Source organism: Candidatus Saccharibacteria bacterium oral taxon 488, assembly GCA_010202465.1.
In the GTDB taxonomy this organism is placed as follows: domain Bacteria; phylum Patescibacteriota; class Saccharimonadia; order Saccharimonadales; family Saccharimonadaceae; genus Nanosynbacter.
The window spans coordinates 115,343-173,013 of record CP047919.1 but is presented as its reverse complement, the minus strand read 5'-3'; the positions used below and the strand labels follow the sequence as shown (position 1 = coordinate 173,013).

The 57,671-nt window shown below is 49.6% G+C and carries 50 protein-coding genes, 6 tRNA genes, 3 rRNA genes, 2 other RNA genes and 1 pseudogene (2 of these 62 running past the window's edge); 15 read left to right on the top strand and 47 right to left on the bottom strand.

Annotated elements, in window-relative coordinates:
* The 10 genes from nrdR to GWK76_00850 form a co-directional block, all read right to left on the bottom strand.
* Positions 1 to 32: the start of a transcriptional repressor NrdR gene (nrdR, locus tag GWK76_00895; protein ID QHU91886.1), read on the bottom strand. Its footprint begins 421 nt before the window's first position; only the first 32 of its 453 coding nucleotides appear in the window; it begins with the start codon at positions 30 to 32; the stop codon falls past the left edge of the window.
* Positions 33 to 1,223 carry a cell division protein FtsZ gene (ftsZ, locus tag GWK76_00890; protein QHU91885.1) on the bottom strand — a complete coding sequence of 397 codons (1,191 nt, stop codon included), beginning with the start codon at positions 1,221 to 1,223 and terminating at the stop codon, positions 33 to 35. It abuts the gene before it with no gap.
* 53 nt (positions 1,224 to 1,276) lie between these two features.
* Positions 1,277 to 2,500 (bottom strand): cell division protein FtsA, encoded by a 1,224-nt coding sequence (ftsA, locus tag GWK76_00885; protein ID QHU91884.1) that lies wholly within the window; start codon positions 2,498 to 2,500, stop codon positions 1,277 to 1,279.
* A 21-nt stretch (positions 2,501 to 2,521) separates the two neighbouring features.
* Complete coding sequence (map, locus tag GWK76_00880) at positions 2,522 to 3,289, bottom strand: type I methionyl aminopeptidase (protein QHU91883.1); 768 nt, start codon at positions 3,287 to 3,289, stop codon at positions 2,522 to 2,524.
* Positions 3,277 to 3,828, bottom strand: a complete 552-nt coding sequence (locus GWK76_00875; protein QHU91882.1) for an AAA family ATPase — start codon at positions 3,826 to 3,828, stop codon at positions 3,277 to 3,279. Before GWK76_00875 ends, map begins: the two co-directional genes overlap by 13 nt.
* A gap of 23 nt (positions 3,829 to 3,851) precedes the next feature.
* On the bottom strand, positions 3,852 to 4,310 hold the full coding sequence (locus GWK76_00870; GenBank protein QHU91881.1) for a GatB/YqeY domain-containing protein: 459 nt from the start codon (positions 4,308 to 4,310) through the stop codon (positions 3,852 to 3,854).
* The gene (locus tag GWK76_00865; GenBank protein ID QHU91880.1) at positions 4,310 to 4,528 is read right to left on the bottom strand and encodes a 30S ribosomal protein S21; all 219 of its coding nucleotides are present in this window, start codon (positions 4,526 to 4,528) and stop codon (positions 4,310 to 4,312) included. The genes GWK76_00870 and GWK76_00865 overlap by 1 nt, the downstream gene beginning before the upstream one ends.
* A gap of 137 nt (positions 4,529 to 4,665) precedes the next feature.
* Positions 4,666 to 5,262: a hypothetical protein gene (locus GWK76_00860; GenBank protein ID QHU91879.1), complete on the bottom strand. Its 597-nt coding sequence runs from the start codon at positions 5,260 to 5,262 to the stop codon at positions 4,666 to 4,668.
* A 198-nt stretch (positions 5,263 to 5,460) separates the two neighbouring features.
* Complete coding sequence (gene recJ / locus GWK76_00855; protein ID QHU91878.1) at positions 5,461 to 7,098, bottom strand: single-stranded-DNA-specific exonuclease RecJ; 1,638 nt, start codon at positions 7,096 to 7,098, stop codon at positions 5,461 to 5,463.
* Complete coding sequence (locus tag GWK76_00850) at positions 7,098 to 7,400, bottom strand: ArsR family transcriptional regulator (GenBank protein ID QHU91877.1); 303 nt, start codon at positions 7,398 to 7,400, stop codon at positions 7,098 to 7,100. The genes recJ and GWK76_00850 overlap by 1 nt, the downstream gene beginning before the upstream one ends.
* 165 nt (positions 7,401 to 7,565) lie before the next feature.
* On the opposite strand from GWK76_00850, the gene priA reads away from it, so the two are divergent.
* From priA to fmt, 3 genes are read left to right on the top strand one after another with little or no spacing between them, the layout of a single operon-like run.
* Positions 7,566 to 9,509 (top strand): primosomal protein N', encoded by a 1,944-nt coding sequence (priA, locus tag GWK76_00845; protein ID QHU91876.1) that lies wholly within the window; start codon positions 7,566 to 7,568, stop codon positions 9,507 to 9,509.
* A gap of 23 nt (positions 9,510 to 9,532) precedes the next feature.
* Positions 9,533 to 10,108, top strand: coding sequence for a peptide deformylase (def, locus tag GWK76_00840; GenBank protein QHU91875.1), 576 nt, complete (start codon positions 9,533 to 9,535; stop codon positions 10,106 to 10,108).
* A gap of 1 nt (position 10,109) precedes the next feature.
* Positions 10,110 to 10,985, top strand: a complete 876-nt coding sequence (gene fmt, locus GWK76_00835; GenBank protein ID QHU91874.1) for a methionyl-tRNA formyltransferase — start codon at positions 10,110 to 10,112, stop codon at positions 10,983 to 10,985.
* A 32-nt stretch (positions 10,986 to 11,017) separates the two neighbouring features.
* Here fmt and GWK76_00830 read toward each other — a convergent pair whose 3' ends face one another.
* From GWK76_00830 to GWK76_00810, 5 genes are all read right to left on the bottom strand, one after another.
* Entirely contained in the window at positions 11,018 to 11,467 is a 450-nt protein-coding gene (locus GWK76_00830; protein ID QHU91873.1) for a hypothetical protein, read from the bottom strand.
* Between the two features lie 164 nt (positions 11,468 to 11,631).
* Positions 11,632 to 13,266, bottom strand: coding sequence for a hypothetical protein (locus tag GWK76_00825; protein ID QHU91872.1), 1,635 nt, complete (start codon positions 13,264 to 13,266; stop codon positions 11,632 to 11,634).
* Positions 13,267 to 13,511: 245 nt separating this feature from the next.
* Positions 13,512 to 15,278, bottom strand: a complete 1,767-nt coding sequence (locus tag GWK76_00820) for a translation initiation factor IF-2 (GenBank protein ID QHU91871.1) — start codon at positions 15,276 to 15,278, stop codon at positions 13,512 to 13,514.
* A gap of 69 nt (positions 15,279 to 15,347) precedes the next feature.
* On the bottom strand, positions 15,348 to 16,418 hold the full coding sequence (locus tag GWK76_00815) for a S1 RNA-binding domain-containing protein (GenBank protein ID QHU91870.1): 1,071 nt from the start codon (positions 16,416 to 16,418) through the stop codon (positions 15,348 to 15,350).
* Between the two features lie 122 nt (positions 16,419 to 16,540).
* Entirely contained in the window at positions 16,541 to 16,981 is a 441-nt protein-coding gene (locus GWK76_00810; protein QHU91869.1) for a hypothetical protein, read from the bottom strand.
* 76 nt (positions 16,982 to 17,057) lie between these two features.
* On the opposite strand from GWK76_00810, the gene GWK76_00805 reads away from it, so the two are divergent.
* Both GWK76_00805 and GWK76_00800 read left to right on the top strand, forming a co-directional pair.
* Entirely contained in the window at positions 17,058 to 17,861 is an 804-nt protein-coding gene (locus GWK76_00805; GenBank protein QHU91868.1) for an ROK family protein, read from the top strand.
* Positions 17,827 to 18,303 carry a hypothetical protein gene (locus GWK76_00800; protein ID QHU91867.1) on the top strand — a complete coding sequence of 159 codons (477 nt, stop codon included), beginning with the start codon at positions 17,827 to 17,829 and terminating at the stop codon, positions 18,301 to 18,303. The genes GWK76_00805 and GWK76_00800 overlap by 35 nt, the downstream gene beginning before the upstream one ends.
* A gap of 44 nt (positions 18,304 to 18,347) precedes the next feature.
* On the opposite strand, the gene GWK76_00795 is transcribed toward GWK76_00800, so the two are convergent.
* From GWK76_00795 to GWK76_00755, 9 genes are all read right to left on the bottom strand, one after another.
* A complete protein-coding gene (locus GWK76_00795) occupies positions 18,348 to 18,623 on the bottom strand; it encodes a hypothetical protein (GenBank protein QHU91866.1) in 276 nt (91 codons plus the stop codon).
* A gap of 458 nt (positions 18,624 to 19,081) precedes the next feature.
* A complete protein-coding gene (locus GWK76_00790; GenBank protein ID QHU91865.1) occupies positions 19,082 to 20,917 on the bottom strand; it encodes a hypothetical protein in 1,836 nt (611 codons plus the stop codon).
* A 144-nt stretch (positions 20,918 to 21,061) separates the two neighbouring features.
* Positions 21,062 to 21,170: ribosomal RNA gene (gene rrf, locus GWK76_00785) — 5S ribosomal RNA — on the bottom strand.
* 188 nt (positions 21,171 to 21,358) lie between these two features.
* Positions 21,359 to 24,473 (bottom strand): 23S ribosomal RNA (locus GWK76_00780).
* 270 nt (positions 24,474 to 24,743) lie between these two features.
* Positions 24,744 to 25,883 (bottom strand): dihydroorotate dehydrogenase (quinone), encoded by a 1,140-nt coding sequence (gene pyrD / locus GWK76_00775; protein QHU91864.1) that lies wholly within the window; start codon positions 25,881 to 25,883, stop codon positions 24,744 to 24,746.
* Positions 25,884 to 25,903: 20 nt separating this feature from the next.
* Positions 25,904 to 26,764 carry a hypothetical protein gene (locus GWK76_00770; protein ID QHU91863.1) on the bottom strand — a complete coding sequence of 287 codons (861 nt, stop codon included), beginning with the start codon at positions 26,762 to 26,764 and terminating at the stop codon, positions 25,904 to 25,906.
* A 255-nt stretch (positions 26,765 to 27,019) separates the two neighbouring features.
* Positions 27,020 to 27,096 (bottom strand) — tRNA-Val (locus tag GWK76_00765).
* A 78-nt stretch (positions 27,097 to 27,174) separates the two neighbouring features.
* Positions 27,175 to 27,251 (bottom strand) — tRNA-Ile (locus GWK76_00760).
* Between the two features lie 51 nt (positions 27,252 to 27,302).
* Positions 27,303 to 27,379, bottom strand: a tRNA-Ala gene (locus GWK76_00755).
* Between the two features lie 64 nt (positions 27,380 to 27,443).
* On the opposite strand from GWK76_00755, the gene GWK76_00750 reads away from it, so the two are divergent.
* Positions 27,444 to 27,680, top strand: coding sequence for a hypothetical protein (locus tag GWK76_00750; protein ID QHU91862.1), 237 nt, complete (start codon positions 27,444 to 27,446; stop codon positions 27,678 to 27,680).
* A 282-nt stretch (positions 27,681 to 27,962) separates the two neighbouring features.
* On the opposite strand, the gene GWK76_00745 is transcribed toward GWK76_00750, so the two are convergent.
* The 4 genes from GWK76_00745 to gyrB all read right to left on the bottom strand — a co-directional run bounded on the left by GWK76_00745 (position 27,963) and on the right by gyrB (position 34,691).
* Positions 27,963 to 29,540: ribosomal RNA gene (locus GWK76_00745) — 16S ribosomal RNA — on the bottom strand.
* Between the two features lie 210 nt (positions 29,541 to 29,750).
* Positions 29,751 to 30,182 carry a divergent PAP2 family protein gene (locus GWK76_00740; GenBank protein ID QHU91861.1) on the bottom strand — a complete coding sequence of 144 codons (432 nt, stop codon included), beginning with the start codon at positions 30,180 to 30,182 and terminating at the stop codon, positions 29,751 to 29,753.
* 10 nt (positions 30,183 to 30,192) lie between these two features.
* Positions 30,193 to 32,691 carry a DNA gyrase subunit A gene (gyrA, locus tag GWK76_00735; protein ID QHU92547.1) on the bottom strand — a complete coding sequence of 833 codons (2,499 nt, stop codon included), beginning with the start codon at positions 32,689 to 32,691 and terminating at the stop codon, positions 30,193 to 30,195.
* A gap of 23 nt (positions 32,692 to 32,714) precedes the next feature.
* Complete coding sequence (gene gyrB, locus GWK76_00730) at positions 32,715 to 34,691, bottom strand: DNA topoisomerase (ATP-hydrolyzing) subunit B (protein ID QHU91860.1); 1,977 nt, start codon at positions 34,689 to 34,691, stop codon at positions 32,715 to 32,717.
* A gap of 159 nt (positions 34,692 to 34,850) precedes the next feature.
* Here gyrB and GWK76_00725 point away from each other — a divergent pair, with 159 nt between their 5' ends.
* Positions 34,851 to 36,416 (top strand): hypothetical protein, encoded by a 1,566-nt coding sequence (locus GWK76_00725; GenBank protein ID QHU91859.1) that lies wholly within the window; start codon positions 34,851 to 34,853, stop codon positions 36,414 to 36,416.
* 18 nt (positions 36,417 to 36,434) lie between these two features.
* Complete coding sequence (locus GWK76_00720; GenBank protein ID QHU91858.1) at positions 36,435 to 36,998, top strand: hypothetical protein; 564 nt, start codon at positions 36,435 to 36,437, stop codon at positions 36,996 to 36,998.
* A gap of 498 nt (positions 36,999 to 37,496) precedes the next feature.
* Here the strand turns inward: GWK76_00720 and GWK76_00715 are convergent.
* From GWK76_00715 to ssrA, 4 genes and pseudogenes are all read right to left on the bottom strand, one after another.
* Positions 37,497 to 40,070 (bottom strand): annotated as a pseudogene (locus tag GWK76_00715) (DUF87 domain-containing protein).
* 4 nt (positions 40,071 to 40,074) lie between these two features.
* Positions 40,075 to 40,485 carry a hypothetical protein gene (locus tag GWK76_00710; protein ID QHU91857.1) on the bottom strand — a complete coding sequence of 137 codons (411 nt, stop codon included), beginning with the start codon at positions 40,483 to 40,485 and terminating at the stop codon, positions 40,075 to 40,077.
* 39 nt (positions 40,486 to 40,524) lie between these two features.
* Positions 40,525 to 40,905: a hypothetical protein gene (locus tag GWK76_00705; GenBank protein ID QHU91856.1), complete on the bottom strand. Its 381-nt coding sequence runs from the start codon at positions 40,903 to 40,905 to the stop codon at positions 40,525 to 40,527.
* A gap of 1,163 nt (positions 40,906 to 42,068) precedes the next feature.
* Positions 42,069 to 42,469: a transfer-messenger RNA gene (gene ssrA / locus GWK76_00700) on the bottom strand.
* A 67-nt stretch (positions 42,470 to 42,536) separates the two neighbouring features.
* Between ssrA and GWK76_00695 the strand changes: the two genes are divergently transcribed.
* The 4 genes from GWK76_00695 to rplT all read left to right on the top strand — a co-directional run bounded on the left by GWK76_00695 (position 42,537) and on the right by rplT (position 45,178).
* Positions 42,537 to 44,054, top strand: coding sequence for a YifB family Mg chelatase-like AAA ATPase (locus GWK76_00695; GenBank protein QHU91855.1), 1,518 nt, complete (start codon positions 42,537 to 42,539; stop codon positions 44,052 to 44,054).
* 90 nt (positions 44,055 to 44,144) lie between these two features.
* The gene (locus tag GWK76_00690; protein QHU92546.1) at positions 44,145 to 44,639 is read left to right on the top strand and encodes a translation initiation factor IF-3; all 495 of its coding nucleotides are present in this window, start codon (positions 44,145 to 44,147) and stop codon (positions 44,637 to 44,639) included.
* On the top strand, positions 44,639 to 44,833 hold the full coding sequence (gene rpmI / locus GWK76_00685) for a 50S ribosomal protein L35 (GenBank protein QHU91854.1): 195 nt from the start codon (positions 44,639 to 44,641) through the stop codon (positions 44,831 to 44,833). Before GWK76_00690 ends, rpmI begins: the two co-directional genes overlap by 1 nt.
* A gap of 3 nt (positions 44,834 to 44,836) precedes the next feature.
* Positions 44,837 to 45,178, top strand: a complete 342-nt coding sequence (rplT, locus tag GWK76_00680) for a 50S ribosomal protein L20 (protein QHU91853.1) — start codon at positions 44,837 to 44,839, stop codon at positions 45,176 to 45,178.
* Positions 45,179 to 45,227: 49 nt separating this feature from the next.
* On the opposite strand, the gene rnpB is transcribed toward rplT, so the two are convergent.
* Together rnpB and GWK76_00670 are read right to left on the bottom strand one after the other, a co-directional pair.
* An RNA gene (gene rnpB / locus GWK76_00675) (RNase P RNA component class A) lies at positions 45,228 to 45,571 on the bottom strand.
* 170 nt (positions 45,572 to 45,741) lie between these two features.
* A complete protein-coding gene (locus tag GWK76_00670) occupies positions 45,742 to 46,389 on the bottom strand; it encodes a site-2 protease family protein (protein ID QHU91852.1) in 648 nt (215 codons plus the stop codon).
* 85 nt (positions 46,390 to 46,474) lie between these two features.
* Between GWK76_00670 and rpmB the strand changes: the two genes are divergently transcribed.
* Positions 46,475 to 46,690, top strand: coding sequence for a 50S ribosomal protein L28 (gene rpmB, locus GWK76_00665; GenBank protein QHU91851.1), 216 nt, complete (start codon positions 46,475 to 46,477; stop codon positions 46,688 to 46,690).
* A gap of 53 nt (positions 46,691 to 46,743) precedes the next feature.
* Here rpmB and GWK76_00660 read toward each other — a convergent pair whose 3' ends face one another.
* The 6 genes from GWK76_00660 to GWK76_00635 form a co-directional block, all read right to left on the bottom strand.
* Positions 46,744 to 47,382 carry a Zn-dependent hydrolase gene (locus GWK76_00660; protein ID QHU91850.1) on the bottom strand — a complete coding sequence of 213 codons (639 nt, stop codon included), beginning with the start codon at positions 47,380 to 47,382 and terminating at the stop codon, positions 46,744 to 46,746.
* A gap of 10 nt (positions 47,383 to 47,392) precedes the next feature.
* Positions 47,393 to 47,983 carry a transcriptional regulator gene (locus GWK76_00655; protein QHU91849.1) on the bottom strand — a complete coding sequence of 197 codons (591 nt, stop codon included), beginning with the start codon at positions 47,981 to 47,983 and terminating at the stop codon, positions 47,393 to 47,395.
* A gap of 24 nt (positions 47,984 to 48,007) precedes the next feature.
* Complete coding sequence (locus tag GWK76_00650) at positions 48,008 to 48,892, bottom strand: tRNA (adenosine(37)-N6)-dimethylallyltransferase MiaA (protein QHU91848.1); 885 nt, start codon at positions 48,890 to 48,892, stop codon at positions 48,008 to 48,010.
* Positions 48,874 to 49,197: a cysteine methyltransferase gene (locus GWK76_00645; GenBank protein QHU91847.1), complete on the bottom strand. Its 324-nt coding sequence runs from the start codon at positions 49,195 to 49,197 to the stop codon at positions 48,874 to 48,876. The genes GWK76_00650 and GWK76_00645 overlap by 19 nt, the downstream gene beginning before the upstream one ends.
* Complete coding sequence (locus GWK76_00640) at positions 49,190 to 49,546, bottom strand: hypothetical protein (protein ID QHU91846.1); 357 nt, start codon at positions 49,544 to 49,546, stop codon at positions 49,190 to 49,192. The genes GWK76_00645 and GWK76_00640 overlap by 8 nt, the downstream gene beginning before the upstream one ends.
* Positions 49,547 to 49,792: 246 nt before the next feature.
* Entirely contained in the window at positions 49,793 to 51,604 is a 1,812-nt protein-coding gene (locus GWK76_00635; protein QHU91845.1) for a threonine--tRNA ligase, read from the bottom strand.
* A 337-nt stretch (positions 51,605 to 51,941) separates the two neighbouring features.
* On the opposite strand from GWK76_00635, the gene GWK76_00630 reads away from it, so the two are divergent.
* Positions 51,942 to 52,018 (top strand) — tRNA-Val (locus GWK76_00630).
* Positions 52,019 to 52,529: 511 nt separating this feature from the next.
* Here the strand turns inward: GWK76_00630 and GWK76_00625 are convergent.
* The 7 genes from GWK76_00625 to GWK76_00595 all read right to left on the bottom strand — a co-directional run bounded on the left by GWK76_00625 (position 52,530) and on the right by GWK76_00595 (position 56,929).
* Positions 52,530 to 54,215 (bottom strand): hypothetical protein, encoded by a 1,686-nt coding sequence (locus GWK76_00625; protein ID QHU91844.1) that lies wholly within the window; start codon positions 54,213 to 54,215, stop codon positions 52,530 to 52,532.
* Between the two features lie 4 nt (positions 54,216 to 54,219).
* Entirely contained in the window at positions 54,220 to 54,597 is a 378-nt protein-coding gene (locus tag GWK76_00620; protein ID QHU91843.1) for a hypothetical protein, read from the bottom strand.
* A gap of 7 nt (positions 54,598 to 54,604) precedes the next feature.
* Positions 54,605 to 54,680: transfer RNA gene (locus GWK76_00615), tRNA-Thr, on the bottom strand.
* 73 nt (positions 54,681 to 54,753) lie between these two features.
* A complete protein-coding gene (locus GWK76_00610; protein QHU91842.1) occupies positions 54,754 to 55,776 on the bottom strand; it encodes a hypothetical protein in 1,023 nt (340 codons plus the stop codon).
* Complete coding sequence (locus tag GWK76_00605; protein QHU91841.1) at positions 55,751 to 56,284, bottom strand: PH domain-containing protein; 534 nt, start codon at positions 56,282 to 56,284, stop codon at positions 55,751 to 55,753. The genes GWK76_00610 and GWK76_00605 overlap by 26 nt, the downstream gene beginning before the upstream one ends.
* Positions 56,285 to 56,291: 7 nt before the next feature.
* Positions 56,292 to 56,368, bottom strand: a tRNA-Arg gene (locus tag GWK76_00600).
* Positions 56,369 to 56,425: 57 nt separating this feature from the next.
* Entirely contained in the window at positions 56,426 to 56,929 is a 504-nt protein-coding gene (locus tag GWK76_00595; GenBank protein QHU92545.1) for a nucleoside-diphosphate kinase, read from the bottom strand.
* A gap of 107 nt (positions 56,930 to 57,036) precedes the next feature.
* On the opposite strand from GWK76_00595, the gene GWK76_00590 reads away from it, so the two are divergent.
* Positions 57,037 to 57,671 carry the 5' portion of a tyrosine-type recombinase/integrase gene (locus GWK76_00590; GenBank protein QHU91840.1) on the top strand. It continues 286 nt past the right edge of the window, so the window shows 635 of its 921 coding nt (coding positions 1-635); the start codon lies at positions 57,037 to 57,039; the stop codon falls past the right edge of the window.

The window sequence follows — 57,671 nt, the reverse complement described above, 5'->3', positions numbered from 1 at the left end:
ACGCGGCTATCACCAATGTTAAATCCGCTCATTTATTCCTCCTTGTTCTTTTTGCGGCGGCGAAGGAAGGCTGGCGTATCATCTTCGTCCGCCTCATCCTCAGCTGGCTGATCCCAGATGTTATTTTCCTGCTCAGACGTAAAGTCCGTCGCTCCGCTCTGCTCACTGAGCTCCAGATCAATCCCTTCAACCACCTCATCATCAACTTCAGTCTCTGATTCATGCGATGCTTCACTCGTCAAACTCACCTCGTGATCATGATAGGTTTCACTATCGAACCCGGTGGCGATAACCGTGATAATCACCTCGTCTTCAAGTTCTGGCTTGAGCGTCGCTCCAAAGATAATATTGGCATCAGGACTGACCGCGCTGGTAATTACCTCAGCCGCCTCCTGAATCTCTGCCATGCTCATGTCATAGCCACCGGTCACGTTAAACAACACGCCCTTTGCACCGTCAATCGACACCTCGATCAGTGGACTCTCGATCGCTTGCTGAGCGGCCTGCACCGCACGGTTCTCGCCATCGGCCCGACCGATCCCCATCAGCGCCGAACCAGCCCGACTCATCACCGCCTTGACATCAGCAAAGTCGAGATTAATCAAACCATGCTCGGTAATCAGCTCAGAAATACCCTGCACACCTTGGCGCAGCACGTCATCAGCAATCTTGAACGTCTCGAGCAGCGGCGTCCGCCGATCAATCGTCTGCAGCAATCGGTCATTCGGAATAGTAATCAAAGTATCAACCTGTCGGCCCAAGTGAGTAATTGCCCAGTCTGCATTCACCCGACGCTTCTCGCCTTCAAAACTAAACGGCCGCGTCGCCACGCCAACCACCAGGATGTCCATCTCGCGAGCGATCTCCGCCACGATATGCCCAGCGCCCGATCCGGTGCCGCCACCAGCACCAATCGTCACAAACACCATGTCCGCACCCTCAAGCGCCTGGCGAATCTCCTCACGCGACTCATTAGCCGCCGCCTCACCAACCATCGGATCAGCACCGGCGCCCAACCCATTAGTCGTGGTGTGCCCGAGATGAATCTTGACATCCGCCTTGGAATTGTGCAGCGCCTGAGCGTCAGTGTTCATGGCGATAAACTGCACGCCAGCCAGCCCCGCATCTTTCATCCGATTAATGGCCGAACCACCAGCTCCACCGACACCGACAACTTTGATACTGGCAAACGTTTGAACTTCACTTGGTGTAATCTGCGGCATTTTCCTCTCCCTATCTTTCTCTTATCAAGTATACCATCTTTGTCTACTAGCTCCTACTTAAACCTCGCTAGTAATCGACTAATCATCCCGCCGGCTTTCTTGGTCACCGAACCTACCTTGCTATGCGTCTGCTCGGCCCGCTCAGCCCCTGCCCCGTCAATGAGCATCAGGCCAATTGCCGCCGCAAACTCCGGCCCATTCGCCTCGTCGCTCACGCCTGCATATCCTGCCGGCACACCTAGTTTAGCCGCCACGCCGAGGCTATTTTTCGCAAATTCGACCAGATCCTTGACCTTAGCGCCGCCACCAACCAGCACCACACCGCTCGGCAGCCGTCCAATGCCGCCGGCCCGCTTCAATTCTTTGGCGACTAGCTCGAAAATCTCCTCGTAGCGCGCCTCGACAATCTCATCAATCTCGCTTTGTTCAAATGTGTACACCTGTTTGTCATGCTTGGTATCAACGCGACCAGCCTTGCCACCGCCCAGCCGGGCATGCGCCAATTTGACTGCCTCAGCGATCTCCGGGTCAGTCTTTAGCCCAATCGCCACATCATTTGTCACATTCTGCGCTCCCATCGGGATCACCGCCACATGCTGCAAATCGCCCTCTTCAAACACGGCCACACCGGTCGTGCTACCACCAATGTCGATAACCGCCACGCCGTTCTCAATCTGCGACTCGCTGAGCACCGCTCGCGCCGCTGCCAACACGCTCGGTGTTAGGCTCGAGGCAGTGACATTGGCCATCTCGGCCGAGCGGCGTAAATTCGCCACATACGGCGTCAGACCCGAGACCACATTAGCCCGCAGCTCCAGGCGCGTCCCGCTCATCCCCACCGGATCCTTGATGTTATCCTGTCCGTCCAGCCGATAGGCATGCGGCACAATCTCCAAAATCTCTCGATTAGCCGGCACCTTCCCGGTCGTCGCCACTTCTTCAATCCGCAGCACATCCTCGTCCGTCACTTCACCGCCACTCATCCCCACCGCGATCATACCATCAGCTTTGGTGCTCAAGATATGCGACCCATTGACGCTCAGCGCCGCTGCATTAATATGATGACCGCTCATGCGTTCGGCCGCCTCGAGCGCCTTGTCAATCGCCGCCGCCGGCCCCGTCAAGTTCGATACCGCACCCTTACGCATGCCGCTATTTTCACTCACGCCGACACCAACAATGTTTGGCAGCCCCGACTCCCCGATATGTCCGACCACGCAGCGCACGGTCTTCGTACCAACATCAATTCCTACCACATATCGAGATTGTTCTTGCATATGCTTAGTATACCAGATAGCCTAGAGCGTCGTCAAAATCTCCGCACCCGTCTCGGTGATCAGCACGGTATGTTCAAAATGTGCACCCAAACTGCCGTCTTTCATGCTAATCGTCCAGCCGTCATCCTCAGTCACAATTTTCTCGCCGCCGAGGCTGGCCATCGGCTCGATGGCAATCGTGTCGCCTGCGTGCAGCACTGGCCCGGTACCGCGTCGGCCATAATTTGGAATCTCTGGACTCATGTGCATTTCCAGCCCCACACCGTGGCCAACCAGCTCGCGAATGATACCCAATTTAGCCTTCTTCAATACCGCTTCCACGCCAGCCGAAATATCGCCAACGCGCGTTCCCTCACCGGAAATCGCATCAATTCCCGCATACAAACTTTGCTCTGTCGCGTGCAGCAAATGCTTCTTAGCGCCGCGCGGCTCTTTGTCAATCACCATAGTAAACGCGCTATCGGTCTTCATGTCGCGGTAGCCAATCACCAGGTCAAAGCTCACTACATCGCCCTTCTCAAACACATAGTCTGTCGGAAATGAGTGCACCAATTGCTCATTAGTCGACACGCAAATCACCCCTGGGAATTTCACCTCATCCGTCAAATACGTCGCCTCCGCACCAAAATCCTTGATTCGCCCGGCCACAAACTCATTGACATCCAATTCACTCATACCAGCCGTTACCCGCTGGCGCAACTCGTCATAAATCGTCGCCAACATCCGCCCGCATTCGCGCATATCCTTCATCTGCTGCGGCGTTTTCTCACCCGTAATTAAAGTTGGCATGCGTACGCCACCTCTTCATAAATCCGGTCATGTACTTCACCAGCCGTCCCGACACCGTCAAGATGGACAATCCTAACGCCTGCCTCAGCAAAAATCCCCAACACCGGATACATTTTTTGCCGATAAATCGTCATTCGCCGGGCAATCGCCTCTGGCGTATCCTCCAACCGGCCACGCTTTTCTAGCCGCCGCATAATTTCCGCCTCCGGCACTTCCAGTGAAATCACCGTATCAATCTTCTCACTCATCCGTGCCATATACTCATCCAGCCATGCCGCCTGTTCTTTCGTCCGCGGAAAGCCATCCACAATGATATTTGGATATTTTTTATCGCGCGCATCCTGCACCGCCTGCTCAAACACTTGGTAAATCAACGCATCGCTCACCAGCTCGCCCGAGCGTAAAATATCAATCACCGCCGGATCATTACTTCGGCGCAACATCTCGCCGGTCGATAGCCATTTCCAACCCTGGCGCGCTGCCAACATCTGCCCCTGCATACTTTTACCAGCCCCCGGCGGCCCAAACAATAAGATCATCCTTTGCTCCTTTTTCTGTGTTGTTATTGTTTTGCTAGCGTTTCTTTGGTAATTTTCGCAATCAAGGCGCCGTCAGCCGCATTGCCAGCCTTAGCCTTCACCGCACCGATCACCTGACCCATCTGCTGCATCGTCGCACCCAAATCAGCAACCGCTGCCTCGACCATTGCCCGAATCTCATCTTCGCTCAGCTGTTTAGGCAAAAATTCCTGTAAAATTGCTGCCTCTTGCTCCTCCGGCTCGGCTAGTTCTGCCCGGCCATTTGCCCGGTATAACTCGGCACTTTCTTTGCGCTTTTTAACTTCGCGGGCAACTACCCTCTCGACTTCTGCATCATTTAGACCTTCATCGCGCTTACCGAGCGATACCTCCTCATTAAGGATTGCCGCCTTCAAACTACGCAGGACGTCACCCCGAAAACGATGCCGCCCTAGAAGAGCGGCTTTCATCTCATCAGCAATACGCGCTTTGAGCGCCGACATTAACGCGTTGCCCCCATGCGCATCCTGGCTGTTTTCTCGGCCCGGCGCTCGCGGCGAATAATCGCTTTCTTGCGGCGCTCAACCTTGGAAATCGGCTTGGCAAATCGCATCACCGACTTTGCCCGCGCAAGGACACCGCTCTGCAGCACCTTGCGATTAAAGCGACGAATCACATTCTCGTTCGCTTCCTTCTGATCTTTACGTGTTACTTGTACCATACTTCCTGCATTATAACAGATGAGAAAATATTTGACAAATTAGCATCTAAGATCGGTTAGACTGAGCACGAAAAGACGCCACCCGATATTTATCCATGCGGCGTCCGGCAACTATATTTTAGCCCAGCCAACTAAAGCTACTCTTCTCCAGCGGTTTGGCTATCTTTTTTGTATGTTGCCTCAAACGCACCTCTTTCAATAATATATCTCTCTTTTTTACCATCACTGTTCTCAATTTGACTTTCTACAATTATGCAATTAGCCCCACCTGTCTGTCTACCACCCCACGGCGCATCAATGACAATCTCTTTACCCTCTGGGTTCTCCATGCACTTCACAACATTTTTAGGCAAATACTTGCCATTAGCGGCTACACCATTCTCTTCCGTAAGTGGCTCATAGAGGTTACGAAAATCTTCGGCATTTATGACATAACGCTCGCCTTTCTTGCCCGTAACGATTGCATCACCAGGATTCGCTGTATTAACCGTCTCAACTCGCTCTGTTCCGTCTTCTTCTGTGATAACTGTTTCTACCTTCTGAGTGGTTTCTGAAATCTCAACCTCAATAGCCTTATTGGGATCTTTGATCTTACTGTAAGTCTCTTCTACTTTAGAAAAATCTAATGTAGATAGGTCCAGATAAACTGGTCCATCCTCCCTACCGATCTCGGCCCAATTAGCAGCGTTTGGATTTGGACTTCCATTGCCATTATGTTCATAACTTTGTGTCATGTTTGTTTCCTTCTTGCATTTAGCAATTTTATATTATGAGTTCATGCTACTCTCTTTTTTGTGATTTGTCAAGTTACTGACATTGCCCGAAGGGGATACACGGCCTCAATGCATAACGTCGTTGCTAATTTAACAACAAAAAACTGCTGCGCCCAAGCAACTGGTGATCACCCTCAAACAAAAGTTGTAATTACCACATCAATCCAACAAAGCCATGTGAACGAGCCGCCCCTCAACCGTCCGCACCCCCTGCCATTCGTTGATAGTTGGCTGAAACCACGCTACCACCTCGTCGCCTGGCTCGCAGAAAAACGCCTCGGGCGCATTGAACGCCAGCATTTGCAGCGCCTTGCCATTTTGGTCGCGCAAAGTCAGTTTAACGTGCTGCCCATCCGCGCCCATCCGTCGCGCGCTCAACACGCTCGCTGTAGTGATTTTTACTACAGGCTCGGGATTACCATTACCAAATGGCTCCATTCTTGCCAGATTCTCTACTAATTCCTCATCAATTTCCGAAAAATCAGCAATTTCCACGTCGGCTCGCGGCAGCAAATATCGCTCTTGGTTTGTTAGTTGCAGCGAATCATAAAAATCATTCACGCGACGACGAAAATCACCAATCTTTTCAGTCGCCAGCGTCACGCCAGCAGCCGCCCCATGCCCGCCGCCTTTGATGATAATGTCGTCCGCCGCCCGCACTGCATCCGCCGCTGAAAAATCACCGAAACTACGCGCCGAGCCAGTCGCCTCCTCACCGCGTTCGCCAATGATAAACACTGGCTTGTTATATTTCTCCACCAGTTTCGACGCCACGATGCCGATAACGCCGTGATTCCAGCCGTCGCTACTGACTACCAGCACCCGGTCATTCGCCAATTCCTCGGCTTGCACGCATGCTTCCTCAAAAATCGCGTCCTGAATACCGCGCCGCTTAGCATTTAATTCCTCCAACTTCTCGCTCGCCTCCAGTGCCGCCAGCCCATCGTGCGCCACCAGCATGTCCAACGCGTGCTGCGCCGTCTCCAGCCGGCCCGCTGCATTCATTCGCGGACCCAAACCAAACCCCAAATGCCTGGCATTGACCTGCTCCGGCTCAATACCCGCCACCGCCATCAACGCTTTCAATCCTGGACGTTGTTGTTTTTTCAACACTTCTAAGCCCCAATAGACATTCGCTCGATTTTCATCAGCCAACGTCACGATATCGCACACCGTCCCTAGCGCCACCAAATCGAGCAGCCATTTTTCATAGCCATCAGGCAGCCCGTCCAATTCAGTCTGCAGCGCCTGCACCAACTTAAACGCCACGCCCGCACCACACAAATCACGAAATGGATACGTATGTCCTGGAAACTTCGGATTCACCGCTGCCACACTCGGCGGCGGAGTCTCAGCAACATTGTGATGATCGGTCACCACCGTATCAATCCCCAAGCTAGCGGCATATGCAATCTCCGCATGGCACAAACTACCGGTATCTACCGTCACGATCAAATCCGCCCCCATGTCGCATACCTTGTCCACCGCGCCCATGGTCATACCATAACCTTCAACAAACCGGTTCGGGATGAAAGCGTCAACGCCCTCAAAACCAAACTTACCAAACGCATCCAGCAGCAGCGCCGTGGCGCTCAGTCCGTCAATGTCATAATCACCGTAAATGACGATTTTTTCGCCCTGCTTCTGCGCTTGTTTCAGCCGCGCCACCGCCTTATGCATGTCCGGCAGCAAAAATGGATCATGTTTCACCGCTGCATAATCCGGCTGCAAAAAAGCCTCGCGTGCTGACCGCGTCGCGAGACCCCGCGCCGTCAAAATCCGCTCAAATAAGGTCATCAATCTCTATCAACCGAGCCGCGCTTCGGCCGGGCCGCATGTTGCTGCGACTTAATCACCATACTCTGTAATTCCTTGAAAATCGGGAACTGCTTGTTCGTAAAGTATGCCCGCGAATTACCCTGCTTCTCGCTCCTCAAGAAGCCAACTTTTTCCAGCCGCTTGAGCTCGCGCTGAATGTTACCGGGATCTTCCTTAATCAGCTTCGCTAGGCCACGTACGTGCGTATGAAAATCAGGATACTTGGCATACACAACTACGATTTTGCGTCTCACTCGTGATGTAATAAAAATGTCAAGCATTCTCTCCCCATATTCCCTTTCGCTACCACTCAGTGTATCACAATTTTACAACACCCGACAAGCTTTTTCGACAATTATACGCCCTACACCCTCAGCATACGTGCTTACACCCTAAAACGCTCATGATTATATTCAACCAGCCAGCGCGGTATAATAAAGCAAGACATGTACTACTATTTAGTATCACCGATCAAGATCATTCGTGCCGATGCGCATTCGTTTACCTATGCACACCCCGAGCGGCTGCCAGTCGGTGCGCTGGTCGTTATAGAAGTTGGCTCAGCTCAGTGCGTCGGCATCATTATGTCGGCAGTCGTCAAGCCCGAGTTTACGGTTAAAGAAATTGTCCAGATTTTAGATGACGCTCCCGTGCCGCTACCGCTCATCCAGACGGCTCTGTGGATGAGCAGCTATTATCATACGCATCTCGCAACCGTCTGGCAAACCATCCTGCCACGCGGTTTAACGAAGAAGCGCCGCCACATACCCGCACGCGCCGCCAGTCCGCAGGCCTCACAACCACCGACAACAGCACTCACGCCCGACCAGAGGGCCGCCATCACCGCCATTGACGACATGCTCCCTGGTAGCGCGCTGCTACATGGCGTGACCGGATCTGGCAAGACGCGTGTCTATATTGAACTCGCCCGGCGGCTGATGGACGAGGGCTTGTCGTCAATTATTTTGGTGCCAGAAATCGCCCTCACCTCACAGCTCGTTACCGAATTTGCGAGGTATTTCGACAATATCGTCCTCACCCACTCGCGCCAGACCGAAGCCGAGCGGCACGTGACTTGGCAACATGTTATCAATTCACGCGACCCACCCATCGTCATTGGCCCTCGATCAGCCCTGTTCATGCCCGTCCAGCAACTGGGCCTCATCGTCATTGATGAATGTCACGAACCCAGCTTCAAGCAGGAGCAATCGCCCCGCTACTCAGCGCTGCGCACTGCGGCCATTCTCGCTCGCCAGCACGAAGCCAAGCTCGTTCTCGGCAGCGCCACCCCTACGATCAGCGATTATTTTCTGGCAAAAACCGCTGGCCGGCCCATCATAACCATGCCCACACCCGCCCGTTCAGACGCCGTTAAACCGCGCGTCTCGCTGATCGACATGACCAAGCGTACGAACTTTACTCAGCATTTCTTTCTCTCTGATCAACTACTCACGGCTATCACTGGCTCGCTCAATGCCGGTCATCAAGCCCTCGTTTTTCACAATCGCCGCGGCACCGCCGCTATCACCCTATGCGAACAATGCGGCTGGAACGCCGGCTGTCCGCGCTGTTTTGTGCCACTCACCCTCCACGCCGACCAGCACCAGCTCCTCTGTCATATCTGCGGCTTCAGGGCGTCCGTCCCTACCAGCTGTCCCGAGTGTCATCATGCCGATATCATTCATAAAGGCCTCGGCACCAAGCGCATCGAAGCGGAATTACGCAAGCTCTTTCCCACAAGCACCATCGCCCGCTTTGATGCCGACACGACCGCCGACGATGCGGCCGACAAGCGCTACGACGAGCTCAAAAACGGTTCAATTGACATCATCATCGGCACCCAAGTGATCGCCAAGGGCCTCGACCTACCGCACCTACGCACTGTTGGTGTCGTCCAAGCTGACGCTGGATTGACGCTGCCTGACTTTTCCTCAAGCGAGCGCACCTTCCAGCTGCTGGCCCAAGTCGTTGGCCGCGTTGGCCGCTCTCATCACGCCACCGACGTCATCATCCAAACCTTTCAGCCAGACCATCCCGCCATCCGCGATGGGCTTGCCCAAAACTACACTGATTTTTACGCCCGCACTATCGCTCGGCGACGCGCCACCGACTTTCCGCCATTTACCTATCTACTCAAATTAACCTGCGTCTATAAAACCGAAGCCGCCGCCATCCGCAACGCCAAAAAGCTCGCCCAGACACTGCAGGCGGCCGCCCCGACCGACGTCCGCATCCTTGGCCCAACACCGGCATTTTATGAGCGCGTCCGCGACACGTACCGCTGGCAGCTCATTCTCAAAAGCCCGCGCCGCAGCGACCTCGTCAGTCTCCTTGACCTCGTGCCACCGGCTCATTGGCAGGCTGAGCTCGACCCGACCAGCCTCCTCTAACCACCTGTGCTATAATAATCACAATGACTAAAGACGATATTATTGCCCTACCAAATCCGCATCTCCGCCAAAAATCAGCTAAAATTCACGTCATCACCGACGAGGTGCGCCAGTTATCAGCCAATATGATCGCGGCCGCTCTTGACTGGGAAGATTCTCGTCCCCACGAGATCAGCGCTGCCCTCGCCGCCATCCAGGTTGATCATCTCGAGCGCGTCATCATCGTCCGCAGCGACTTTGACGACAAAGCTACTCGCGAATTCACCACCCTGATCAATCCTGAAATTGTCAAATACGAGGGAGAAATTGTCGCCGATTTCGAAGGCTGCCTCAGCGTCAAGCACGTCTACGGCAAAGTTCCCCGCCATTCTAAAATCCGCGTCAAGGCTCTTGACCTCGACGGCAACGAGATTCGCCTCAAGGCCGAAGGCTTCCTCGCCCGTGTTATCCAGCACGAGATCGATCACACCAACGGCGTCGTCTTTATCGACCATATCCGCGACCAACACGACGCTTTTTACACGCTTGATGATTCTGGTGAATTACAGCCGCTTGATTACGAAGCCGACATCAAAGATAATGCTCAGCTGTGGGGCTAACATGCCACCAATCATCTTTTTCGGCACCGAAGCGTACAGTCTGATTACCCTTAAAGCACTCTACGAGGCAGGTTTTCCCATTCGCGCCGTCATCACCAAACCCGATATGCGTAGTGGCCGCGGCCATAAGCTTACCGAGCCACCAGTCAAAACCTTTGCCCGCCAACATGGCATCCTCGTCTGGCAGCCCAACAAACTCCGTGACCTAATCCCCGATATCACTGCCCTCCAGCCTGTCGCCGGCGTCCTCGTCGCTTACGGCAAAATCATCCCCCAGTCAATCATCGACCTCTTCACTCCCGGCATTATCAATCTCCACCCTTCACTACTGCCAACATGGCGTGGCCCTTCACCGATCGAGGCGGCCATTGCACACCAAGACTCAGAAACCGGCATCTCCATTATGCAACTTGACGCCCAGATGGACGCTGGCCCAATTTACACCCAACACCGTCACCCGCTCACCGGCACTGAAACCAAACCACAGCTGTATGATGAGCTGTTTGCTGCCGGCAGCGACCTGCTCGTGCGCACGCTGCCAAGCATCCTTACCGGTACGCTTCAGCCGACCCCGCAAAACGACACCGATGCCACGTATTGCCAGCTGCTTTCCAAGGATATGTCACTCATTGATCCTGCCACCATGACCGCCGCAGCCGCCGATGCCCATGTGCGGGCGTATCTCGGCTTTCCACGTAGTCGTCTGCGCATTCATGACCGTGAACTCATTATCACTAAAACTCGCGCCTCAGACGCCCCAGCATCGCCGCTGAGCGTCAAGTGCTGTGACGGACGATACGTAACCATCCTCGAACTGATCGCCCCAAGCGGTAAACAAATGACCGCAGAGGCGTTTCTCCGCGGCCATCAAGGCTAAGTTCATGGGCTATAAGGTAGCTAAAAGTCGTTCTAAGCTTGCCCCGGCGCCGAGGATGCACCCATGCCGCCTAAAATAGCCTCGCGGTTAGTTATGATCTCCTTCTTCAGTTCGTCCATTGTCGCCGCTACCACATCGCGATAATCAGGCCGATTTACCTCTAGCCACTTCGTCGCCGCAAACTCGTCTTTTAGACCCGGATTATTCGGATCAGCCTTAGTTGCCTGCACCAACCGCTGAAACATCGGCTCCTGCTGGTAATTTGGCGCATATTTGGCGAGAAACTCATCTACCGCGCCCGGCGCCTTGTCGATAATGTTCGCAAACTCATCCAGCTGCGCGTCGCTCATCCCCTGACTCAACCGCTCGCCGACCCGTAGCTCCAACTCGCTATAAATATGCTGTAAAAACGGCTTCTTCTGCTCATCCGGCAGTTGGTCTAGTCCTAATTCTTTCAAAAAATTATCATCTAGTTGGAACATATCGTCTCCTTTGCTTCACTGCTCTTCATTCTATTATATCAATTCTTCATATTTATACCAACTTACTAGCGATTGCAGCCAAGAGACCCGACCCATAGCCGCTAAAGATCTCACTCGATATGCCCACCTCTCTACAAAACCTGCGCTTTTGCCCTGCGGCACTCTCACCTCTTTCCTGCGTTTGTTTTATTTGTTAGATAGCTCGTTATTATACGGCTCATTAATGCCGTACCGGATGGCCCCCAGCCAAATATCTTCCTTATACTGGCTACTCCCTTTTTTTCCGAGCCATTTTTCAACTCAAGGTCACTCCCCTGTTGCTTCTGCTTTGGGTCATCGCCTTCTCGCCCTGGATCTAGTTTGGCTGCTTCACCATCTCTATCAACAGTCAGGCGCGGTGGCTTATTATTCTGCCACCATGCAAACTCATCAAGTAACTTCTTTTCTTTTGATAGATGAAACTTTCTCACTTGCTCTGACAAGGAGGGCTTGTCAAGTTTCTCCTCCGCCTCCTCGAGGGCAGTAATAATATCACGCACTTTACTGAACCACGAGATCAGATCATATTTAGAGGCATCTTCTTCATAGCTATTCAGAAATTCTTTATGCTTTTCATACTCCTGCTCGTAAGCCTCTCTCAGTTTCTTGACCTCGGCAACTGTTGTCAAGCGATTCTCTCTAGCACTATCATTCAAAGATACTTCTGGCTTCACAGCGCTAGACCGTCGTGATTGCTCACTATTATCCGGTCCGCCTGAAGCACCGCCGCCAAATATATCAAGCTGCTTATTAATCTTATCAATCATACCGTCTACTATTCCAATACGATGTAGCAGCCGACGCCCCTTTTCACTTTTCTTATCTTTAAGATCATCATACTCTTTCTGCAAAGCACGTCGCCGGGCCTCTAATCGACCGCGGTGATCCTTCAGCATCTTGATTCTCTGCTCCTCCTCGGATGGCTCACCTGCGCTCTCCGGCCCGCCTTGACCACCGCCGCTCTCACTGGTCGCCGGTGCTGGTCGTCCGCCAGCTTTCAATGGATCAGTAGCCGAACTGTCGAGAGCGTCGTTTAGACCCTTCATCAGCTGTCGCACTTCACGCATCAGTGCAGCTTTGCTTACGGGATCAATATTTGGGTTGCTAATAACTGCTTGCGCGTCGCGCATAAAGCCAACGGCTTCATTCATCAACTCTTTTTTTCCAGACCCTTCCCCTTCACTACCTGAAGCCCCCTCTGGCCCCCGCACCGGCCTCACTGGAGCTGTTGGCACGGTCTGGGTTGGCTCGGACTGTGCTGCTGGTGTAGACTCTGGGGCTTGAGGTGTGGCCGGGAAAGAAAGAGTTCGCTGGGTGGCTGCTTTGGCAGCTTTTTCTTTAGCGACATTTTCGGCGTTATCCATGATCTTAGTAAGCTGACGGATACGTTGGTCGATGGCTTCTTGGCCTAGCTCGTGCTCGTAGGTTTCGGTTCGGTCAATGAGTCTTTGGAGGATCTCGTCTTGGAGATCGCCAGCCATGGTCTTGTCACCACGAGCAAGGGCTTCTCCGGCAGCGGTTGCAAGGTCAATGAGACTCGTGGCCTCACGTTCACGGCGTGCTTCGTTGAGGGTTTGGTCGTAGAGGTCTTCTTCGGATGAAAGTATGTTGCCATTTGGATCTTTGCCGTATTCGTCGGGGCGTTGGTTGAGATAGGCTTCCAAGTCATCTTGTGCGAGTTGAGCTTCTTCCAGTTGCTTTCGTCGGGCTGGATCAAAGAGTGCTTTGGCGTCGAGATTGTAGGCGTCAAGTTTTCCCATAAAGCGAGGGTCTGAGTCTACGTCTAGGGTATATGACGAGGAGGTTGCGGCCTCTGGGCCGAGAGACTCAGGGGAGGATGTTGGCAAGCGGTTTGGGTTTTGAGGCATTGTGGTGGTTCCTTTCTGGGGGGATACGATGGTCGGCATTTTTGCTACCGACTAGCTTATGTTTTGAATGGTAGCAGATTTAGGGGGGAAAGTCAATAGATTGCTGCCCGTCGGACAGAAATATGATAGATATTGTCCTACAGCGTCTTCTTCACCAACTCCCGCGTAAAGAACTCCAGCGTGTCACCTTCCTCGACAACAACTTTTCGCGTAGTTTTGAGGCTGAGCCCGCACATTTCACCTTCAAACACTTCTTTGGCTTCCTGATGTTGACGCTGAACGGATGATACTTCAACCTCGGCGATGTGCTCATCGCCGCGCTTCAGACGTGCCAACAGACCCTTATAAACCTTACCCGTCATCATTTCACCACCAGCGATCACCTCTTCGCGCACCGTTCGGAACACGCCCTTAACACTCAGCTGGCCGACCTCGGTCTCGACGACCTCTGGGGCCAGCAGTGCTTCCATGGATTGCTTGGCATTATCAAGTAGTTCATAAATCACTCGATACAGCCGCACCTCAACGTGCTCACGCGCCGCCAGACGCTTCACTGCCGGCGGCAACTCGACATTAAAACCATAAATGACTGTGTTTTCGCCAACCGCCAGGTGAATGTCATTTTCTGAAATATTACCAACCCCGCTACCGATGACATGTAGATCCACCAAGCCGCCCGTATCAATCAATTTCAGACTATCAATTACTGATGTTAATGACCCCTGAACATCAGCCTTGATGAGAACATTGAACGACTCAGCGTCATGCTGCTGACTCATCATTTTCAAAATATCCGAGCTGGTGACATTGGTGCTGGCAGCCATTTTTTCCTGCTCTAAGCGCGCCGCCTGCGCCAAATGCCGTGCTTCTTTCTCGTTTTTGGCCAACCGAAAACTATCCCCAAACTGCGGCAGCTCCTTAAATCCAGTTACATTAACCGGTGTGCTTGGGCCCGCCATTTTCATTGTCTGACCACGAAAGTCCGACATTGTCCGTACTCGACCGTACGCCATACCAGCCACTAGATAATGCGCTGGTTTCAGCTGACCGTGCTCAACGAGTAGCCCGACCACTGCGCCGCGCCCGATTTCCATATGCGCCTCAATCACCAACCCCTCCGCCGGAACGTCCTCATCCGCCCGCAGATCTTCCATATCTGCCACCAGTAGCACCATATCCAGCAACTTATCCAAATTCTGACCGGTCTTGGCACTAACTTCCACCATCACCGTATCGCCGCCCCACTCCTCAGGATTAAGGCTGTGTTCAGATGCCAGCTGCGTTTTTACCAGCTGCGGGTTGGCGGTATCTTTATCAATTTTGTTGATCGCCACCACAATTTTGGCATTAGCCGAACGAGCAAATCGAATCGCCTCGACTGTCTGCGGCTTGACACCGTCGTCCGCCGCCACCACGATGATCACCACATCGGTCAGCACCGCGCCGTGCTGCCGCAATGCTGCAAATGCCTCGTGCCCCGGCGTATCCAGCAGCGTAATCATCCGCCCATTATGCTTCGTTTGATAGGCGCTAATGTGCTGCGTAATGCCACCGGCCTCGCCTGCGGCGGTCTTGTTACCCAAGACGGCATCCAGCAAGCTCGTCTTGCCGTGATCAACATGCCCCATCACCGCCACAATCGGTGGACGCGGCACTGCCCGTTCCGACAGCGTATGCTCCACACGCGTATGACCAACGGCCGCTTCCTTTTTCTTGAGCGTAACCTCAAGGCCCAGCTCTTCAACGATGATCGACGCCGTCTCAAAGTCCAGTCGCTGATTAATCGTCGCCGCGATACCATTCTTAAACAGCTCGCCGATGAGCGTCGTGACCGGTAGGTTCAAGGTGGTAGCGAGCTCTCCGACGGTTACTGAATCTGCAATTGCGACAATCTTTTCTGTCATCTGCTCGTGCTCCTTTCATCGCCCGCGTGACACCTCGGCGAACTGTTTACATTACTCTTTTTCTATAGGCTATTTTTTCTTGCCGCCAGCCAGCGACAGTGAAATCTTGCGATTATCTTTATCAATTTCGAGCACGGTAAAGGTCTTGCGCTCATTTAATGTAAAGACTTTCTCTGGGTCAGTCCCATCGCCACCCAGCTCCGAAACGTGAACGAGAGCCTCAACAGCTGGACTTAGCTGCACAAACGCACCAAACGGCGTAATCCGTGTGACTGTGCCTTCGACGTCCTCACCTGGCTTAAATTGTTCTACCTCATCGAGCCATGGGTCTTTCGTCAGCTGCTTCATACTCAAGCTGAGGCGCTCCTTGTCGATAGCGATAATCTTCGCCTCCACGGTCTGGCCAACCTTGACGTAATCACTCGGATTGTTGACCCGCTCCCAGCTAATTTCTGAGATGTGAATCAGTCCCTCAATTCCCTCAACATTCACAAATACGCCAAAGTCCACCACGCCAGTCACGATACCCTTGACAGTATCACCAACCGACAACTTCTCAAACCGCTCCGCCAGGCCTTCTTTGATGGCCTCCTTTTCGGAAAAGATGAGCTTGTTCGCCTTGCGATCAGCGTCCAAAATCCGGACGCGAATTTCCTTGTTCACCAGCGTATTCAGCCGCTGCAAGATCTCATCCTTATCGCTTGAACCAACTCGCGGGTAATGCTCAGCCGATAGCTGCGATACCGGCAAGAAACCGCGCACCCCTTCATATTCAGCCAATAGACCGCCACGATTGGCGTCATACGGCGTCACTGTTACAATTTCACCGCTTTCCAATTTGGCGGCGACCTCGTCCCAACCACGATCGCGCGCCGCTTTACGCATACTGAGCAGTGAGTAACCGTTGTCCAGCTCAACCTCGACAACACTCGCAGTTACCTCGTCGCCTTCTGCATAATTGTTCGACATACTTACCTCACGGCGCGGCACCAAGCCAACGCCCAAAGGCCCCAGATCAATCAGAACTTCGTGTTTCTTTATTGATAAAATAGTTCCGTGCACAACCTCGCCTGCGGTTAGTTGCTTCACGGAGTCGCTCGCCTGAGCAAGCAGATCGTCCATGGTCAATGGATTTGCCATACGTCCAAATAGACTCCTGTATTACGTTAATATTCTTATCCAAGCGGCCTGCCAAAACAGCTACCTCTTGGGGATCTCGTTTTATTATATCGTAGATAGTGCCCCGAGTAAAGAGAAGGAAGCTAAACTACCAACATTGACCGACGATACGCAAAGCCCGCAGCCACAATCAGTCCCAACACGAAGCCAGCTGCCAACGAGTCAGCCGGCCCAGTTGCTGGCAAGCGGGATGACCCACGGCTATTGCTTTGAGCTGGCGGCGTTGGTTGATTCTGCGCGTGTTGTTGAGGCTGCTGCTGCGCGGACTTGTTTGACTCAGCTGAAGAAGTGTCTTTTTTCTCATCGCTCTTCTCGTTCTTCTTCTCGGCCGATTTATCGTCAGTTTTCGTGTTGTTCGTCTCTTTTTGCTGCTCACTCGTCGCAGCATTTTCCGTCGATGAGGCGGCCTGGTTCTGTGCTGATAATTGTCGCAACCCGTGTAGCGTTGCCAAAGCGATCGCCGCCAAAATAACCCCTACAATCACGTAGATTACAACATATCCTCGCTGGCGGTTCTGCTTCATACCATTATCTCCCTGATGTTACTAGTACTTACTGTACCATATTGTCACCACTCTCGTAAAGGGGTATACTAGTTTCATGATTATTGCGATTGATACTGGAGGCACAAAAACATTGGTCGGACGATTTACCGACAACGGCACGCTAGAGACAACAACTCGGTTTGCCACCCCAACAGATATTACAGCATATATCAAACAAGTCGTTGAAACCATTACCGTAATTGCCGAGGGCGCACCTGTTACAGACATCTCGATCGGTCTACCCGGCACCGTCACTGGCGGTGTCGCTACATATTGCATTAACCTCGGCTGGTGCGAGGTGCCCATCCGCGACCTCCTAGCCGAGCACTTTCCCGACGCCCAAATCATCCTCGAAAATGACGCCAACCTCGCTGGCCTCGCCAGCATACGTCGCCTTGAACCACAGCCAGCCTGCGGCCTCTACGTCACTATCGGCACAGGCATCGGCACCAGCATTATCCTCAACGGCACACTCCACCCCAGCCTACGTAGCAGTGAAGCCGGTCATATGCAAGTTGCGTATCAGTCAACCATTGATTCGTGGGAAAACCTCGCTTCCGGACGAGCGCTCAGTCAACAGTTTGGTGAATTATCGGACGCAACGCCGCCCGAAGCTTGGTTTGAGGCTGCCAAGAGACTCAGTTTAGGACTGCAGGCACTGATCGCTGCTATTCAGCCAAACGTTATCGTTATCGGCGGCGGTATCGGCCGCTACACCGATAAATTCTCTGCGTCACTAGCCGGACTTATCACCGAGAAACTACCGTCATTTATCACCTGCCCGCACATCGTTGGTGCAGCACACCCCGAGGAATCTGTACTCTATGGTTGCTACGATAACGCTATCGCCCATCGTTAAGCAGCTGGCCAGCGACTATCCAGAGTATCAGTTCCAGGCTGGCGATGTTTTTTCGTGGTCGCACCGTTCACGGACTATCACTTATATTAACAAGGTGTCACCAGCCGCTATCGCCCAGCTGCTCCACGAAACTGCCCACGCCATCCTGGGCCATCAGCACTATACTCGTGACATCGACCTCATCGCCATGGAGCGCCAGGCCTGGGAGCTAGCTGTCCATCGGTTAGCCCCGCGCTATAACATTACTCTGGCCATGAATGACGACGTCGTTCAGGATACGCTTGATAGCTACCGCAAGTGGCTACATGCCCGCAGCACGTGCCCAACATGTAGCGCTGTCGGTATAGAAATCGCCAAGCACCACTATCGCTGTCTCCACTGCGCTAGCAACTGGCGCGTCAACGAAGCTCGATCCTGCGAACTCCGCCGCTACCGCAAATAGCCCTCTATGGAAAGAGGGCTACCGCATCATTTTAAGCAGTGTGGCTACGCGGCCAGTGTCACGTCGTCTTGAGCCGTTGCCTGCACTGTTGATACTGTCGTTGTCGGATTAACGGTTGTCGTGGCCGTCGTCGTTACCTTACGCCGACGAGAAATGCGACCACCTTTAGCACCAGCGATCCGTGCCAGAGCTGGGTTTGCCGCAAAGCCACCGGTCCGTCCGTTCCGACCGCCCTTCGCGCCGATCTTGGCATAAAAGTCTGGGTCACGCGCTAAGTTTTTCGCTGCCGCTTTCATACCGCCAATTTTTGTACCTGCCATGTGAGTTTTCCTCCCGAATTAAAAAGATTTCCACATCATCTACTATGGAAACCCTCGCCTTTATATATCACACATGATATGTGTTATGTATGCATATTATCATACTGCTCATACTTTGTCAACATTTACATAAGCCGTTTTTATTGTGAATAAAATATTGCAATCAGCGATTTACTTCGCTATAATGAGATCTGTCACACCTTGTGACGGCACCTGTTGGAGCTTAGAAATGATGAGTTCCACCACTCAAAAACCACCCTTTCTGCGAGATGGGTGGTTTTTGATTGTGAAAGGAATTTCGCCAATAGCTAAAATTATCTAGGTCAAAATTACTCCGACGACGAGAAAAATACATATACCCACCTTCAACTTTCCGACCACAAAGCCCGCGTCTATAGAGCTATCTCAATAACAAAGACGCGGGGCCCCCGACTATACCATCCTCACTTCAGTACCGATTAATGCACCGCCAACAGCTGCGCCGCCGGCCCAGCACCAGCTGTCATCGCCACAAACTGTGCTCTTGTCCAATAGAGTCGTCCCGAGATCGGGTCATTAACATAAAATCCAAGTGGATCGTGCGGTTCACCCCGAACCCCAACAATGAGACGCACATGCATCGGTATCGGCCCACTGACCGTCCGACCTGACGGCGTCCTCCAACTATCAATTTTTGCGCCAATCCGCCATACGCCCCACGCAATGACTGGATTACCATTGTGAATTTGCTGTGCTACGAAATTCGCATTGGCGCCATATGCCACTGACGTTCCGCGGCCATATTGACCGGCCGCCCGCGCCACCGGACCGGCATATACACCCCAGCCCGTTCCCGCACCTTGGTTGCCGTTTACGTCGCCCACAAACTGCACATTCGGATCGTCCCACTCATTTGTCGCCTTGTCTCGTGGTCGTGGACGATACCCAAAACGCTGCAAGATATTCCAATCACTATCATGCACACCACGATATGCCAAGGCCATACGCAGTGAGGACGCTTCGCAGCTTTGGGCGTACGCCTGACGATAGAATGGTACGTTATTGAGTTTGACGACCCGTGAATTAGTTGTGAACGATGTCGCAATTCGCTCCACACTCGGCAGTCCAAACACTGGCTGTACGCCTGGCTCTGCCCAAACCTGAACTTGCCGCTGAAAGCCCATATTGACCACCCGAGCAACCATCGTATTACCACGCCAGGAAATACTCTGAACTGTACCAGATGAAGTCCTGAGACGGTCCTGGGCGCTCTTGTGGTCAACTGCCTGATCAAAGGTTATCTGTACATCCTGCGCCGCTTGATCAACAGTGGTTCGCCACGGGGACGCCCCTGCACCACGCACATGCCCATTAGTGGTAAATGTCTTTTTTACTTCCTCGACGAGAACACCTCCACGAGCTGTCCGCAAGCCTTTAGGAATGGTGTATGTGTACGTTTTGCCCGGCTCCAATTTATCTGCCTTAAACACGTACTCGGTATCGCTCCGCCACGAACCATTACCAGCCGTGTCAACCGCTATATTTGACCGATCCTTTGCATCAATTGCTTCCTGAAATGTCAACTTCAATTCGTCTGATGGCGTCACTGAATGCTCTTTAATCGGTGAACCAATCGCTGGTAGCGGCGCACTTTTCACCGTAAAACGTTTTAACTCTTCCTTCTGGGCTTTATCGTATAACTTGAAGGTATACTGCGTGTCAGGTGCTAGTAGGCCAGCGTATTTCCATGAAAATGTTTGATCATCCGACGACTCACGCTTCAGCTCAAGCGCTGGCTCAGTCGTCAATTCTAGATCACGCAATTTACCCGCCCGTGAGCCTAAACGCACCGTCAACGCCTGATCCATCGCGATCACTTCTTTACCATCCAGTGACGCCGTGTCCACTCGTGGTGCTTTTTGCGTCTTGAACGATACATCATGGATCGTTGCATGACCAAACAGCGAACGTCTCACCCCCGGGAACGCCACGGTGTAATTTGTATCAGCTGTCAGTGGCTGGTCGGGCGTAAACTCCATCTCAAAAACGCCGAACAGCTGTCGCTTTTCGCGCCACACGCCACGCACTTCTGGTGTAATCTTCGGTTTTACTTCGCCCAGTTGCTGACTAAACTTTAGGCGAACTGGACGGTCGACTTCCTGTAGGGCTTCATCGGACACACGCTCGACGCTGACATTACCACGTGTTGTAATAACAAATAACGTCCCAACTACTATCACCGCCAAGGCAACGATACCGCTACTAATAATAACCCACGATTTTGGCCGCCTTAACCAAGACGCGCATATCGCCACACCCCCCTACGTTCCGGCCTAAGGGACTCTGGCTGTTCTGTTTGTTTTTTATCCATTTCCCCATCATTATATCATACTTATGCTACTCGCAAGCACCTCTGGCAAAACTGAAAAAAGACCCCCTATTCGGAAGTCTTTTTTATAATTCGGCACCGTGCTAGTTTCCCACTTTCGCAGTATAATCGCCGCTGAGGAGCTTAACTTCTGTGTTCGGGATGAGAACAGGTGTTTCCTCCTCGCCATGGGCACCGAAGGAGGGGGTTACGACGCTTGGTTCCGCATATACTCCGCGGTGGGCCAAACCCCTTTCTTCGATGTCCAGTTTACTGCACGGAATTGAATTGTTAATTGACTGGCACTCGTTGAAAAGCACCAATTACTAGTCAAGTCTACCTTATCCGCGAGCGTTATGCAAGCATAAACGCTAGCAGACAAGGACATAAAAAGGCAATGGGACTATTAGTACGCTTTAGCTCCATGCATTGCTGCACTTCCACCTTGCGCCTATCAAACAGATAGTCTTTCTGTGTCCTCATAGGGAAACCTTATCTTGAGGTTAGTTTCGCGCTTAATATGCTTTCAGCGCTTATCTAGTCCGCACATAGCTACTCGACAATGCAGCAGGTGGCCACAATCGATACACCAGAGGTGCGTCCGCCCCGGTCCTCTCGTACTAGGGGTAGATCCTCTCAAGTTTCCTATCGTCCATACCGGATATAAACCGAACTGTCTCACGACGTTCTGAACCCAGCTCGCGTACCACTTTAATCGGCGAACAGCCGAACCCTTGGAAGGTGCTCCCCCTCCAGGATGTGATGAGCCGACATCGAGGTGCCAAACAGCGCCGTCTATGTGAACTATTGGGCGCTATAAGCCTGTTATCCCCAGGGTAACTTTTATCCGTTTGCGCTGTCGATCCCACATTCATGTACAAATGTACGTACAGCGGATCACTTGCTCCGACTTTCGTCTCTGATTGGAATGTACTCCTCACAGTCAAGCTGGCTTATGCGCATACACTATCACTTCGATTTCCATCCGAAGTTAGCCAACCTTTGAACGCCTCCGCTACTCTTTAGGAGGCAACCGCCCCAGTTAAACTACCCACCATACACGGTCCGCTAACCGGATAACGGTCAGCGTGAGAACACAATCACAACAAGGGTGGTATTTCACTTGGTGACTCCACAAATACTGGCGTATCTGCTTCAACGTCTCCCACCTATGCTACACATGTTGAAACCGTATTCAATGTAAAGCTGTAGTAAAGCTCCATGGGGTCTTTTCGTCCTGGTACGGACAGACGGCATCTTTACCGCCAATGCACTTTCACCGAGTCCTTCGCTGAGACAGTGCCCACATGATTACTCCATTCGTGCGGGTCAGAACTTACCTGACAAGGAATTTCGCTACCTTAGGACGGTTATAGTTACCGCCGCCATTGACTAGGGCTTCAGTTCGCACCGTGAAGCGCTCCCCTTAACCTTCCAGCATTGGGCAGGAGTCAGCCCCTATACATCCACTTTCGTGTTAGCAGAGACCTGTGTTTTTGATAAACAGTTCCGTGGGCTCTTTTGCTGCGGCCCCCACATCGTTAGATACAAGAGATTCGCGTTCAAAAGAGCAATTCGTTTGCTCGTGTCTCAGAAAATTCGTTTTGTGATTAAAAATGTACTCTTTAACCTATTATTCACTGAGTGAACGCGGCTGATATCCACCGAAGTGGGGGCAGACCTTATCCCGAAGTTACGGTCGCTGTATTGCCGAGTTCCTTAGCGAAGGTTCGCTCGTAAGCCTGAGTCTACTCGACTCGAGCACCTGTGTTGGTTTGCGGTACGGGCGGCTAAGTCCACGCGTACACCTGCTTTTCTAGCCAGGGCTTTCACCAAAATCGCGACTCCGAAGAATCACTTTCACTCCCTTTGCGTTCCCGCTCGGTTGGACGGATAAACCATGAATCCGCTTCGATTACTTCCCCGTGAACAGTGTACAAAACTTAACCGGTTCAGGAATATTAACCTGATGTCCATCGCCTACGCTCTGCGCCTCGGCTTAGGCCCGACTAACCCTGAGATGATTACCATGGCTCAGGAAACCTTGCTCTTACGGCCGAGAGGATTCTCACCTCTCTTATGGTTACTCATTCCAGCATTCTCACTTCCTACCGCTCCACCGAACCTTCCGATTCGACTTCACCGCTGATAGGAACGCTCCTCTACCACGCCAGATAAATCTGACATCCATATCTTCGGTATAACGTTTTAGCCCCGTTACATTTTCCACGCAAGATCTCTTGACTAGTGAGCTGTTACGCACTCTTTAAATGAATGGCTGCTTCTAAGCCAACATCCTAGCTGTTTAAGAAATCTCACCTTGTTTCCCACTGAACGTTAATTTAGGGACCTTAGATGATGGTCTGGGCTGTTTCCCTTTCGAGCACCGATCTTAGCACCGATGTTCTAACTGCCGTGGTTACACACATGGTATTCGTAGTTTGTTAAGGGTGGGTACAGTTGCCCGCCCCAGTCCTTTACAGAGCTCTACCCCATGTGCTACTAACACGACGCTAGCCCTAAAGCTATTTCGAGGAGAACCAGCTATCTCCGAGTTCGATTGGCATTTCACCGCTAACCACAAGTCATCCAAACACTTTGCTGCGTATCCTGGTTCGGTCCTCCACCACCTGTTACAGTGGCTTCAACCTGCTCATGGTTAGGTCACCCGGTTTCGGGTCTAATCCTTACAACTAAACGCCCTATTCAGGCTCGCTTTCACTGTGGCTCCGTCAATTGACTTAACCTCGCTGTAAAAATTAACTCGCTGGATCGTTCTACAAAAAGCACGCCGTCACCGGACAAGCCGGCTCCGACTCCTTGTAGGCACTAAATTTCAGGATCTATTTCACTCCCCTCCCGGGGTTCTTTTCACCTTTCCATCGCTGTACTAGTTCACTATCGATCGTATATTATATTTAGCCTTGGCTGGTGGTCCAGCCAGATTCAAACAGGGTTTCTCGTGCCCCGTCCTACTCGATAAAACATACATAAGGTCAGCGTCGTTTTCGCGTACACGGCTTTCACGTTCTTTGGCTAGTCATTCAAACTATTCTGCTAACCACGCAATTTCTTACCTTACTACCAGTTAATAGCCTGGTATCGCAAATCAGATACCTTCAAATTGTTCTGAAGTTCTCTGACTTGGTCATATGTAATATCACAACCCCTTATTAAGTATTCGTCTATCAACTTATTTGCCTAAATAAATAGGCAAAAACTTAAAAGGTTTGGGCTGTTGCGATTTCGCTCGCCACTACTTTCGCAATCGTTATTTACTTTCTCTTCCTCATCCTACTAAGATGTTTCAGTTCAGATGGTTCCCGCTCGCTTGCCTATGTGTTCAGCAAGTGGCAACATGACATGACTCATGCTGGGTTTCCCCATTCGGAAATCCCCGGATCAAAGCTTGTTGACAGCTTCCCGAGGCTTATCGCAGTCTTCCACGTCCTTCATCGGTAATATACGTCTAGGCATCCATTTAGTGCCCTTGAGTACCTTTTTATGCATTGACTTAACTAGTAGTTGCTACCTTGCAATTACTGTTACCGTCAATTAAAAACTCAATTTCTTCTCTTCAAATTGTTAATGATCATGCCTCACGCTTGAGTGCACATCTCGACCCGTCAAAATAACGTCATCTAATCTACACTCAACGATACTATCACCACTGCCCTCGCACATTTTGCAGTGTATTGCCAGAGGTTCTCCTGAACATTCGCGTAACTAGTAATCAACTATACAGCAGCCGAAGTTGTTTTGCAAGAGTTTTTTCAAAGTTTTTTCGTCTTTTTTGACCGGCTGCGAAAATCCGCGCCAACTGCCTCGGAGATATGAGAAAAACCGTCTTTTTTCAATAGCTCCACCAATCCGCGATTGATTTGCCCAACCAGCTGCGGTCCTTCAAAAAACAGACCGGTAATCAGCCCTACTAGGCTGGCGCCAGCCTTAATCTTGGCGTACGCATCCTCAGCCGAAAACACTCCACCAACGCCAATGATCGTCAACCGGTCGCCATATTTCTTATACGCATGGCGAATCAGCTCTAAGCTGTGTTCGCGCGTTGGCGCACCACTCAGCCCACCGCGAATTTCATCAGTCAGCGAATCTTTGATGTTAATTTTACTACGGTCTTTGATCAGATTTGCCACCGTCACACCTTGGATATTATGCCGAACAATAACCCCTAGCAGCGCATCAAACTGCTTTATGTCATATAGATGTGGCATTTTCACCCAGAACGGTACGTCACGCGGCACGATATCAAGTGTTGTTAATAATGCATCGAGCGACTCCGCCTCAATAAACGGCTCCTTGCCGGCATTAGGGCATGATATGTTAATTTCTACAACACTCGCCAATTTGTTGTGAATAATACATTCTGTTGCTTTTTTTACGTCATTAATGATCGCCTGTTCGGCTGGATAGCCACCAGCCTGCTCAATCGTTGTTTTATTTGCAATAACCGCCACAGAGATCACACTGACTGCGTTGCTTGACCGACGGGTGTTTCGTTCGATATAGTTACGGATCTTTCGCAAACCTTTATTCGGCATACCCGCAAAAACTACGACTGACTTCGTCCTCGGCAAGCGATGAAACCACGGCCGTCGATTCCCCTTCCTCGGCTCTAGTGTCACCGACCCACCCGAAGCAAACCCAAAACCAATGTCTTCCATTAGTGACAACAGCTGAATATTTTTATCAAATCCTGCCGATAAGCCGATCGGGTTACGAAAAGTGATGCCGCTCACTTCCTGCTGAAGCGAGTTGTCTTGAAAACCCCACGACTTACGGATACCCCACCGAACAGGCGGTAGAGCCTGCGCCACGCGACCGCAAAAAACAATCAGCTTATGCGTAAAGTCTGGCGTTAACAAAAATAATAGGGGTTTTATAACATACTTATACATCTACTTACAGTATAGGGTAATTATTTATTAAAAGCGATATTATCCGGGTTTATATTCCATGAGGCAGCATTCATCCGAAACTTATTGGCATCGTAATCAGCCTCCTTAATGACTCGCTGTCTATGATCTGTTAATGACTCTTCACCATCCAACCCTACTGGATTTTCCCCAACCGCAAAACCAGGAGCGATGGCTAATGGGATAGCTCCCGTTTCCCTGCCTTCAAAAGCACTCTCATACTGAAAGTAAACCTCTTCAACTATCCTCAGTAACTTGTCTTTAGACTCCTCAAATCCATAAAATACTATCGGATCTCGTCTTGTTTCCAGCCGCCCAGCGGCTAGTCCGGCGCAATAGTCAACCGCCTTGTCTACAAGGTGCTTGGTGTAACCACTTGGCGCCATAATCTTTGCCTGAAAGCGAAGCCTCTCTCTTGTAGCTTTCGCAAAAATCTTTTTATAGATATCAAGACTATCTTGTAACTGAGGATTAAGATATATTCTTACCGTTGGGTATTTGTTGAGGGTTTTACCATTTTCCCGCAGAAACTCCAAAGAGTTATGTTGTATCCAAAGTAGGCTGCATTCATCTGCCAACATTTTTTCCTTTATTTGATTACCCCCGCCGTACCTCTGTCGATATTTGTCAGAAAAAGCATAGAGCCCTTCGATATGCTGACGCACTCCTGTCCTATAAAACTCGACATCATCGGGGTTGTTCACTGACGTGTCGGTATCAAGCCGCCCCAACACCTCTTCTATAGAATTACCTGGCATCTTTCTTGCCTCATCAAACGATTGAGGAAGTCTAGTATATCGCTCCGCAGAAGACGCATTGAGCGCAGCGCCCCCCCATCGCCCGTTTTTCATGGATAATCTCATGTGCTAACTTATAAAAACCTGCATCTTCAAGGTCCTTATCAAACGCAAGGTGCGCAATAGTCTCTTGTTAGTGTCGTCAAGATCACCGTAGGCAGAAAACTGCTGCATAAAACCTAAGCGTTCACTATATGGGTTATTTTCTTAAATTATGTTTGTTCTTTACCATATACGCCTAGCATAATAGCATAGTTTACTGCATATGTCAATCTCGACACCTCTAAATAAAAACACCCCCAAACGGGATGACTATTTATTTGGTGGGCGACAAGGGACTCGAACCCCTGACCCTCTCGGTGTAAACGAGATGCTCTAGCCAACTGAGCTAGTCGCCCTTATCAAAAACGTGATGGGTAATAGGATTACCCTTCAAAAGGTCATTATACCTCGCTCTGTTCAACATAATGACGTTATGGTGGGCGATGAGGGACTTGAACCTCCGACCTCGTCATTATCAGTGACGCGCTCTAACCAGCTGAGCTAATCGCCCTCATTGCAGTCTTGGTGGAGTGTCGTAGACGTAAGCCTACTTCACCCCATATGGTGGAGGCACAGGGACTCGAACCCTGGACCCCCTGCTTGCAAAGCAGGTGCTCTAGCCAACTGAGCTATGCCCCCATCTCGCCAAGACTTTATTCATTGTACCGTATCTTTTTTATTCTGGCAAGTGTATAATGGAGATATGTATTATAAATTTACCTTTGGATCTTTTTTTGTCGGGCTCATCGTTTTGATTATCGGTGCCGTCATGACCGTATATCATCAAAAACTGGCAGACAATCTCGCGAGCGGTATCAGTAGTTACGAGCGCTTTAAGTTCTGGGGTCTGGTCGTCTGTGGAGTTGGCTTTGGGATTATGCTGTGTCTCCACACTATCCCGCTGGGCTGGCTGGCAGAATCGCTATTCGGTCGCCGATAGTTCCGCAGCCATCGCCATATCGCGTTCTAGTTATAATCGATTAGAGACAGCCACGTGAAAGACCCCGTCATTAGTCATAGACGACAAAACACCCTCCACATAGGAGGGTATTTCCATATTAACAACTTGACTGTGCAATTCATCAATCGGCTTATCGTAGAGAAGGTTTTTGAACTTTGTCTCGTCCTTAGAAGGACTGTTGTAAATATGTAAGCTCAGCATATTTACGAGACCGACCTAGCTCAATTTGTGATTACTCGACAAATTGGCATCTATTCTCCCTAGAAAGGAGGTAATCCATCCGCACCTTCCGGTACGGATACCTTGTTACGACTTAACCCCAATCATGCCCCCCACCTTAGGCCGACGAATCGGACTTCGGGTGTTGGTCACTTTCATGGTTTGACGGGCGGTGTGTACAAGACCCGGGAACGTATTCACCGCAACTTGCTGATTTGCGATTACTAGCGATTCCGACTTCATGGAGGCGAGTTTCAGCCTCCAATCCGAACTGGGACTAGCTTTGATGCGATTTGCTTCACCTCGCGGCTTCGCTGCGCATTGTACTAGCCATTGTATTACGTTTCTAGCCCAGGACGTAAGGGAAATACTGACCTGACATCATCCCCTCCTTCCTCCCCGTTACCGGGGCAGTCCAAGTAGAAAAATACAACTACTTGCAAGGGTTGCGCTCGTTGAAGGACTTAACCTAACATCTCACGACACGAGCTGACGACGGCCATGCATCACCTGTCACAGGGTTCCAAAAGGCACAGTCTACTTTCGTAGACCTTCCCTGGATGTCAAGCCCTGGTAAGGTTCTTCGGTTATCATCGAATTAAAGAACATAATCCACCGCTTGTGCGGGTCCCCGTCAATTCCTTTATGTTTTAGCCTTGCGGCCGTACTCCACAGGCGGGATACTTAACGCGTTAGCTTCGCTACTGAAGGGGTCGATACCTCCAACAGCTAGTATCCATCGTTTACGGCGTGGACTACCCGGGTATCTAATCCGGTTCGCTCCCCACGCTTTCGTGCCTTAGCGTCAGAAATGGCCCAGTAACCTGCCTACGCCATCGGTGTTCCTTCTTATATCTACGGATTTCACTCCTACACAAGAAATTCCAGTTACCTCTACCATTCTCGAGTTTAACAGTTTGAATAATAGTCTGTATGGTTGAGCCACCAGGTTTCACTATTCACTTATTAAACCGCCTACGCAACTCTTTACGCCCAGTCACTCCGGATAATGCTTGCACCCTACGTATGACCGCGGCTGCTGGCACGTAGTTAGCCGGTGCTTATTCATGAGTTACCGTCATATTCTTCACTCATAAAAGAAGTTTACAACCCGAAGGCCTTCATCCTTCACGCGGCGTTGCTCCATCAGGCTTTCGCCCATTGTGGAAGATTCCTCACTGCTGCCTCCCGTAGGAGTCTGGACCGTGTCTCAGTTCCAGTCTGGCTGATCATCCTCTCAGACCAGCTATGGATCGTCGGCTTGGTAGGCCATTACCCTACCAACAACCTAATCCAACGCAGGCTTCTCCCAAAGCGGATAAATCCTTTAATCCGAAGACCATATGCGGTATTAGCTACCCTTTCGGGCAGTTATCCCTCACTTTGGGGCAAATTCCTACGCGTTACTCAGCCGTTCGCCGCTCGCCGGCATTCTGCACTATCAGTTCGAAGTCACCCTAGACACTCATTTTCTTTCGAAATGATGCGGCTGATTTCCTTTGGAAATCCCCGCGTCCAGGCTTCAAGTTGATAGTGCAGAACCCGCTGCCGCTCGACTTGCATGTGTTAGGCACGCCGCCAGCATTCATCCTGAGCCAGGATCAAACTCTCCGTTAAAAATCTACTTTGTATCAAAGTAGTAAGGCTCTACAAAAATATAAACTGACGATGATATTGCACAATCAAATTGTTAAAGATCATAGTCGGGTTTGTGTACCGCTTTCGCTTCACCTAACAAATTAGCGTGATTGTCGCTTGGCTCGCACTCCAGCAACCAGACTGATACTCATCTTACCTGATATTAGTGGTCAGGTCAAGGGTTATTAGCAATTATCTTGTAGCGAAAATTACAACAAATGTTACAATCGCGCCCACGGCCGCCCCAGCAAGCATTTCTGGCAGTGTATGGCCATGTGCCACCCTAATCGTCGACAGCTTTGGATAATCTTTTCGCACCACTCTATTGAGCAAGTCACCTTGCTGTCCAGAGGAAAATCGCACCATCACCGCATCATATAATACGATTGCCGCGAACCACGCAGCCAGGCCAAACAGCGGACTTCCCCACCCCTGGTAGTAGCCGATGGTCAGCGCAAGCGACACTACCGTTGCACTGTGAGCACTCGGCATACCGCCCGAAAACAATACCGGCGAACGAGGGTTCGACTGCGTAACTCGACGATTACGGCCAAACAGCCGGGCCAGATGCTTTGATGACTGCGCTACAAACCACGCGATGCCCGGTATCAGGATGTATTGCATCGGCACTTGGCTAGTCCTCCTCGTCTGGACGTTTCTCCATTAGGCCAATCGACGACACCGCGTCACCATCACTCAACCGCATAATCGTCACACCCTGGGTTGTTCGACCGAGCAACTTGATGTCACTCAAGCCCAGACGAATTGTTTGACCATTTTGCGACACCAACAATGCTTCGTTCATCGTCGGATCAATCGTCTGTACTGAAATAATTGGGCCCGTCTTTGCTGTCACAATCGCCGCTTTAATACCCACTCCGCCACGCTTATGGCTCGGGAAGTTCGTCACCTTTGTACGCTTGCCAAAGCCTTTTTCGCTAATAACTAGCAGTGTCTGGTCGTCACTCGTCACAATATCCATACCAACAACACAATCATTTGGGCGCAGGCGCACGCCGCGCACACCACGAGCCGCTCGACCCATCGGCCGGGCATCCTGTTCGTTGAAACGAATCGCCTGGCCAGCTGATGTTGAAATAATTACATCACTTTTGCCATCTGTTTTCTTGATCCAGCGCAGCTCGTCACCATCATCTAACTTAATGGCAATAAGCCCGTTCGTCCGGATATTGGCGTAGTCGCCAAGCGGAGTCTTTTTCACCGTACCATGCTTAGTCGCCATAAATAGGTAGCCCTGGTCACTAGCGTTCTTCTCGTGTTTAATGATAGCAGTGATCTTCTCTTCTGGCTGCAGCTGGAGCAGGTTCACCGCCGCCACACCTTTGGCACTGAGACTGGCAGCTGGTACTTCATACGCTTTCAGACGGAAAATCCGACCTCGATTCGTAAAGAACAACAAATAGTCATGGGTATTTGCTGGCACCACCTGGTCAATAATATCCTCCTCTTTGGTGGTCATGCCGCGCTTACCCTTGCCGCCACGGTTTTGCTTGCGATAGTCACTGAGCAGGGTCCGCTTGATGTAATTCTCGCCGGTTAGCAAAATGACCGCTTCCTCATCTGGAATTAGCTCCTCATCAGAGAACTTACCCAGTTCGTGGTTGATAATTTTACTACGCCGCTCGTCGCCATACTTTTCCTTCATCTCTAGGAGCTCAGTTTTGATGATGTTCAAAATCTCTTGCTCATCGGCCAGGATGGCCTCTAGTCTTGCAATCAGCTTCAGGAGCTCACGAAGCTCATTCTCGATCGCTTCACGTTCAAGCCCAGTCAGGCGTCGCAACTGCATCGCCAGGATAGCTTTTGCCTGAATCTCGCTCAGTCCGAACTTAGCGCGCAGGTTCTTCTCTGCCTCATCCTGAGTTTTTGAAGCACGAATTGTCTTGATCACCTCGTCGATATGATCTAGCGCAATCTTGTAGCCCTCTAGGATATGCGCCCGTGCCTTGGCCTTTTTCAGTTCAAATTCTGTACGACGACGCACTACAGATTGACGGTGCTTGATAAACTCGCTCAAGATATCATGCAAGCCTAAAATCCGTGGCTGCATGGTATTGACCAGTGCCAGCATGTTGTAATTAAAACTCGTCTGTAAAGCTGTTAATTTATACAGCTGATTCAATACCTTTTTTGGATAGGCATCCTTTTTCAGCTCAATGACAATGCGGACCTTACCTCGAGAACTTTCATCACGCAGGTCAGCCAGCATCACTCGTTTTTCTTTATGAAGCTCACCGATTTTTTCGATTAGTGTTGCTTTATTTACACCATATGGTATCTCCGTAACAACAATCTGGTGTCGGCCTCGTTTTGTCTCCTGAATCTCCGCCACTGCCCGCATCATTACACTACCGCGACCAGTCGCATATGCCTGACGCATTGGCGCGCCACCGTAGACAATCGCGCCTGTCGGAAAATCTGGACCCTTGACGTGTTTGAGCAAGTCATCCACTGTTGCTTCAGGATTATCAATTAATTCAATCGTCGCATCTACCAACTCACCTAGGTTGTGTGTCGGGATGCTGGTTGCCATACCGACAGCAATACCAATCTGGCCGTTTAATAGCAAGTTCGGCAACTTTGCCGGCAGCACAATCGGCTCACGCTCTGAACCATCAAAATTATCCTTAAAATCAACCGTTTCCTTCTCAATATCAGTTAGTAATTCTTCAGCTGGCTTATCGAGTCGCGCCTCGGTATAACGGTGGGCGGCCGGTGGATCTCCGTCCATTGAACCAAAGTTTCCCTGACCTTGCACCAAGGTATAGCGCATCGCCCAATCTTGCGCCAAACGAACCATTGAATCATAAATCGCTGAGTCACCGTGCGGGTGATATTTACCCATCACATCACCGATGATACGCGCTGACTTGACGAACTTTGCAGTACTACGATTGCCGTTTTGGTTCATTGAATACAAAATACGGCGATGTACGGGCTTTAGACCATCGCGCACATCCGGTAATGCCCGATCAACAATGACACTCATTGAATAGCGAAAGAAATTATCCTGCATCACATGCTCGAGCCGACGTCGCTCCAAGCCTGTTGGCGTCTCGGTTACCATGTCTGGCGTCGCCTCAATTGACTCGTGGTCACTGGTTGGTTGCATCTGTTTGTCCTGATCACTCATGATTAAATATCCAAATCCTCCAAGTTAGCATTTTTTGCCCAACTTTGAATAAAGTTTTTGCGCAAACTCACATCATCGCCCATCAACCGCGTAAAGATCGCATCTGCTTCCTCGGCGTCTTCCACACTGACCTGAATCAGTACACGGTTCTCTGGATTCATCGTCGTCTCCCACAGCTGGTCGGCGTCCATCTCACCAAGACCCTTAAACCGAGAGATTGTTACGCCAGCCTGCTTGGTGACGTCTTGTTCATCGTCGATTGTTGTACCACGATTCTTCTTATCGGCAATCAGGCTCGCCAATACTTTGTCTTTTTCATCCTCATCATACGCATAAATCTTCTTCTGCCCACGGTTGATTGAGTATAGTGGTGGTTTGGCAAGATACACGTAGCCACCCTCAACCACCTCCTTCATATAGCGGAATAGGAAGGTCAGAAGCAACGTCGCGATGTGACTACCGTCAACATCGGCATCGGTCATGATGATAATTTTGTGATAGCGCAAGCCATTGATGTCAAACTGATCGCCAATCCCAGCACCAAAGGCCTGGATCATTGCCACAATTTCCTTGTTAGCAAACATCTTATCAAGCCGCGCTCGCTCAGTGTTCAACACCTTACCACGGAGCGGCAAAATTGCCTGAGTCTTACTGTCGCGGCCTTCTTTAGCTGAACCGGCCGCCGAGTTACCCTCAACGATATAAATTTCACTATCGCTCGGACTTTTGCTCGAGCAATCCCATAACTTACCTGGTAGCCCCATACCATCAAGTGCACCCTTACGGATCACATTGTCGCGGGCTGCTCGTGCCGCTTTGCGGGCTCGTGCCGCCAAAGTCGCCTTACCGACAATTTTCTTAGCAATACTCGGATTTTCCTCGAGGTAATACGCAAAATACTCGTTCATCACCTGCTCGACATAGCGACGCATTTCTGGATTACCGAGCTTATTTTTGGTCTGACCTTCAAACTGTGGATCAGGCAATTTAACCAAGATAATCGCCGTCAAGCCCTCGCGAATGTCGTCACCAGTCAGGTTATCTTCCTTTTCCTTCAATAAGCCATTCTTACGCGCATAGTCGTTGATGACCCTGGTTAGCGCTGAACGAAAACCAACTAGGTGCGTACCGCCATCTGGTGTCAGCACATTGTTGGCGAACGGCTTCACCGTCTCAATGTAGGTATCGTTATATTGCACGGCAATTTCCACCATGCAATCTTCAACCTGCTTCTCAACATAAAAGACATCGTTTGATAAAACATCTTTGCCAATGTTGAGGTGTCTCACGTAGCTCTGAATACCACCCTCAAAGTAAAATGACTGTCGCTCACCTGTTCGATTGTCAATAACTGAGGTGTGCACGCCTTTGGTGAGGTATGCCTGATGGCGCAAATAACTAACCACCCACTTGTAGTCAAATTCCACTGTCTCCTTAAAAATCGTTGGATCTGGGTAGAATGTTATGCGCGTCCCGGTTGGCCGATCAGTTTTACCAACCTTCTTCAGTGGTTCAACGATACCACCAGTCGCAAACACCACACGGTACAGCTGCCCGTCTCGCACCACTTCAGCGATCATTTTGGTTGAAAGCGCGTTTACCACGCTTGAGCCTACGCCGTGGAGTCCAGATGACACTTTGTAGCCACCGCCGCCAAACTTACCGCCAGCATGTAGCACGGTCAGCACTGTTTCTAGAGTAGACAAACCAGTTTTTGGATGTTTATCAACTGGAATACCGCGCCCATCATCGGTCACCTGCACACCACCGTCTTCTAGCAGCACCACCTCTACTCTCGTCGCATGGCCCGCGATTGCCTCGTCGATTGAGTTATCAGCGATCTCCTTGATCAAATGGTGAATACCATCATATCCCGTGCTACCAATGTACATTCCCGGCCGCTTACGCACCGGTTCGAGACCCTCCAAAACCTGGATTTGCGAGCCATCGTAGGCTTGCTTATCTGTTTGTTTAGCCATGCTTCCCTCACTATTTCTGATTTGTCAGCTATTTACAACTCCCCCATTATACCGCAAAAAAAGTGTTCACTCAAGCTATTTGCGTAAAAGCGATCGCTGTGCTATAGTGGAGACGGAATTTTTACGAAAACATAAAACTAATGGAAAATAAGGAACGGCATGTTTAAGAAAATCGTCTCCCACCTCGCGTTTAGCCCAAGCCTCATCCAAGAGCTCGGCTTTTACGCGAAACGCCTCCACAAAGAGGAAATCACTCGCAAAACCGGTCTCATTCTGACCGCCCTAGCGCTCATCGTGCAGTCATTTGCCGTTTTCCAACCACCTGAATCTGCCAATGCCGCCAATGCTTCAGACCTCGTTTATGGCGGTATTCATACGAAATCACAGCTACTCGCCGCGTGGGACAATAACTCGCAAAATTATCGTGACATGCTGCAGCACGCTGGCATCACACGCGAGAACTTGGCGAGTGCTCGCGACTCTGAGATCAGTACTCGCAGCAGCGGCCGCGATAATGGCTGGCAGTCATGGAGCCGAGTTTCACGCTTCGGCCTTCAGCGCGGAGAAGTCCAGTTTCAGGTTGGTAGCTTAATGCTGTATTCACGACCAATGGCTGAATTTGACACCGGGCGCAACCGCAGCGGCTCAGGCTCATGGTATAAATCATTCGTCGGCACGACTAGCGAGGGCAAACCGTTTGCTATCATGAAGGCCTGCGCTAACATCATGCTCAAAGAGTTGCCAAAACAAAAACCGAAACCAACCGCCGCTTGTAAATTACTTGAGCGACCCGTCGTCACCGACCGTACCAAAGTCTCGATGACAGCGTATGGTGATGTCCAAAACGGTGCAACGATCGCTGGCTATACCTTCATCATTAAAAACTCAGCCGGCACAGAGGTGCTCCGCAAACGTGTCAATACCACCGCTACGAGTTCGTCATTACAGCACACACTCGACAAGGACGGCACGTATACCGTGTCCGTTATTGTCCACACCAGCCTCGGTGACCAGACGAACAGTGCCTGTGCTTCAACCTTTACGATCAGTCCAAAACCACGCTGTCCACTTAACCCAAGTCTGCCGATAGACCATCCCGACTGCCAGCCGTGTCCAGGCGACGCCACAATTTGGGTCAAAGACACAACCTGTAAAGCCCAGGTTACCCGCACCAAGGCGGCACATAACCTGACCTCTGGCGGCGATGCCACCAAGAAAAAAGCCAACGCCAGCGACCGCATTGAGTATAAGCTAACCGCTAAGAACGAAGGCAAAGCTCCAGCAACAGTCGATCTGAAGGACGAGCTATCCGATGTACTAGAATATGCCGATATCTATGATAATGGTGGTGGCACCTTTGATAAGGAAAAGCGCACCCTTTCTTGGCCACGAGTCACCCTCAAACCAGGCGAACAAAAGGTTATGACCTACGTCGTCCAGCTCAAGGGTCAACTTTCGGCTAAACCACGCGGCACCAGCGACCCGTCATCGTATGACTGCCGTATGACAAACGTCTTTGGTACCAGTGTCGAAATTGTTGTTAACTGTCCAACGCCAAAGGTCGTCGAGCAGACCGTCGCTACCCTGCCGCGAACCGGCCCTGGAGAAAACATGTTATTCGCCGGTATCATTGCAGCTGTTGTCACCTTCTTCTATTGCCGCTCGCGACAACTGAGTAAAGAGGTCCGCATCATTCGCCGTGATATTACGGCGGGAACGTTATAACATAGGGAGGGTAATACAATGTCAGAAAAACTGCACAGAGCTAATCCAGAGCTAACAAAGAATGCTGGCGAACTTGAGCAGTCAGCCAGCGAAGTAGAACGATCAGCGGCTGAACAACTGGAGCGGCGGGCTGAACAAGTTGCCGAACGACAACATGAAAAGCTCGACGATGCTCGTCACGAAGCATTAGAGCAAGCCGAGGCAAGCCAAACCGCTGAAACGGAGAAGCCAGTAGTCTCAGAGGCACCTCGCCAGATCACCAAAGCCGACCGTACCGACAGCTACCGGAAAACCATGAAAAAAATGCAGAGCGAATTATCGCCAGCTTCACGCACCTTTAGCAAGGTCATCCACAACCCAGCCGTTGAAAAAGCCAGTGAAGCTATCGGCAGCACCGTCGCACGCCCGAACCTCATTATTGCTGGCGCACTTGGCGCAATTTCCTCAGTCATCGTCTACTTTATCGCCCGCCACTACGGCTACGTTCTCTCTGGATCAGAAACGATCATTCTCTTTGGTTGTGGTTGGGTTATCGGCGCCATTATTGAGTACGCTCGCGTTGGCTTCCTCAATAAAAGATAGCCTGGCCCACGCCTAGCGTAGCTTGATCGATATCTCGCCATTATCGTTATTATCACCGCGCAGGTCGAGGCGGTTTTGCGACTCTGCCTGCTGCAGTTCTGTCGCCATCCTATCGGCAATTGATAGCGGTGCGACCTGCGCAGCCACATCCGAACCAGCCACTGTCGGCGCAGGCGCCGGATGCTGATCTGGTGATCGTAAACTATCATGAGGCGCACTCGCTGGCTGCCCCAATGGCCCGTTCGGCGAAGCACCAACTCCCTGCGACATCTGGCCAGCCATCTGGGCGGGCATAGCGACACCTTGTGGCACAGCGCCTTGCCCAATCTGTGGCGGTCGCATAGAAGCCAACGGTGGTTGCGCACCCGCCACGCCTGAGGTCGGCGACGCTAGTCGCGACGTAGCTGGACGGCCTGACTGTGGAGCTAGCGGTGATGGCACGCCCAATCGAGACTGCCCCGCACCCGGAGCAGCAGCGCCCACAGCCCCTGGCTTGCCACCACCAAGTTGTTGACGTTTTGACAACCACTCGTCCAGGAAAGACGAACCGCTCTTTGCAGTCGGCCGATTGAGCGATGGGCCAGTCGACGAAGTCGCTGGCTTTTTATTGCGACCAAGCCGCTCAAATATTTCCTTCTCAACCACCGCGCGTGGTTTGCCGTACTTTGCTGCCGATAGTCGCACCAACGCATCGCGGAGCTGATTGTTAACCTGCCCCATCGGTGGCACCCAGTTCATACTAAACGGCGTCGACGGTACATTATTGATCATCACCGAAGCGATCGACTGGAAATTTGGTAGCTTTGATAAGTCATCAATGTCAAACACTGGCTGAAACTTCTTGACCATCAATTCCGCGTCAGTAATACCAATACGCCCCGAGATAACCGTACCAATGTTACCAATAATAGCCTCACGAATCTTCTCCGTTAGCTGCGTCATGAACTGGTTACCCATGATCAGGCTCAGCTTATATTTTCGCGCCTCAGACAAAATTGATTCAAAACTATCAGTCGCAAAGTTCTGCACCTCGTCAACATATAGTGAAAAGTCTTCACGCTGCTCTTCCGGGATATCAGCCCGCGACATAGCCGCCGCCTGGAACTTCATGATAAAGATAATTCCTAGTAGCTTGGCATTGAGTTCACCAAGCTTACCCTTCGACAGATTAACTAACAAAATCTTTTTATTATCCATAATCTCACGGATGTTAAACCCTGACTTCGTCTGGCCGATGATATTACGCATCGAATCATTAGAGATAAATGGGCCAAACTTCGAGACCACCCACGATATCACCTCACCGGCCTCATTTGATCGCTGTGAGGCCGGGAACTCCTTTGTCCAGAAATCAATCACCTGCGGATCAGTGACGTACTTCAGCTTGCTCTTCACAAATTCTGGGTCAATGAGACACTTTGGCACATCAATAAATGTTCCACCAGCTGGATCCGCCATTAACAGCAGCGCACAGTTACGGAAAATATGCTCAAGCCGTGGCCCCACAATACCGGTATGCCCCGGATCGTACAGCCCATACAGCATGTTAATCGCTTCCTGCACCAGAAAGTCCTTTTGATCCGGACTATCGAATTCAAACATGTTGAGGCCAATCGGATTTTCCATATCGGCAGGGTTGAAATAGATAATATCCTCCACCCGCTCTTTCGGCACCTTCCCCATGAGCGACTCGACCAAATCACCGTGCGGATCGATCAGCGCAAATCCTCGGCCGTCCATCATGTCTTGATACGCCATATTTTCCTGCAATACCGACTTACCAACACCAGTCTGACCGATGATGTAAACGTGGCGACGGCGATCCTTCGTACCGATACGAATTGGCTTTTTCGTACCACGAAATTCATTGTAACCAATCAATAATCCTTCATCCAAAACGTCAGTCGGCCCATCAACCTGCTTGGACATCTGCCGCTTAACCTGTGAGGTTGGAATAGCAGTTGCGCTTGGTAAATGGAATAAGGTTGCCATCTCAACACTATTAAGGATATTACTGCGAATATGCTGTGGGAAAAACCGCATAATATACGCCGTGGTCATTTCCTCAATATTATTTGTCAGCGAAAAGCGAAAACCGTTATTGCGCGGCGAGTCAAACATCGCAAACGCAGCGATAATATTTTTAAGCAGCACCTGTGAGCGAGCAGCAGTGTTTGATGAAATTACCACCCGCACCAATACCTCATACGCCGGATAACGCGTCTTCTCGCTAATAGCATCAACCTCTGCCTGCTCTAGTGACGATAGCTGTTTATCCTCAGGCTTGATCTCACCTTCTTTTTCTTTTGCCGACTGTGGTGGTTTCCACAACGCCTCAAAAATGTCCCCGACCATCGAGATGTCAACGCCCGCCACCTTCGTTGATTTCTTGCCCTTGTTCTTCTTCATTTTCTCAACATGCTCTTCTGAGGCACGCGACCAACCCTCCCGCGCCGGCCGAACCAAGAACTGCAAACCGATACCATCGTCTTTTGTCGCCGCCGACATGGCATTCAGTAGCGCCCGCGACGCGTCTCGCTTTGACTCTTGGTAGGTTGCGATAGGATAGACGAACGACTTACGGAGCGAGAATTCGCCACCAATTGTCCCGCTCATCTTGCCAATTTTACTAAACACATTCGTATCAGCCACTTCTTCCAACCGCGCCGCCGGATAAGCTGCCGCGATCGCTTGGCGAATTACATCGACCAACACCGTCGGTACCACGGCATAATAATGCACCAAACCGCCACGCGCAATAATCTCAAACGATAAATGGCGCTGTCCGTAGAGTCGACTCTTAAATCCTTTCGTTGCCGTACTTGATATAATGTTATACATCACCTGCGCCTGGCTCAGAATCTCTTCCGTTAGATCACGCTGGTCACGGCTCGACCCGTCAATATCCTCGCTTGATGGCGGCAAATGAATGAGCAGTGGCACCATTTTTAGCCCACGCTCATAATTTTTTGCTTCACGTAGCATCTTGCGATACTGCAGCGTGACAATCGTCACACCGATCGCCAACACTACGACGACGATAAAACCAGTAATTAACGGCCCGCTATCCATATTCCTATCCGTTTGATTGGCCCATCTCCCTGTTGTATCTCTTTTTGAGATAATCGGCCTGCAACTGCGCAATTACCCGCGCTCGCTCGTACGGATCATCCCTTGTCAAAGTAATAATCCGCTTCAATTTGTCAACCCACTCCTTCTCAATCAAATCATCATCACCAGCTATCAGCGGCGTATCGTCAGTTGACGTCGTCGATGCAGGAGCCTGTACCGCTGGAGGCGCTGGCGCTGGAATAGTCGGTAGTGCTGTTGCTGGCATCGGTGAGTTCGCCACATTTACCGCTGGGCGTTCGGCGGAGCGTTTCTCAGTCTCTACCTGATTTACATCGTCATCCAGCCGAAGCTCGCCGCTTGAAGCGGGCGGTAAACTCTCAACCGGTGGACGCACCTGAGGCAACTCTGGATTCATACCTATATTGTACCACGTTACCAGTAGAGTTCCTACGCCCTAAAATCGTTTGTGTACATAAAAACAACCAAGGCCCAAAAAAAGTGTCAGAAGCAAGATATCCCATGCCGTAACGCCGCCAATTGATTGCATACCAAGTAAGATAACCGGTATAAGCCCGATAATACTCGCATAATAATATAATTTCAACGGCGTTACCGAGGCCAAGCCACGATACATATTATGTTGAACAACACGCATCGCTATACGCTTCACCGCAACCATCACTAAATAGCAGCACGACGCAGTTGCTATATACAGACATACGAAAAACGCTAGGATACCCAACGGACCAACGCTCATTGGCGTCACCGTGTGCACCAATACGACATCTGCCGTCGCAGCCAGCGCCGCGACCATAGCAACATACCGACACTTCATACTCACACTATATCATAGACTAAGGGAGCCCAGGCGACGAACCATTATATGGTCAGGTGAACCATCCGCCGCACTCAATAACTATTAGGGCGCGGTCACCTGTTCAAAATCCGCCGCTCAGGGCAACTGACCGCTCCGAATTTCGGAGCATGTCCTTGCGCAACGTTCCTCTTCCTGCACATCCAGTAGTCTCATTGTTAATCACCTAACAAGGATTAACTGGATGCGCAGTGGTACTTATACGCGCGCTCAACGCGTTACATTGCAACTATTAACTACAGGTTAACAATCACAAGTTCGGCGGAGCATCGGCAACACTATGGCGGAATAATCTTTTGTTATTCTGGCTTCATACTGCTGCCGACTATACGCCAAACGATATGCGTTACTGTGAATTCGGTCACGTAAATTGTTAATGTTGTTATTGTTATTGTTATTTATTATTGTACTGATTTTTGCTTTTTATTCTCTTAAAAGCTTGTACTAATACTATCATGCATACGCTTATCGGTCAATACTTCACATAAAAAATATGTTGTATTTATAACTTTTTTGTAACAATCTTTACATATTTTCATCTGTTATGTTCTATGAGATGTTTTATACACAACATTGTAATATAAACATATGCTTACTATACCGCCCGCTAATCCATAGTTCTTGTATAGCCACTCCATACGACATCATAAATCTGACAAATAATCTAGCAATTAATGCGGCTCGCTGAACGTTTCCACAAATAAAACACCAAAACAACCAAGCCCTTAGCGTATCCCGTTTCGCCATCTCGCAGGTAAAACACCGGCCGTGCGGGGCACCGACCAGGAACCATCAGGGTTCAACCGTCTCGTCCAGCAACAACCTATATTTTCATCAAACCACTTCACTGACCCTCTAAATTATGTGGTATTTTTTACCTAGATTTTTTCTCAAAGATTATTGACATAACCATTTTTATCATTTACTATAGGGGTAGCTTCTGAATAAAAAAGTTATACACAACTTGTCGGGAGCCAAAAATAAACAGCACACGTAAAACTCCACTTTTTGAAAACAACCACTACTCGCAGGTGGTTGTTTTCATTTCATAGCAACACACGCAGCCACATTATCACCTGTTTTACGATAAAAAATCGACCTCTTTAGGTCGATATATAACTGTCTGGTGGAGCTGCCGGGTACTGCCCCCGGGTCCAACTGGTATCATGATATCCGTCTACGAGCATAGGTTCTTTTAATTTATTTTATAACGTTGCTCGGCTTAAAAACGAACCAAAAAACCAAGCTTCGTTACGCGGAGAAAGTCCCACATGTCCGCCGCTTCCGAACATGCAGCCAGCAACATATATATGACACCCTAGGCTTTGCCTGTTGCCGCAAAGCAAGGACGGTCGCTTAAATTAAGCAGCGACTGGCGCAGCAGCCATCGGAGTGAAAACACTCTTCAGGCTAGCAAATGCACCTGCAAGTTTAGACTTTGCAACTAAAACATACGTTACGCGTATCGTCGGCTCGCAGAATATCTTGATAAAGTCCAATTGTCGAAAGCTACTATATCAGCCCCATCAATCTGCCTTGAATTATAGCAACCTTCCCTTTTCAAGTCTAGCTATCTATGCTTTACTAGGTATATGGTTAGCAAGGTAGTTTCAGCGACGCCATATGGCTTTCACGGTCAGCTTATTGAAATTGAAGGCGACATATCACGAGGACTACCTGGACTACAAATCGTCGGACTTGGCAACAAAGCAATCGATGAATCGCGTGATCGCGTTCGCAGCGCCATCAAGAACTCGCTACTTGATTTTCCAAAAGGTAAAATTACCATCAATCTCGCCCCGGCGGAACTACCAAAAGACGGTACGCAATTCGACCTACCAATAGCCCTCGCAATTCTCTGTCTCGGCAAACAACTTCCTCAAACCGCCCTAGAGGGAGCGCTATTTGCTGGTGAATTGGCACTCGATGGTAGTCTTCGCCCCATTCGCTCGGCCATTACTATTGCCGAAACCGCCAAGCAGCACGGTATCTCGACGGTATACCTACCAGCTTCCAACAGCGAACAAGCCTTGCTTATTTCTGATATTACCGTAATCCCCGTCAATAATCTGACCGAATTATTTCTCCGCCTCAAACAAGAAAAACTCATCCAACCCGCAGTAAAAACAAAGCAGCAATATCGCCAAAAGAAACGCGGCATCATCATTGATGACATCCGCGGACAAGAGCAGGCCAAGCGAGCTGTCGCCATTGCCGTCGCGGGTAGGCACAATATTTTGCTGTCCGGACCACCGGGATCCGGCAAGACCATGCTAGCACGCGCACTCAATTCACTCCTGCCGCCGCTATCTGACGTTGAGATTATCGAAATAACGAAACTCCACAATCTTGACGGCAATCAAGTTAGTCATGATATCGTTACCGACCGACCATTTCGCACACCACACCACACCGCAAGCCGCATATCAATGATTGGTGGTGGCGCAAAGGCCACGCCCGGCGAAATTAGCCTCGCGCACCACGGCACACTTTTCTTAGACGAATTATTAGAATATCCACGAACGACATTAGAATCGCTTCGTCAGCCGCTTGAGGATAAGCAGATCACAATTTCCCGCGCCCAAGGTAAATACTACTACCCCGCCAATTTTATGTTAGTTGCCACGATGAACCCTTGTCCATGTGGTTATCTGGGCGATCCAGAAAAAAGTTGCCATTGCTCATCGACCCAAATCCTGAACTATCAGAAACGATTATCCGGCCCGCTCCTTGATCGTATTGATCTAACAATCAATGTTTCCCGCGTCGCACATGAAGATTTGTTGTCCCGTAAGTCATCGTCGGATTCACAACAAAAACAGTTTGAAACTATGATTAAGGTAGCTCGTACACTACAAACTAACAGATACGGTAATGGTAATAAATACAACGCTGATATAGATGGCAGTAGTGTTGATAAAATAACTGCCCTAACGACTGAGGCCAAGCAATTTCTCCTTACAGCCGCCAAAAAGCTTGACCTAAGCGCTCGTGGCTATTTCAAAGTTATCAAGGTTGCTCGCACTATCGCTGATCTTGAGTCATCACTAGAAATAACCATTCCTCATGTCGCCGAAAGCCTACAATACCGACAGATTATCCCGACCTAGTGCTTGAAATCGACCCCTATACCTGATACAATGACTGATGAAATTAATCTAAAATTGCTTCAAAAGGAGAGCTAGGAGATTAATAAATCAATTCGTATTAACGGAGCGATCCGTGCTCGGGAACTGCGCGTTGTTGGTTCTGACGGTGAACAGCTGGGGATAATGCCCCTGCGCGACGCCCTTCAAGCGGCGGAGGATGCGGGACTTGATCTCGTTGAAATATCACCAAATGCCAATCCACCAGTCGCCAAGATTATTGACTGGGGCAAGTTCCAATATCAGAAGATCAAAGACCAGCAGCGCAACAAGCGCGCGGCAAAAGTCGGCGATCTCAAGCAAATGCGCTTTGGCCTGAAGATTGGCGCTGGCGATCTCGAAGTCAAGCTGCGCAAAATACGAGATTTTCTCGCCAATGGACACAAGGTCCGTATCCAAGTCGTCTATAAGGGTCGCGAGATGGCGCATAAAGAAATCGGTTACGAATTGATCCAAAAAATCACTGATCAGCTTGAGGAAGAGGCAATTCTAGAACAAAAACCTCAGATGGCTGGTCGCAATCTGAGTGTGGTAATAAGGAGTAAATAATGCCAAAACTAAAGACCCACAAAGGTACCGCAAAGCGCATTAAGTTAACGAGCTCTGGCAAGTTAACTCGTCAACGTGCATTTGGCGGTCACTTCTTAGCCAAGAAGTCAAAAAGCCGTAAGCGGGCGATTAATACAACAGCGAAAGTAACAGGCTCGATGGCAAAGAATGCCCGACGGGCAATGGGAGTTTAATCTATGAGGGTAAAACGAGGCGTCCCTGGACACGCAAAGCACAAGAAAATTCTGAAAGCCGCTAAAGGCATGCAGCACAATCGAACTCGTAGCTTTCGCTTAGCGAAGCAGGGGGTAATTAGAGCTCTGCAATATGCCTATCGTGATCGACGCAATAAAAAACGAGACCTCCGCAGCCTGTGGATTACCCGGATTAACGCAGCCGCTCGCCAAGAGGGCACGACGTACGGCAGGCTCATGGCTGCTCTCAAGGCAAAGAATATTGAGCTTGACCGAAAAGTGTTGGCAGAGTTAGCCGTTAACGAACCTACGGCCTTTACCGCAATTGTTAAAGCAGCACTATAAGAAAGCGACTTCAGCAAACTAAAACCTTCTCCGCTGAGAGAAGGTTTTAGTTTACAGCCTACCGATAAGCCGGGTTCTGTCGCGAGCGATCATCTATCTAGTTTACCTGTTGCCAGATAAATCAAGCGGTTATCGGCCTACGAGCGGACAACTCATTTGTAGACCTCCTTGCAGTCGACAGGGTTTACCTCTCCTCTGTGTCACCACCGAGGACTGTAAGCTCTTACCTTACTCGTTTCACCTTTTCCTTTGTGTCTATCGCCACAAAGGTAGTTTTGTTTCTGTGGCACTTTCCCTAGGGTTGCCCCCGGTCGCCGTTAGCGACTGTCGGTGTCCTTTACTGCCCGGACTTTCCTCTTGGCTTCACCGCCAAGCGATCGCTTAATAGGCTGCCCTATTATTATACATCATAAAAGCCCCAAGCAGTGCAAGCGCGTGATATTCCCCCGCATAAATGCAAGGTGGGTATCCGCAACCAGTCACCACGATGACTGACCATTAGGACTCCCTATCATATGATGTTAGGAAAATCATATGCGCCCGCCTACCTGAGGCTATCTCTATTATACACCAAAAATCATGCAAAAGAATTGGATAATACCGTTCGTAGCGAACGTCATAATTCGCCCAATTGCCGCCTGTCCGATCATAATGATAATGAACACCACCATTACCCCGTAGCGCTCAATCCACTCCATGCCACGGCGCACACTCTCTGGAGCGAGCGCATACAGCACTCGCGATCCATCGAGTGGTGGCAGCGGCAACATATTAAACACGAAAAAGCCTAAATTAACCAACACGACGAGGCTAGTAATTTGCCCCGCTAACGTATTTTGAATCAGCCCACCGCTGGTGATAACGCCGCTGACAGCACCCATGCCAAACGCTAAAAACGCTAAAAACAAATTAGTCAGTGGCCCAGCAAGCGCTACGAACGCTGCACCCCATTCACCGTGTCGCACGCGTTGAGGATTAAATGGCACCGGTCGAGCACCACCAAAAATTGGCAGCCCTAGCATAGCCAGTAATAATGGCAGCAAAAGCGTCATGAATGGATCAATATGCTTCAGCGGGTTTAACGTCAGCCGCCCCTCCGCCTTGGCCGTATCATCTCCGAGAAAATAGCCCATAAACGCATGCATCGCCTCGTGTAGCGTCATTGAGACGAGAATGACCACCAAGACCATACCTAAATATGCCAAATCCATAATTACCATTATAACACCTTGACTAATTATAGAAATACCGCTACAATACGATAGATTGTTTAGTTAATATAAAGCGAGGTTGGAAATGGCATCACGATGCGAACTAACCGGCAAGGGCAAGCAACACGGTCACAACGTTAGCTTTTCCCTTCGCCGCACCAAGCGCACTTTTAAGCCAAACCTACAGAAGAAAACTCTTGTAGTAGATGGTCAAAAAGTCACGTTGGTTCTGAGTACTCAAGCAATTCGTACTCTTAAAAAGAAAGGGCTGTTACGCCCAGTGCAGACAAAAACCGCCTAAGCTCAACCCCCTCCTGACAAGGAGGGGTTTATTAGTGCAACGTATCGACTGGCCTAGCTCCGCGCGACAGTAATGATTGATAGTTGCTCAGGCAGAGATACCGCCCCCTTCACCTTCCACTTTGGCCCAGCGTCAATAGCCTCCACGCCCATTTCGCTAACAAATACCGACAGGTCGTCTTGCGGCACTTCGTAGTGTAGCGCGCCATCAGCATAATGCACCGGGATAACTACTTTCGGCTCCAGCTGGCGTACCATATGAGCCGCAGATGTCGCGTCAAGCGTGTAACCACCACCGCCAACCGGTATCACAACAACATCAACGACACCAATCTCCTCTAGCTGAGACTCTGACAATTTTGGGGCAACGTTACCTATAACCACAACACGCACACCGCCAATTGTTAAACGGTAAATCGTTGATTTTTTAACATCAGTTTCCGTATCAATGTGTCGCCAGGCTGCCACCCCTTTCAGAGATACGTCGCCGACCTCGTATTCACCCGGACCGCTGAAGAGTAACCGTGGTGTTACATTACTTGCGGCAAATCTATCCTCTGACAATATCTCAACATCCTGCCCCCCGAGATTATCCTTAAGACCAACCAGCGATAACGCTGGATCAAACGCGATTTTTACCATTTTCGTTGTAAAAATAACATTATTTGCACCTTTGTATTCTACTTCAAACATATACGTCTCCTTATCCTAGTATGCTCTCTGCGTCTACCACAACCGAGTGCTTACTATTCATTATTTCCATCACAAACTTATCTCTAACGCTCAGACGATAGTAAAAATCATCATAGCTCATTACAGCATAATTCAGCTCTCTCCCCTCGGCTTTTTCAATTTTCTTAATGGCGACACCAACTCTCGACTCCGATAGTCGACCAACTAACAGTATATCAACCCGACTCGTCGATCCACGCACTAACGCACCGGCAACTATAGCGATCTTCAGCCCGGACAGCCGAGCAATATCGCCCACCCACGGTATACTGTTCTTTTTGTTATGGTCGGTTTGCCCACTCGGTCGCTCATCAGCAAAAATCATCTTTAGTGGCGTGAAGTATGCATACTGCTGATTCGCAGCGTAATACAATTTATTGTCATAATTATTCGAAACAATGACTCCGACTCTGAGCATATTTGATAGTTCACGCCGTACCGAGTTAATTTGCTCGCCGATCAATCGCGTAATCTCTCTAACATAAAACGATTTTTCAGGGTTCGCTAAAAACAGGTGTAGTAACTTCACCCTCGTTTTTGAGCCGAACAGCGCATCAATCATGTATTAAAAATTGTACCATAAATTTTACGCCCGAGCCAAAAGTTGTGACAAATAGTGTTCAGCAGAGTCAAGCGTCGCCCACATGATAAACGGGTTACGCCGCAACCACGTCATCTGTCGCTTCGCCAACCGCCAATCAGCTATAACAAATTGCCGCTTTAATTCATTTTCGGTAATATTTCTATTCAAAAACTCTCGGACCAACGGATAGACATTACCCGTCATAGCCTCATTATCCCAGCCATATTTTCGGGCTAACAACATTGCTTCACTCACAACATTATTTAAAAATAATTGTTCAGACCTGAGCACAATTCTTGTTCGCAATATTTCCTTATTCGTTGCTATACCTACAGCGATACTATTATCTCTAATCATAAATTCATATCTGTTATTTTTATTTTTTTGTTCAATAGCACGTATAAGATAGCGCTTATTCTTGTTATTCTCTGGTAATTTTCTGTTGTATTTATAACAATAATATTGTAGTTCGACTACTGTCCTTTTTTCTAGCTCATGCCGTAAACTAGGATCAGGAGGAGCTCCAAATTGAAAATTAAAAATTACTGCATCGATATAGAGACCCGTGCCGCCGACAAGAAATGGTAAACACCCCCGAGAGCGAATTTCACTTATTTTTTGCAGAGCATACTCCTTAAACTGTGCGGCGCTAAATGTCTCGCCCGGGCTGACCAAATCAAGGCCCCAATGGGGCACGGCTTCTCGCTCAGCCATAGTTGGCTTTGCCGTACCAATATCCATGTCTCGATATATTGTTCTGCTATCGGCACAAATTATTTCGCCATTATATTGTTTTGCCAGACGAATCGCTAGTGAGGTCTTACCACTAGCAGTCGGCCCCGCGATAACAACTAGGGGTAATTTTGCTTTTATAGTTTCGGCCGCCATCGTCGTTCCTCAAAATCAATTATCCGCCACCTTTCATCGCAATAAATACCATCTTGTTCAAGTAGCTGCCTTTGCACACCTTGCCCACCCGGAAAACCTACCGCCAAGCCACCTTTCGCGTTCACTAGGCGATGCCACGGCAAATTCTCTGGGCCACCATGCGCTATCCCGCCCACAATTCGTGCTGCGTGCGGGTGTCCAGACAGTGCTGCCAAGTCACCGTACGTCGTCACCTTGTCGTCAGGTAGCTGCGCCATGAGAATATAGATCCGGTCTCGCAAGCTAGCTATTGGCAATTCACTCAATTTCCACCTCCACTTCTGACCACGAATGGCATCGCACCACTCTATCCGGCAAACTATCTGCTCTATTCCAAGTATAATCACCAAATAAGATGGCATTACGACCAGTCTCGGAAACAGCTAAACAGTGTTTCAACTGATTATCAATTAAAACATCAGCATTAATTTGCGTGATTAACTCTGTTTTTGTCAGTTTATGAGAGTCCTCGTGCACCGTATCCCATAGGCCAGAGAAGTAGACCGCAGAACTGGCGAAAACCCCTGGAAAATGCTCCTCGATCCAAAGCAGTGTATCGCTTTGCACCTGCAAGCGACGCGAAGTAGCCACCATGAGATGATGCACCTGCGACATGTTTCTAAGCACCTCCTCCGCCCCCCTATATGAGCATATCCCTTTATCGCACCAGAGTCGTGAAAGACATGAGCACGCCGTTCTGCCTCCTCGCTATCAACATGCCACATTTCTGACCAATGTTCGCTATAGTCATCAACCCTCAATCGTGTGCCCCACCGTTCATTACTAAATGCCACGAACCCGATTGCATTTTCTGCTAAAACATCGTCAATATCAATTGCAATTCTTAGCCTACGCACAAGATTACAGTCCCCGTATATATTCAGCTAGCTGTTCAAGCGGAATTTGCTCTTCACCCGCATGCGTCCTGATACTTACGACACGTGCTATCTGATCCTTTGGCCCAACAATAATCTGTATTGGTATTTTTACAACAGTCGCCTCACGAATCTTTTTCCCAAGGGATTCATTACGACTATCTATTGTAAATCTTACATCGTTGTATTTTATTGGTTTCATTAAGGTCACCTCTGATAAAATCGATGTAATTTCATCAACGTAGTCTGAGACAGTGTCATTAATCGTTAGAATACGTACTTGTTCTGGCGCCGCCCAAAACGGGAACCAACCACCCGTGTGTTCAATGAAGACACTCAAGAATCGTTCAATCGACCCGAGCAGCGCACAGTGAATCATTACGGGTGTTGTAAAATTACCATCATTCTCTGTATACTCCAAGCCGAACCGTTGCGGCTGCACGAAGTCCAGTTGCACCGTCGCGACTTGGTGCTCACGGCCAATAGCGTCAGTCGCCATAAAGTCAATTTTTGGTCCGTAAAAAGCAGCCTCACCTTCCTGCTCGAAATAGTCCAAGCCAACTTTTTCAACTGCTGATTTCAACTGATTTTGTGCAGAAGCCCACAATTCACGTTCGCCCAAATATGCATCAGAATCATCACGATAACTGAGTCGAACCCGCAGTTTCATATCAATAGTACCGTACAATTCCTGGGCAGCAGACAATAAATTATTGATTTCTTGTTCAATTTGGTCTGGGCGACAAAAGACATGGCTGTCATCCTGGGTCAGCGAGCGCACACGATTCAGGCCGCCAAGCTCACCGGTTTTCTCGTCACGATAATCAGTGGTTGTCTCTAAATAGCGCACCGGCATATCGCGGTAGCTACGAGGTTGTGAAGCAAAAATCTGCGTATGGTGCGGGCAGTTCATCGGCTTTAACGCCATTTCATCACTGGTTTCCTGGCTTTTAACCAGAAACAGTTCTTCGCCAAATTTAGCCCAGTGACCCGACGTTTCATACAGGTCCTTTTTAGTAATATGCGGCGTCCAGACTTTTTCAAAACCAAACCTCTGACGCAGCTGATTTGAGTATTGGGCCACGATATCGCGCAAGACAGTTCCACGAGGTGTAAATAATGGCAAACCGACACCCACTAATGGTGAGGTCGTATATAGATCAAGTTCTCTGCCTAACTTTCGATGATCACGTTGTTTGGCCAGCTCTAATTTCTCCAAATATTCATCCAGCTCTTCCTGCGTGGCAAAAGCCACACCGTATAGTCGCTGCATCTGAGGATTCTTTTCATTGCCTCGCCAGTAGGCACCTGCAACCCGCATCAGCTTAAACGCACCAACCTCGCTGGTATTTGCAACATGCGGTCCACGACACAGATCCTTAAACGACCCGTTGGTATAAAACGAAACTTCATCGAGCGCGCTATCACCTTCGGCAATTGTACCCATTTCTGCAGCGTCCAGATCTTTTGCTACCGTTGTCCCGGCACGTTTTAGGTCATTAAGAAGTTCTTCTTTATATGGCTGATGGCTATCTTTGGCCCATTGAATTGCTTCATCAATTGGGCATTTTGTGCACACAAAGTCTTGCTTTTCGGCAATGATTCGTCGCATTACCTTTTCAATTTTATTAAACTGCTGCTCACTGATCTTCGTTTCACCAAGATCAATATCGTAATAAAACCCATGTTCAATAACCGGACCAACTCCAAACTTGGCGTCTGGCCATACCCGCTGCACAGCCGCCGCCATAATATGCGCCAGGCTGTGTCGCATTGCATAGAGTTTATCTTCGCTCATAAAACCTCCTTTAAGTGATTATAAAAGCACGCCCAACGCGTATAGCGTGCGTGCCTCGGTCCTGGGGACGAGCCAGGAGGTTCCACCTTGGCGATGACTCTTGCTCCGGCTGGTTTCGTGCGCCGCAACCGCTTTCACGTTGCTCGAGAGGTGGTTAGTCTCTGTCCTTGCTATTCTCACCGTATCATAGTTAAAAGTTCCGGGCAACCCTTACGACGCATGGACTAGGTAGCGGATCCGTAATACTACACCAAGAACGACATGACGGCCAACCCCTACGCTCTCCGCAAGAGGTAATTGCATTCACCACTAATTCCTGCTATTATTGACAATAGTCGGGCGATTAGCTCATTTGGCTAGAGCGCTTCATTGACGTTGAAGAGGTGAGAGGTTCGAATCCTCTATTGCCCACCATTATTGCATACAACCCTCGCAGTGCGGAGGGTTTTTAGTTTTTTCTATTTTACACATTTTTATATACTTTTCCACTAGTATTTTTTATAGCGATATGTCAATATATTGATATGATTTGTATAAATTGTTTTCACGATAAAACTACTACAAAAAAACTCCCGCAAGCACACGAAACACCCCAGCGTCTGGCGGCGACGGGCCTGTCCAGAATGTGGCGCAGTCTTTACGACATACGAACAGGCTACGCTAGACGGGCGCATGGTGCTAACACACGACGGGTCAACCACCCCTTTCAATTTAGGAAAGCTCATCATAAGCATTAGCCGTAGCTTTCAACATAATAAGCATGCTGCAGCACATGATAGCTACTTCCTTGCACAAACTGTGCAGCAACAGATTATCAAGCAAGGTAAGCCGCTATCTACGCAAATCATCACTCAAATAACACACATGATTCTCCAACGCTACGATCCAATAGCGGCACTCCAGTATGCCGCTCAGCACCGCCTCATCACTTCTCGACGACGCGGCGGGAGGTCTTCGACCGTTTACGTGCAGCCGCCCTCTGGCGAGCGTTAATCGCCGCTGTGGCTTTTTCGGTGACGTCAAACTTATCGAGATATCGCCCGACTAACAGGCGAGTCTGCGCGGCAAACGCCGCAGCAGAGCTATAGACAATAGACGTCACTGGCATCAGCACCCACTGTAAAAGCATCCAGACACTTCGACGTCGCGTGTAGCGAACTGGACGCGGTGGTAAAATCTTGAAAGCACTAAAAATCGCTATCGCCATACCAATCAACGCAATTTGCTGCAGCGTACTCACCGTATCAGGCAATTGATGCGCGGCGACACTACGAGCTGCTTCGGCATTAACAATAAGCGGCACCCAGCCACCAAAAGCAACTAGAACCGAATTGCAGGCTAACGTCACATTTCCATCAAGTAGCCGCACAAACCGTGAGAAACCAGCCCAAAATGGTACATTACGCTGCTTAGTAAAGACCCGTTCACCAACATACGCAACATCAGATGCCCCATACGCCCAACGACGAAACTGGATAAACTGCGCTTTGAGCGTTTTTATATACGTAGCTGACAATACCGCGTCTTGATAAATTGGTACATGGAGCGGCACGACCCCGTAGTTACCACCAAAATAGAAGTAGCTGCGCCAATACTGGTGGCCGTCTTCGACGATCGTTCGAACACTCCAGAAGTCCATCTCAACGAGCGCATCCATCGGCTGAGCATGTGAAGCAAAATTACGTAGCGAATGAGGGCGCATTGAGCTAATAATATTCCAGAATGAGTTACCCGTCGCGACCACACGCATCGGCGCCGGCACGTCCCAGATGTTACTAGTGAATAGGCAGACTGGTTGATACGAGTAGTGCTTACGATCCTCGCGGACGATATATTCGTATGTCAGGTAGTCAAAGTAGGTTTCATGTGGCTTATTATCACAGTCCATCGTCGTGACAATAACATTACCGTACGGAATATGCTGCTCCTTGAGCCACCCCTTCAGCCAGCGCCCGGCATGTGTAATATTGCCACCCTTGCCGATCACCTCATTCGGAATGTCTTTTGGATGCTTGACGATATGAAAGGCGTGAAAATACTTGCCATAGCGTTTTTGCAGTGTCTTGGCGGTCGTGTCGATATCCTTACCGCCTCGCTCTTCATACGCAAATACCATAATCATACGCTTTTTATCATACGTAGTAGCGATTACTGCTTGAATGGCTGGTTCGATTACCTCAATGCTCTCATTATAGGCTGGCATGATGACTGCATTATAAATTTCAGATGGTTTCGGGAAAAACCCTGGCTGTGCAGAAGCAATGAGACGTAAGTTTTCTTTGTGCTCTGCAAAGCCGACCTCCTTCTGTCGCTGGTCACGAATACGTGCATATACCGCCTGCGGATCTTCGAGATCTTCAAGACGCGCATGCCAATTGATCAGACACGCCTTATCCATCCTGGCACGGCCAGCGACCATATGATAGGTAATGCCAACCACGCGCACCATCATCGACAGGATGATAATAAGCAGATAGAGTGACGCAAGCAGTGGACTAAAAATCGACAATATGACAAGAAGAATAATTGCACCATAGCTCAACAGACCCGGCAGAATCTCTAGAAATCGATAGAGCGGCTTTCGTTTACCAAGTGGTATTTCTATATCCATAATTCTACACCACCGACGCGATTACGATTATTGAGTAAGCAAACAGTGCTAGTATAACTGATATAGCGATTGTGAGCCAAAGAAGTGCCAGTGCTAAGTCTCGACGCTGTACCACAGCAAGCTTAGCGCTCAATATGATGTGCCCAACCGTAATCATAAGCTGCAACACGCCATACGTCCAAAGCGAATACCAGTGACCACGATAAAGCCCCGTCACACTAAATGCACTATGCTGAACAATAACTTGGGTTTCTTTAGGCTTGATAGTAACAGCAAAGGAGATAATAATTATTGACGCTAGTAAGATATTAACAATAACAAGACCAAGTAGCCAGCGGTCTTTCATTATCTGTCGTAATGTGTTTGTAATATGGTTCTTCATGCTGTTCTGGAGCCGCTGACCGGATTCGAACCGGTGACCTACGCTTTACGAAAGCGCCGCTCTACCAACTGAGCTACAGCGGCATGTCTCCCCAAGAATTATAGCAGATGAGTGAGGCTTTCGCAAAGATGATGACGAGCAGGCCGGAGGCTATTTCTACTCACCAGACTTTTGTTCGGCTGGCTGATCAAGATGAACGTAATAGGTAACTTTCTTGTCATTGATCAACTTATCAAAATTAGCTTTAAATGTCGTCAATGGAATCTTGAGGTATGAGTAGGTGATTGAACCGTTATCCCGTGAGCGTGGCTGAACAAAGTAGTAGCCATCGCCACCGAGCGGCTTAATAACCCCAGAAATCGTACCATCTGCAGTTTTAATCGCCGCCTCGGTCAAGCCACCGTCTTTGTTGGTCTTCGGAACAACAGTCTCTGGCATTACTTGTACTCGTTCGCCTAACGCCGCCGCGACATCGGTCAACGATTTACCGGCCTTGAGCTGTGCTTCAACTTCCTTAACAAGGTTGGCCGCCGCTTTGTCAACAACAAACGACACTTCCCAGCGCAGCAGCGATGCCCTGATACCATCACGCGCCTCATCAAGCGACCAGCCAATCATATCTTTTACCGCCGAACGGTAGGCTTCTTTTGACAGGCCGGCATCCTTTTGCTGGCGGTCCATCTCTTCATCAACTTTTCGATCATCAACTGATATACCCCTTTCTCTCGCTAGCTTACGCACATATGCGTCCTGCACCGCCTGGTTCATGGCCCGCTGCCGCTGAAAAGCAACTTTATCACCCGCCTGATCTTGACCCTGAGTCTTAAGCACCGCCATATTACCGCGGTTATATAGTAAATAATCACTATAGCGCACAAATTCCCCTTCAACTGAACCGGCCGGTAGCGGCAAAATTTTGGTAATACGATATGCTAAATCGCTTGTGTCCTTCCAGACATAGAGTTGCAGATATAATAGGACAATCACCGTCACGAGTCCAGCAATACTAATAAATACCGTGTTCCAGACTAGTTTATGTTTGGAGTATTGTATCGGGTATTTGTGTTTGCGCCCACCAGCCAGCACCTTTTCGCGATGCTCCGCGACCGTGTCATTGGTAATCCGTGACGGCAGTGAGCGTTTGTCCTTTTTCTTAACCTTCGTTGTCTTCTTTAGCATGATCACTCCTTTCAGCAGCGAGGTCCACCGCATCTTGCAGCTTATTATAAATCTCATCTGGGTGCTCGACATTTTTAATGACAAGGTCCCCGACAAACGTCTGAATAACTATTGTACCAAATTTGAACATTTCGCCCGTAAAACCAGGCACAACGTAGCTGATATTCTGGACTTTCGCTAGTTTAAGTTCAATTACATCCTTACCAAAAAAACCATGCTGCGTTATCTGGCGAAGTCGCTGGTTCGTTACAATGTAATATGTGTAGAACCACATTAAAAAATGATAGCTGAACAGAACGAGCCCAAAGATGAAGCTACCGAGAAATACCCATAAAAGATTGAGATTATCCTGCCAAATAAGATATGGTAGCGCGCCAATCGTCATCGGAACGAGCAGTAAGTAAAAACCCTTGCGCATGGCAATAATATGTCGACGAAACACGAACAACAGCTCCTCGCCATCGCGCTGACCATCAAATGCTTTGGTTGATTTGGCTTTCTTCGTCATAATGCTTTGGTACCCCGGGCAGGAGTCGAACCTACAACCTTATCCTTAGGACGGATCTGCTCTATCCAGTTGAGCTACCGAGGCGCACATAAAAACCACCCGTGTTAATTATAACACGGGTGGTCGTCGGTCGCGACAATGCTACCGAGTAAACTTCTCGTTTAACGTCGCATAATCCATCAACTCTTCGGGTTTAAACCAGTGGGCGACTTCTTGCGTTGCCTCGTCAGGATCACCCGATGCGTGAATCAAATTCGGCACACCCTTCTGGCACTCGTTGGCGTAGCCAAAGCTAACATGCGAATAGTCACCACGAATCGTACCCATATCGGCAGACTTTGGCTCGGTTGGGCCAACAATTTTACGCACCACGGCAACCGCTTCAACTCCTTCAAGAACCATAGCGATAACCGGCCCGTCCATCATCATATCAAGCGTCATGTCAAAAATTTCTTCACCACGACGGGTCACCATCTTGCCAATCGTTTCGTAGTGCGCAAAGTAATGCTCACGACCCGGAGCTACCATCTTGACACCGATAATCTTGAGACCAACACGCTCAAACCGCTGCAAGATTTCGCCGACGATCCCCCGCTGTACTGCATCAGGCTTGAACACAATCAGTGTTCGTTCAATGCCACACATGTTCTTCTCTTTTGATTCGGTCATACGCCTCCTTCGTGTATTATTTTCTTCATCATAACAAAAACTAGCCATTTGATAAACGGTATAGATGTTGTTAAAATTAAATCATGTATCTTTCTGAAGCATTAGCAGATTTCCTGGAGCACCTAGAAGTTGAGGGCGGACGCAGCCCTCGCACCATTGAGAACTACAAATTATACCTTGAACGCTTCATTGATTTTGCTGGTGATATTGATGTTGCAAAAATAACATCAGAGACAATTCGTAAATATCGCCTCTGGTTAAACCGTTATAAAAATAGCAACACCGGTGAAGAATTGTTGTTAATCACACAAAACTATCACTTGATCGCCCTGCGTGGATTATTGACGTATTTATCACAACGAGACATCTCATCACTGGCAGCCGACAAGATTACCCTACCAAAAACCGTTCGCAAACAAGTCACATTTCTTCACTACGACGAGGTGGTACGACTAATTGAGCAGATCCCGCTGGACAATGAACCGGGCCTTCGCGACCGAGCAATCATTGAGCTTTTGTTTTCGAGCGGACTGCGCGTGTCGGAGCTTGTTAACTTGAATCGTGACCACATCAATCTCGCTCGACGCGAGTTTATGGTACGCGGCAAGGGCCAGAAAGACCGGCCGGTATTCGTTTCAATGTCCGCTGCCGAGCACGTCAAAAACTACCTTGATGCGCGAAGTGACAGCTTGCCGGCTCTATTCATCAGCTATAGCAG

Excerpts from the sequence above, each read along its gene's own strand:
- GWK76_00605 (QHU91841.1), bottom strand. The coding sequence starts at position 56,284 with ATGACGAAGAAAGCCAAATCAACCAAAGCATTTGATGGTCAGCGCGAT.
- GWK76_00695 (QHU91855.1), top strand. The coding sequence starts at position 42,537 with ATGGTTAGCAAGGTAGTTTCAGCGACGCCATATGGCTTTCACGGTCAG.
- GWK76_00875 (QHU91882.1), bottom strand. The coding sequence starts at position 3,828 with ATGATCTTATTGTTTGGGCCGCCGGGGGCTGGTAAAAGTATGCAGGGG.
- def (QHU91875.1), top strand. The coding sequence starts at position 9,533 with ATGACTAAAGACGATATTATTGCCCTACCAAATCCGCATCTCCGCCAA.
- ftsA (QHU91884.1), bottom strand. The coding sequence starts at position 2,500 with ATGCAAGAACAATCTCGATATGTGGTAGGAATTGATGTTGGTACGAAG.
- GWK76_00830 (QHU91873.1), bottom strand. The coding sequence starts at position 11,467 with ATGTTCCAACTAGATGATAATTTTTTGAAAGAATTAGGACTAGACCAA.
- map (QHU91883.1), bottom strand. The coding sequence starts at position 3,289 with ATGCCAACTTTAATTACGGGTGAGAAAACGCCGCAGCAGATGAAGGAT.
- GWK76_00860 (QHU91879.1), bottom strand. The coding sequence starts at position 5,262 with ATGACACAAAGTTATGAACATAATGGCAATGGAAGTCCAAATCCAAAC.
- GWK76_00740 (QHU91861.1), bottom strand. The coding sequence starts at position 30,182 with ATGCAATACATCCTGATACCGGGCATCGCGTGGTTTGTAGCGCAGTCA.
- rplT (QHU91853.1), top strand. The coding sequence starts at position 44,837 with ATGAGGGTAAAACGAGGCGTCCCTGGACACGCAAAGCACAAGAAAATT.
- GWK76_00795 (QHU91866.1), bottom strand. The coding sequence starts at position 18,623 with ATGGCAGGTACAAAAATTGGCGGTATGAAAGCGGCAGCGAAAAACTTA.
- fmt (QHU91874.1), top strand. The coding sequence starts at position 10,110 with ATGCCACCAATCATCTTTTTCGGCACCGAAGCGTACAGTCTGATTACC.
- priA (QHU91876.1), top strand. The coding sequence starts at position 7,566 with ATGTACTACTATTTAGTATCACCGATCAAGATCATTCGTGCCGATGCG.
- GWK76_00810 (QHU91869.1), bottom strand. The coding sequence starts at position 16,981 with ATGAAGCAGAACCGCCAGCGAGGATATGTTGTAATCTACGTGATTGTA.
- ftsZ (QHU91885.1), bottom strand. The coding sequence starts at position 1,223 with ATGCCGCAGATTACACCAAGTGAAGTTCAAACGTTTGCCAGTATCAAA.
- GWK76_00620 (QHU91843.1), bottom strand. The coding sequence starts at position 54,597 with ATGAAGAACCATATTACAAACACATTACGACAGATAATGAAAGACCGC.
- GWK76_00825 (QHU91872.1), bottom strand. The coding sequence starts at position 13,266 with ATGGGAAAACTTGACGCCTACAATCTCGACGCCAAAGCACTCTTTGAT.
- GWK76_00850 (QHU91877.1), bottom strand. The coding sequence starts at position 7,400 with ATGCTTGACATTTTTATTACATCACGAGTGAGACGCAAAATCGTAGTT.
- GWK76_00805 (QHU91868.1), top strand. The coding sequence starts at position 17,058 with ATGATTATTGCGATTGATACTGGAGGCACAAAAACATTGGTCGGACGA.
- GWK76_00770 (QHU91863.1), bottom strand. The coding sequence starts at position 26,764 with ATGAGATTATCCATGAAAAACGGGCGATGGGGGGGCGCTGCGCTCAAT.
- GWK76_00815 (QHU91870.1), bottom strand. The coding sequence starts at position 16,418 with ATGGCAAATCCATTGACCATGGACGATCTGCTTGCTCAGGCGAGCGAC.
- GWK76_00655 (QHU91849.1), bottom strand. The coding sequence starts at position 47,983 with ATGATTGATGCGCTGTTCGGCTCAAAAACGAGGGTGAAGTTACTACAC.
- GWK76_00820 (QHU91871.1), bottom strand. The coding sequence starts at position 15,278 with ATGACAGAAAAGATTGTCGCAATTGCAGATTCAGTAACCGTCGGAGAG.
- GWK76_00800 (QHU91867.1), top strand. The coding sequence starts at position 17,827 with ATGGTTGCTACGATAACGCTATCGCCCATCGTTAAGCAGCTGGCCAGC.
- GWK76_00625 (QHU91844.1), bottom strand. The coding sequence starts at position 54,215 with ATGGATATAGAAATACCACTTGGTAAACGAAAGCCGCTCTATCGATTT.
- gyrA (QHU92547.1), bottom strand. The coding sequence starts at position 32,691 with ATGCAACCAACCAGTGACCACGAGTCAATTGAGGCGACGCCAGACATG.
- GWK76_00660 (QHU91850.1), bottom strand. The coding sequence starts at position 47,382 with ATGTTTGAAGTAGAATACAAAGGTGCAAATAATGTTATTTTTACAACG.
- GWK76_00865 (QHU91880.1), bottom strand. The coding sequence starts at position 4,528 with ATGGTACAAGTAACACGTAAAGATCAGAAGGAAGCGAACGAGAATGTG.
- rpmI (QHU91854.1), top strand. The coding sequence starts at position 44,639 with ATGCCAAAACTAAAGACCCACAAAGGTACCGCAAAGCGCATTAAGTTA.
- GWK76_00710 (QHU91857.1), bottom strand. The coding sequence starts at position 40,485 with ATGAATCCAGAGTTGCCTCAGGTGCGTCCACCGGTTGAGAGTTTACCG.
- GWK76_00750 (QHU91862.1), top strand. The coding sequence starts at position 27,444 with ATGTATTATAAATTTACCTTTGGATCTTTTTTTGTCGGGCTCATCGTT.
- recJ (QHU91878.1), bottom strand. The coding sequence starts at position 7,098 with ATGACCTTATTTGAGCGGATTTTGACGGCGCGGGGTCTCGCGACGCGG.
- GWK76_00635 (QHU91845.1), bottom strand. The coding sequence starts at position 51,604 with ATGAGCGAAGATAAACTCTATGCAATGCGACACAGCCTGGCGCATATT.
- pyrD (QHU91864.1), bottom strand. The coding sequence starts at position 25,883 with ATGTATAAGTATGTTATAAAACCCCTATTATTTTTGTTAACGCCAGAC.
- GWK76_00640 (QHU91846.1), bottom strand. The coding sequence starts at position 49,546 with ATGTCGCAGGTGCATCATCTCATGGTGGCTACTTCGCGTCGCTTGCAG.
- GWK76_00725 (QHU91859.1), top strand. The coding sequence starts at position 34,851 with ATGTTTAAGAAAATCGTCTCCCACCTCGCGTTTAGCCCAAGCCTCATC.
- GWK76_00720 (QHU91858.1), top strand. The coding sequence starts at position 36,435 with ATGTCAGAAAAACTGCACAGAGCTAATCCAGAGCTAACAAAGAATGCT.
- GWK76_00670 (QHU91852.1), bottom strand. The coding sequence starts at position 46,389 with ATGGATTTGGCATATTTAGGTATGGTCTTGGTGGTCATTCTCGTCTCA.
- GWK76_00650 (QHU91848.1), bottom strand. The coding sequence starts at position 48,892 with ATGGCGGCCGAAACTATAAAAGCAAAATTACCCCTAGTTGTTATCGCG.
- GWK76_00870 (QHU91881.1), bottom strand. The coding sequence starts at position 4,310 with ATGTCGGCGCTCAAAGCGCGTATTGCTGATGAGATGAAAGCCGCTCTT.
- GWK76_00595 (QHU92545.1), bottom strand. The coding sequence starts at position 56,929 with ATGTGTGGCATTGAACGAACACTGATTGTGTTCAAGCCTGATGCAGTA.
- rpmB (QHU91851.1), top strand. The coding sequence starts at position 46,475 with ATGGCATCACGATGCGAACTAACCGGCAAGGGCAAGCAACACGGTCAC.
- gyrB (QHU91860.1), bottom strand. The coding sequence starts at position 34,691 with ATGGCTAAACAAACAGATAAGCAAGCCTACGATGGCTCGCAAATCCAG.
- GWK76_00610 (QHU91842.1), bottom strand. The coding sequence starts at position 55,776 with ATGCTAAAGAAGACAACGAAGGTTAAGAAAAAGGACAAACGCTCACTG.
- GWK76_00705 (QHU91856.1), bottom strand. The coding sequence starts at position 40,905 with ATGAAGTGTCGGTATGTTGCTATGGTCGCGGCGCTGGCTGCGACGGCA.